Here is a 56,691-nt window from a genome sequence, read left to right as displayed (position 1 = left end):
TAAAAGCGCGATACGCGAGCAAGCCCCTATTTTTGAAGCGTATGAGCAGTTAACGGTGCGCTACAGACGCGCTATTCCGCAGTTGTTTGTGTTTAATACCTTGTGCGTTATAAGTGATGGCGTAAACAACAAAATGGGCAACTTATTTGCGCCGTATCAGTTTTTTTACTCGTGGGGCAAAGTAACGGGGCAAGAGCTAACCGCACAAGAGGGCATAAACTCATTACATACCTTATTGCAGGGCCTGTTTGATAAAGCGCGTTTGCGCGATGTAATGCGCAACTTTGTGTTTTTCCCTGATTCTGACAATAAAAGCGCGGGCAAAAAAGAGATAAAAATAGTGCCGCGTTACCCGCAATATTATGCGGCTAATAAGTTGTTCGAAAATATAAAACGGCATTTAAAGCCAATAGGCGATGGTAAAGGCGGTACGTACTTTGGTGCAACGGGTTGCGGTAAAAGTTACACCATGCAATTTTTAACGCGCTTGCTGATGAAAAGTGTTGAGCTTAAAAGCCCGACCATTATTTTAATTACCGACCGAACCGATTTAGACGATCAACTCTCGCAGCAATTTGGTAATGCTAAAACCTACATTGGTGATGACACGGTAAAAACAGTCACCAGCCGTACTCACTTACGTGATTTACTAGCTGGGCGGAACAGTGGTGGTGTATTTTTAACTACCATTCATAAGTTCACCGAAGACACTCAGCTCTTAACCGATCGCACTAATGTTATTTGTATTTCAGATGAGGCGCATCGTAGCCAAGTTAATCTCGATCAAAAAATTACTATTACCGACAAAGGCGTGAGAAAGACCTTTGGCTTTGCAAAATACCTGCATGACTCATTGCCAAACGCCACTTATGTTGGTTTTACTGGCACACCAGTAGACGCCACACTGGATGTGTTTGGTGAAGTAGTTGACTCGTACACTATGACTGAGTCAGTCAAAGATGAAATAACCGTACGCATTGTTTACGAAGGGCGCGCCGCCAAGGTGTGTTTAAACAACAGCAAGCTGGCAGAAATAGAGGCCTACTACAAAGAATGCGCCGATGCAGGCAGTAACGAGCTGCAAATAGAAGACAGTAAAAAAGCCACTGCGAACATGAATAGCATTTTAGGCGACCCAGACCGTATTAAAGTGTTAGCAAAAGATTTTGTGCAGCACTACGAAAAACGTGTTGAAGAATGCTCAACGGTTGCCGGCAAGGCAATGTTTGTGTGTAGCTCACGCGGTATTGCTTATCAGCTGTATCAAGAGTTAGAAGAATTACGCCCACATTGGTTTGATGTAGTTGACTCTTTAAACGAGAAGGACAACGCGCAAAACTTATCGGATACCGAGCGAAAGCGTGCTATTAGCGAAGGCCGTATTGCAGCCCCTTCTGAAAAAGTAAAAATGGTGATGACCCGTGGCAAAGACGACGTCGCACGCTTATATAATTTACTGGGCAGTAAAGACGAGCGTAAAGAGCTTGATAAGCAATTTAAAAACAAACATTCGAACTTCAAAATAGCCATAGTGGTCGATATGTGGCTAACCGGTTTTGACGTGCCATTTTTAGACACCATGTACATAGATAAACCACTGCAAAAGCACAGCTTAATACAAACTATTTCGCGGGTTAATCGCCAGTTTGAAGGTAAAAATAAAGGCTTGGTAGTCGATTACATTGGTATTAAATCTGAAATGAATAAAGCGTTAGCGCAGTATTCAAAAACAGACGAAACCAACTTTGAAGACATTACCGCGTCGGTTATAGAAGTAAAAAATCACTTAGCGCTACTTGCCCAGTTATTTCATAAATTTGACAGCAGCCCTTACTTTACCGGCGAAGCCGTTGCACAGTTAAATTGTTTAAACTACGCCGCCGAGTTTGCGCTTATTACCGAAAAGCGCCGAAAACGCTTTATGGATTTAGTTAAACGTTTAAAAGCCGCTTACGATATATGTTGTGGTAGTGAAAAAATTAACGAACATGAGCGTAACCATATTCACTTTTATCTCGCTATTCGCTCTATTATTTACAAGCTAACCAAAGGCGAAGCGCCCGACACCGCGCAAATGAACGCCAAAGTGCGCGAAATGATAGCCGAAGCCCTGCAAAGCGACGGCGTAGAAGAGGTATTTAAACTCGGTAATGAAGACTGTGGCGAAATCGACATTTTTAATGATGACTACATCGCTAAAATAGAAAAAATAAAACTTCCCAATACCAAAATAAAAATACTGCAACAAATGTTAGCTAAAGCCATAGGCGAGCTTGAAAAAGTAAACCAAACCCAAGGTATCGACTTTACTAAACGCTTTGAATCGCTGGTACAGCGCTATAACGAGCGAAAAGATGATGACATATTGGTAAGTAACGTACTTGATGAGTTTTCAGACACTATGGTTAATATGATTTACAGCGTACGCGACGAAATGAACGCCGGCGACGAGCTAGGTATTGATATTGAAGAAAAAGGCTTTTACGACGCATTAAAAATGCTCGCGGTTAAATACGACTTTGATTACCCCGAAGATAAGTTGATTGAGCTCGCCCAAGCGGTAAAAGTAATAGTGGACGACAAAGTTAAATTTGTTGATTGGAACCACCGCGAAGATATTAAATCATCACTAAGAGTAGAGCTTATTTTAATACTGGCTAAATTTAAGTATCCGCCAATTAGCCACGACGAAGTGTACAAAGAAATATTTGAACAAGCACAAAATGTAAAAGCGAATAAAGAGAAGTAAAACATAAAGCGGACGATGTTCAATAGCTAAGCGAATAATTGGTAGTGTTTAAAGTTGGTATCTGTTCAGTAAACTTGTGAAAAGAAAATTCAATTGAATTTCATAGATACAGTTTAAGCTACTTAATTAGCTTAAGCTCAATGATCAATACATTATAATGTCAGCTTTGTTATTGCGCTATTTTAGTGGCGCTATAGTAAAACACTTATTTAATGCAGTAGTGATAACCGCACAGTTAGCATAGCTCTGCAGTGTTATTTATAGAGGTGTTTTTAAGTCCCCCTGGGATTTGTGTACAAATTGGTTGTTTAATGGGCAAAAAAGGCGATGCAGCCCTTTATTTGTATAGCTTTCATACTAAATTCATTTAATTGTCAAAAAGCTGAAATAAAACATTGACCCCCGCTCGAATCTCCCTATAATGCGACCCCACTGAGACGGGAAAGGCCAACGCATAGCGAGGCACGAACTACTTAGAGAGTTAAATAAAACTTCGGTTTTAAATCTTCCAAAAGAAAGTTTAAAACAAAGTATTGACTCGAAAAATAAAGGGTGTATTATTCGCATCCCTTGAGGCGCTAAAGCGACTCAAAACGTTCTTTAACAATATAAAGCAATCATCTGTGTGGGCACTCGTACAGATTGAGTTCTAACAGCCAAACTACTTACTCTTTATGGGTAATTAGCGAGGCAAACAAATTAGAGTCTCAATTGAAAACTGAGTGACCAACAGAATAGTTATTTAGGTAATTATTCGGCACAGTCAATTCAATATCGAAAGATATTAAAAATTCAGAATTCATTGAGCTGTCGAAAGACATAAAACTTTTTAATTGAAGAGTTTGATCATGGCTCAGATTGAACGCTGGCGGCAGGCCTAACACATGCAAGTCGAGCGGTAACAGAAAGTAGCTTGCTACTTTGCTGACGAGCGGCGGACGGGTGAGTAATGCTTGGGAACATGCCTTGAGGTGGGGGACAACAGTTGGAAACGACTGCTAATACCGCATAATGTCTACGGACCAAAGGGGGCTTCGGCTCTCGCCTTTAGATTGGCCCAAGTGGGATTAGCTAGTTGGTGAGGTAATGGCTCACCAAGGCGACGATCCCTAGCTGGTTTGAGAGGATGATCAGCCACACTGGGACTGAGACACGGCCCAGACTCCTACGGGAGGCAGCAGTGGGGAATATTGCACAATGGGCGCAAGCCTGATGCAGCCATGCCGCGTGTGTGAAGAAGGCCTTCGGGTTGTAAAGCACTTTCAGTCAGGAGGAAAGGTTAACGGTTAATACCCGTTAGCTGTGACGTTACTGACAGAAGAAGCACCGGCTAACTCCGTGCCAGCAGCCGCGGTAATACGGAGGGTGCGAGCGTTAATCGGAATTACTGGGCGTAAAGCGTACGCAGGCGGTTTGTTAAGCGAGATGTGAAAGCCCCGGGCTCAACCTGGGAACTGCATTTCGAACTGGCAAACTAGAGTGTGATAGAGGGTGGTAGAATTTCAGGTGTAGCGGTGAAATGCGTAGAGATCTGAAGGAATACCGATGGCGAAGGCAGCCACCTGGGTCAACACTGACGCTCATGTACGAAAGCGTGGGGAGCAAACGGGATTAGATACCCCGGTAGTCCACGCCGTAAACGATGTCTACTAGAAGCTCGGAGCCTCGGTTCTGTTTTTCAAAGCTAACGCATTAAGTAGACCGCCTGGGGAGTACGGCCGCAAGGTTAAAACTCAAATGAATTGACGGGGGCCCGCACAAGCGGTGGAGCATGTGGTTTAATTCGATGCAACGCGAAGAACCTTACCTACACTTGACATACAGAGAACTTACCAGAGATGGTTTGGTGCCTTCGGGAACTCTGATACAGGTGCTGCATGGCTGTCGTCAGCTCGTGTTGTGAGATGTTGGGTTAAGTCCCGCAACGAGCGCAACCCCTATCCTTAGTTGCTAGCAGGTAATGCTGAGAACTCTAAGGAGACTGCCGGTGATAAACCGGAGGAAGGTGGGGACGACGTCAAGTCATCATGGCCCTTACGTGTAGGGCTACACACGTGCTACAATGGCGCATACAGAGTGCTGCGAACCTGCGAAGGTAAGCGAATCACTTAAAGTGCGTCGTAGTCCGGATTGGAGTCTGCAACTCGACTCCATGAAGTCGGAATCGCTAGTAATCGCGTATCAGAATGACGCGGTGAATACGTTCCCGGGCCTTGTACACACCGCCCGTCACACCATGGGAGTGGGTTGCTCCAGAAGTAGATAGTCTAACCCTCGGGAGGACGTTTACCACGGAGTGATTCATGACTGGGGTGAAGTCGTAACAAGGTAGCCCTAGGGGAACCTGGGGCTGGATCACCTCCTTATACGATTTAGAACTTATTTGTTCGTAGTGTCCACACAGATGATTGTTAATTAGTGCTTGTTCTTCGGAATAACTAATTAATATGCTCTTTAAAAATTTGGAAAAGCTGATAATAAAATTCTGATAGATACATTGTATTTATCAAGAGTTTTCAAAAGTAAAAAACAATGGTAGCAGTACCATTGAGTGCCATTTAGTTAACTCTTATGAGTTGATTGATTGGTATCTACTTTAGTATTCAATATTGACTTCTGGCGAAGTTAAACTGTCACGAAACAAAGACCCGTTTGGGTTGTATGGTTAAGTGACTAAGCGTACACGGTGGATGCCTTGGCAGTTGGAGGCGATGAAGGACGTATTAACTTGCGATAAGCCTAGTCAAGCTAGTAAAAAGCGCTTGAGACTAGGATTTCCGAATGGGGAAACCCACCTGCTTGCAGGTATCGTTAACTGAATACATAGGTTAACGAGGCGAACGCGGAGAACTGAAACATCTAAGTACCCGTAGGAAAAGAAATCAACCGAGATTCCGAAAGTAGCGGCGAGCGAAATCGGAACAGCCCTTAAGCTCATTATGTGTTAATGGAAGGCTGCTGGAAAGCGCCACGATACAGGGTGATAGTCCCGTACATGAAAAGACATTTTAAGTGAAATCGAGTAGGTCGGAGCACGTGAAACTTTGACTGAATATAGGTGGACCATCATCTAAGGCTAAATACTCCCAACTGACCGATAGTGAACCAGTACCGTGAGGGAAAGGCGAAAAGAACCCCTGTGAGGGGAGTGAAATAGAACCTGAAACCGTGTACGTACAAGCAGTAGGAGCCCACTTGTTGGGTGACTGCGTACCTTTTGTATAATGGGTCAGCGACTTATATTTTGTAGCGAGGTTAACCGAATAGGGTAGCCGTAGGGAAACCGAGTCTTAACTGGGCGACTAGTTGCAAGGTATAGACCCGAAACCCGGTGATCTAGCCATGGGCAGGTTGAAGGTTGAGTAACATCAACTGGAGGACCGAACCCACTAACGTTGAAAAGTTAGGGGATGACCTGTGGCTAGGAGTGAAAGGCTAATCAAACCGGGAGATAGCTGGTTCTCCCCGAAATCTATTTAGGTAGAGCCTCGGACGAATACTTACGGGGGTAGAGCACTGTTAAGGCTAGGGGGTCATCCCGACTTACCAACCCTTTGCAAACTCCGAATACCGTAAAGTAATATCCGGGAGACACACGGCGGGTGCTAACGTCCGTCGTGAAGAGGGAAACAACCCAGACCGCCAGCTAAGGTCCCAAAGTCATAGTTAAGTGGGAAACGATGTGGAAAGGCCCAGACAGCCAGGAGGTTGGCTTAGAAGCAGCCATCCTTTAAAGAAAGCGTAATAGCTCACTGGTCGAGTCGGTCTGCGCGGAAGATGTAACGGGGCTAAACTATGCACCGAAGCTGCGGATTCAGAATTTATTCTGAGTGGTAGGGGAGCGTTCTGTAAGCGGTTGAAGGTGTACCGGGAGGTATGCTGGACGTATCAGAAGTGCGAATGCTGACATGAGTAACGATAATGGGAGTGAAAAACTCCCACGCCGGAAGACCAAGGGTTCCTATCCCATGTTAATCAGGGTAGGGTAAGTTGACCCCTAAGGCGAGGCCGAAAGGCGTAGTCGATGGGAAACAGATTAATATTTCTGTACTCGATATAATTGCGATGGGGGGACGGAGCAGGCTAAGCAAGCATAGCGTTGGTAGTCTATGTGAAAGTGAGTAGGGCGTTTGTTTAGGTAAATCCGGACGAACACTAAACCTGAGACACGAGACGAGTCACTACGGTGATGAAGTTGCTGATGCCATACTTCCAGGAAAAGCCTCTAAGCTTCAGATTATATGGAATCGTACCCCAAACCGACACAGGTGGTCAGGTAGAGAATACTAAGGCGCTTGAGAGAACTCGGGTGAAGGAACTAGGCAAAATCGTACCGTAACTTCGGGAGAAGGTACGCTCCTATCTGTGATGAGACTTGCTCTCTAAGCGGACGGGAGCCGCAGTGACCAGGTGGCTGGGACTGTTTATTAAAAACACAGCACTGTGCAAAATCGCAAGATGACGTATACGGTGTGACACCTGCCCGGTGCCGGAAGGTTAATTGATGGGGTTATCCTTAGGGAGAAGCTCTTGATCGAAGCCCCGGTAAACGGCGGCCGTAACTATAACGGTCCTAAGGTAGCGAAATTCCTTGTCGGGTAAGTTCCGACCTGCACGAATGGTGTAACCATGGCCACGCTGTCTCCACCCGAGACTCAGTGAAATTGAAATCGCAGTGAAGATGCTGTGTACCCGCGGCTAGACGGAAAGACCCCGTGAACCTTTACTACAGCTTGGCACTGAACATTGAACCTACATGTGTAGGATAGGTGGGAGACTTTGAAGCAGCGACGCTAGTTGTTGTGGAGTCAACCTTGAAATACCACCCTTGTAGTTTTGATGTTCTAACGTTGGCCCCTGAATCGGGGTTACGGACAGTGCCTGGTGGGTAGTTTGACTGGGGCGGTCTCCTCCTAAAGAGTAACGGAGGAGCACGAAGGTTGGCTAAGTACGGTCGGACATCGTACGGTTAGTGTAATGGTAGAAGCCAGCTTAACTGCGAGACAGACACGTCGAGCAGGTACGAAAGTAGGTCATAGTGATCCGGTGGTTCTGAATGGAAGGGCCATCGCTCAACGGATAAAAGGTACTCCGGGGATAACAGGCTGATACCGCCCAAGAGTTCATATCGACGGCGGTGTTTGGCACCTCGATGTCGGCTCATCACATCCTGGGGCTGAAGTCGGTCCCAAGGGTATGGCTGTTCGCCATTTAAAGTGGTACGCGAGCTGGGTTTAGAACGTCGTGAGACAGTTCGGTCCCTATCTGCCGTGGGCGTTTGAGAATTGAGAGGGGTTGCTCCTAGTACGAGAGGACCGGAGTGAACGAACCGCTGGTGTTCGGGTTGTCATGCCAATGGCATTGCCCGGTAGCTACGTTCGGAACTGATAAGCGCTGAAAGCATCTAAGCGCGAAGCAGGCCTCGAGATGAGTTCTCACTAGACTTTTAAAGTCTCTGAAGGGCCGTTGAAGACTACAACGTTGATAGGCAAGATGTGGAAGTGGTGTGAGCCATTAAGCTAACTTGTACTAATTACCCGTGAGGCTTAACCATACAACGCCAAACGCGTTTTATGTGATAGTGAAGCAAGCGAAGAAGTTAATATGACTAAAGTAGATATTACTTAGAAAGACTTAAAAAATATTATCAGATATTTTCCAAATTCAGTTAGTGCGCAGAAATACGTATTAACGCCCAAATTTGCTTGGTGACAATAGCGTTTTGGACCCACCTGACTCCATGCCGAACTCAGTAGTGAAACGAAACAGCGCCGATGATAGTGTAGCATTTGCTATGTGAAAGTAGGACATTACCAGGCTTCAAATTAAAGAAACCCGTTACAGCAATGTGACGGGTTTTTTGCTGTTTGGGATTTAACAAATAGCCAAGAGCTCATGCCGAACTCAGTAGTGAAACCAAAGCTTCGACCGATAATAGTGTAGCATTTCACTGTGGCTCTCCACCGCTGTGGGCAGCACGACATTCTACTGCGTAGCGCACCGACTTAACATTGTAGAAAGCCCGAATTTAACGATTCGGGTTTTTTTACTTCTGCAGAAAAGTGGATGGATAATACATGGTATCATTGGTAAACTTATTTTAATCTTTTATGCCGATTTAGCTGACTTTGCTTGTTAATTAACAGTATGAACACTAAAATTAATTTATAGTATTAGCTAAAAAATAATGTGTGTGAGCTCCCTCAATGAACTATCAACCCTTTATAGATGACTCAGTATCCCTAATAGAGTTTACACGTATTTACCTCGCTATTTTCTATACATTTGTGGCGGGATTTTATACTTATAGAATTATTTATAAAAATCGAACCACACCCTCTGGCGTTATTTTTCCTGGTCAGCAGTATTGCTCTAGTTGGTGGAACCATATGGCGTTTAAATTTTTCAGGGCTGCTATTTGGTTTGTGTGTGTTGTGAGAGTTTTTATTCCTGAATTAGATAATTACTTAGTATTATTTGAACCTTTAAACGGTTGGCCTGGGGTCATGTTTGGCAATGTATTACTGAGTGCTGGGTTTATATTAAGTATGTTTGTACATTTTGATATGGCATCACTTTGGCGCTCAGGAATAGATCCTAATGGGCCAAAGGAGCTAAAAACAACTGGACTCTATGACTATTCTCGCAACCCTATGTATTTAGGTGTTGCAGTGGCTCAAATTGGTTTCTTTTTAGCATTGCCGTGTGTATTTAGTCTGATATGTTTGATTGTAGGGGTTACCGCTTTATATAGACAAACTTTAGTAGAAGAAGAGCATCTATCGCAATCTTTTTCAGAGCAGTATCAGTATTATAAACAACGCGTACCTCGCTGGTTGTAATAAAGATACTACCCACATACAAGCTGGTATTTAATTTTAAAGTAATACTTTAGACTTTACGTACTTTTCAATAAAGCTTTGTTTAGTGATTGGTTTTGAAAATACATAACCTTGAATATAATCACATGCTAACTGCTTTAATAGTAAGTATTGATACTGGGTTTCTACCCCTTCAGCGACAACCTTTACACCTAAATTATGTGCCATTGTTATTATTGCCTTTATAAGCGCTATGCTGTTTTCATTGGTTTCTATATCTCTAATAAAAGAGTGATCAATTTTTAGGATATCGATATCTAAGCGTTGAAGATAGGCAAGTGATGAATAACCGACACCAAAATCATCTATTGCTATATCAATATTTTTTGCGTTAAGCCGCTTTAATTGACTCTGTATTAAAGAATCAGGATCCATTAGCGTGTTCTCTGTAACTTCTATGAGAATAGTATGGGCGGGGAGTTTGTATTGCTCACTTGCTTCTAGCCATTCATTTACCCAATTACCAGCACGATCAATCTCAAGTGGTGACGTATTTACGCTAATTTGTATAGGTGTTTCGCAAAGTAGATTAAATTGAACAGTATCTTTAATTGCTTGTAGTTTTACCCACTGGCCAATATCGCTTATTAAGCCATTCTTTTCAGCGATTGGTATAAATTCATTTGGGCCAATTAGACCTCGCTCAGGGTGATTCCAGCGTATTAACGCTTCGGCTTTGGGTACTGATGTACCATTAATAGAAAAAATGGGTTGATAATAAAGCTCAAATTGACTTTTTTTAAGGGCAGTATGTATTTGTTCTATTAAACGGCGCTTTTCGATTGCTTGTTCTTCCATAGCATAAGTGAAAAATTCGTAGCGGTTTCTACCTTTATGTTTAGATAAATACATTGCTTGATCAGCTCGCTTTACTAAGTCTTCTACTGTTACCCCATCCGTTGGATAAAAAGTTAAACCTAAACTTGCAGTCACATACACCTTTTCTTTTTTTAGATGAATACACTGGATTAAGCTACTTTTTACTGCATTTGCAACCTTACTTGCGCTCGCTTGATTGTCTACTCCTTCTAGAATAAGAGTAAATTCATCACCGCCTAGTCTTGCTACAGTATCGTTAGCTGTTGTGCAGTTTTGTAATCTAACTGCGACTTGATGTAACAGTAAATCGCCATAGTCATGTCCGAGACTGTCGTTTATTTCTTTGAAGCCATCTAAATCAATAAAAATAAGGGCAAAAGTTATATTTTTTTTGCTAATTAAACTTTGTAGTTTTTCGTAAAAGTAACGTCTGTTAGGTAGGTCTGTTAGGCCATCTTCATATGCATATTGGTGTAATTGGAAATTTGCATTTTCAAGTTCTTTAGTACGAAGCCGAACTTGATTTTCAAGTGAACTTTCTCGCTGTTCAATCGTGTGTAACATATCGTTGAAACAGGAAGTAAGTTCGCCTACCTCATCTTGCGAGAGCTGTTTTGCACGTAAGCTATAGTCATTCGATTTTGTTATTTGGTTAGCTGTTTGTGCCAAATATAATATAGGGTTTAAAAACCGACGTCTGAGTAATAAGGATAATAGTAAGCTCACAATAAATGTAAATATCACCAAAATAATAAGAAACTTACTATAAAATGCCACTCTATCATTAATGTAGCTATCATTAGCCCTAATTTTGAGCTCACCATAGCAATGAGAATCTAGCTCTAAAACGGTACTTATTTCTATACTATGTTGTGCTGTTTTAGAAAGAGAATTGGCGATAGCAAGTGGTTTACCATCTGAATTACTCACAATCACAGATACTATATCTGAGCGAATAAGCAGTGGGTTAATAAGTTCTTGTATTGCTTCTGCATCGTCAAACATAAGCGCTGTCGTTATATTAGGGGACAACATTTTAGAAAGAGATACTAAACTTTTTACTTGCTCTTCTTTCGCGCTACTTATTTCATAGGCACTAAATACGATTGTGACTGTTGCGGTTGATACGAGGGCGACACACATTAAAATGACTAAAAGTTTTTTGCTCATTGTGTTTAATAAAAATAGTTTTTTCATTGCATTACCTATCAACAACGCGAGCAAGGCGTAATACTTTTGAACTCATTGTAATACCTACTTCTTTAAGCTTTTTAGGCGCTATTTCGAAACGAATTTTACCACTTGAAAGAAAAAACCTAATGTGTCCGCCATTTTTAATAAAACCTTCAGTTTCACCTATAACCATAATATTGTCATAAGGAAAAACCTTTAGGTTTTCCCAATTAGCGACTGTATTGACGGTTATAAAAAGCATATCACACGATACGTTTGATATATCGTTGAGAGCAATATGTTTATTTTTTAAAGGTAATCCTTTTACTATTCGTTCTTTTAAAACAATGTCTGCTAACTCAATAAAGTGTTTATCAGGGCTGCATAGAGTAAAAAAATTGTCTTTTTGAGGAAGCGAGTGCCATTGAGAAAATCTGGCAAAATTATATAAGAAGCCTGCTTTAAGCATGTATTCCTTTTCCATTGCATTACAATTCGCACTAAATAAAAATACAAATATAATTAAGGTACGATGGATTAAACTTTTTGACTTGAGCATGTTATAAACTTAAAACGTAGTCATAATTGTGAATGTAAAAGATTCATCAATATAATTGGGTATAGTATAGGTTTCGTTTGTATTACCATATTCGATGTGAGAACTTGCTAATAAATTTTTACCTGAAAGCGCAGTTGACCACTGTTGGTTTATCTGCCAATTCCAAGTCAAATCTAATGCTGCGTAGTTATCTGTGTTATACGCATTAGAATTTTCTACTCGTAATGTAGAAAATAGAGAATGGCCGTTAAATAGAGTGTAATTTGCTTTTGCAAATACCTGCCTATTTGTTGAATCAAACCCAACCACAGAGCTTGTGTCATAAGGTAAGCTATATTTAAAGTCTGTATAACTGTACCCAAGCTCTGTGCTGAGAGTATCCATAGGTTGCCAAGATAAAACGACATCAAAACCTTTTGTTGTTGTTTTTCCAACAGAGATTAAATCAAGGTTGATTTGAGTTGTTGTAAGCGCTTGAGCTGCTTGTGGGATCTCTCCCGATCGAAACAGAGCGAGAGCAGGCAAAAATTGTTCAAAATGGGTGTTTAAGTTAATAACTGCTACGTTTTTACCACGCGTGTTATAAGCGGAAAAGTCCATTGACCAATCGTTATCGGAAAATCGGTAACCTAGTTCGTGAGAGATATAATTCTCAGATTTCACTTTATCGTTACCATTTAAAAAAGTGGCGATTCGATATTCATCTATAGCTACCAGCCCTGTACTTGTGCCAAGTACATCAATAACTTTGGTTCCATTAAGTTTAAAGTTATCGTTAAACTCAATAAGCGTGGGGATTCGTACACTTCTGGATATAGCGCTCCAAACAAGATGATTCTCGATTGGTTTGTAAACTAACCTTGCTGAAGGTTGGTTTTCCCACCCTGTTAGATCATTATGATCTAATTTAGTGCCAATTATAAAATCGAGAGTATCAGGGGTAAAGTTATATTGAGCTTGAATAAGCCCACCATACTGCTGAAGGTTATCCAAATCTTTATCACTATCTAAAAAGACACTTTGTGCAAATGAAATAGTGTTATAGCGGTAGTTTAATCCCCAATCAAACTGTAGTGACTGGTAAATAAAATTCATTTGGTAGTCAATATCTATCGATTCGAAATGCTCTTTTATGTAGGCTTGAGATCCATTTTGTTTGAGCCATGATACCTGTAACATCTGATTGGCATTGCCTGATATTCTGTGTTCTAAACGGGCCATCATACGTGAGTCGATACGCTTTAAATCATCAGAAAATGCAATGTTTTCATTTGTAGCATCAACTACACCTCGGTAGTTTTGGCCTAATTTTGAATGCGTAACATCGCCTTGAAATAAACCCGACAATTCATCATTAGGTGTATAGTCAGCACGTATACCAAAAGAATATTGTTTCGTAATATCATTTGGTTTGAGTCTAGCTCCTTTTTTAGATGCATTTGCATGTTTTGCATGGCCATAAATTCGATAACTGCCTTTATTACCAATATCGTTTCCATAACGAAAATTTGTATCGACATTTATTTGATTGCCGGTGGTTGCTGTTGCTAATGTGTCACGAGTATCAATACTATTTTTAGTAATAATATTGATAACACCATTATTTGCGTTACTTCCCCATAAAAGCCCACCTTGCCCTCGAATGACTTCTATGCGTTCAATATCGTACAAAGGAACATTGAGTGTTTCCCAATAAACAGCTGCAAATTTTGGTGTATATAAACTTTGGCCATCGATCATGACTAATAACTTGCTAGAAAAGCGAGAAGCAACGCCTCTCGAAGAGATAGCCCACTGGTTATTATCGAGTTGTCTAACAATAAGCCCAGGAACCATTTTTAGTGCTTCAGGTACAGACATAGCACCAGAGTTAGTAATTTGCTCTTTACTTAAAACATAAATAGAGGAGGCTGTATCAAATGCTGATTGAGTTCTTTTCATTGCTGAAGTGACTTGAACATCCATTCCCATTAGGGCATCAAGGTCAAGGTTTTCGTAATCAAATTGCTCAGCCATTAGTAAGGGAGAAATAAAGGTTAATGGCCATAAAAAGCGTTGTGATATTTTCAATGAGGTGTCTCCTACACAATCCAAATTCAAAAACAATCGTTGTTTTTGTAAAGCATCTGTTATCACATGATATTAACATAAATTAATGATGTAAAAGCACTTTATATTATTAATAAAATTGATTTTGGAATTTTTTTAGTTCGCTCAAAATAATAAACGTCTTGGGCCAGTTGACCTTTCAGAATTAAAATTCATTCTATCTCGGGGCTATTTTATCCGGTTACTAAATTGGAAAAAGCAAAATACAGATCCTATATTTTAACTCTGTTTCATAGGTAATCATCAAGTATAAGTAGTTTTGAGCCGTCATGGTTTAGCAATGCGTTATAGGCTTAATTATTACTCGCTATTTATATAGATGGCGCATTATTAAAATGTGAGTGAATATATCGTTTCTTTAAAGCTATTTTTTGCTTTTGTTGTAGGGGTGTCGAATACTGGATTTAGCTTCATTAAACCTAGAGGCAAGCAGGTATGATAAAAAGTGGGTTAGTGGATTTACAAGAAGTACTTGATTTAATGCTTGATGCTGTTTGTGTTGTAGATAAGCAAGGTACATTTGTTTTTGTTAGCGCCGCGTTTGAGCGAATTTTTGGTTATTCAGCCAATGAAGTTGTTGGTAAAAAAATGATTAATTATGTCTATTCTGGAGATCATCAAAAAACGCACAATGCAATTGCTTCGCTTTTATCAGGAGAGTTAATAAACCCTCGTTTTGAAAATCGTTGGCTCAGAAAAGATGGACAATTAGTCCACATACTATGGTCTGTTCGCTGGTCTGAAGAACATCAAGTAAGAATTGCAGTGGCTCACGATATTACCGAGCGAAAAGAGATGGAAGAGCAGCTTTATTACATGGCAGGGCATGATGCATTAACGGGTTTACCAAACCGTTCGTTATTAATGGATCGATTGCAAAAAGTAATTGTAAAAGCTCACCGAGATAATCTATTTTTTTCACTACTGTTTATTGATATAAATGGCTTTAAAGCTGTAAATGATACTTATGGTCATAACGTTGGTGATAAGTTGTTGCATAGCATTGCACAGAGGCTGTCGAATGTAATGAGGGAATATGACACTGTAGGGCGTTTAGGTGGGGATGAGTTTTTAATTATTTTAGATAATTTAAAGTCACCAACCGAAAGTGTTGTTATTAGGCGTAAAATTTTAGCTCAATTTAAGGCTGAATTTCAATTGGATGAATTAAGTCTCAATATCTCTCCTAGTATTGGTATTGCCAATTACCCTAATGATGGACAAACTGATCATCAACTCATTAAGTATGCCGATCAAGCTATGTACAAAATTAAAGGCGAAAATGTTGCTAAAGTTATGTAGTCATTTTTATTAATTTAATGCCTATGCTGAACTACTTTTTTTAATATCTTGTTGCCAATTGAGTGCTAAAAAATCAATAAATGTACGTACTAACGTTTGCTGATAACTTCGTGATAGGTACACCGCCCATAGGCTATGGCCAGGTGAATAATAATGCGGCAAGACTTCTACTAGCTCGCCATTTTTTAAGTGTTTATTTGCTAAATCGCAAGGAATATTAGCAATTCCCATCCCCTTAATTGCCGCTTTAACTAAAATGCCCATTTCGTTTGATTGCAAATTCCCCTTAATTGCAACTTTTTGATCATTTGTTGCCGATATTATTCGCCATTTTGTCGCACTACTGTGCACTAGGCAATTATGATTTAGTAAGTCCTGAGGTTTAATTAAGGGGGGCGACTCAGCTAAGTAGTTTGCCGAGGCACATAACACACCATCAATATGCATTAGTTTACGGGCAATATGTTGATCATCAGGTTGTTCAATATAGCGCAGTGCCACATCAACACGTTCGTCTACCAACTGTGATAAGTTATCCGAAAGTACAAGCTGAACATTTGTTTTGGGGTGTAGTTGTAAAAATTGCTCCACTCTTTCAAATAATAAATTTTGACCCAGCCCAATAGGCGATGCAATTCTGATTGTACCAACTAGTTCATTATTATGGCTATGAGCACGACTTTTTAAATCAGAGACTGTACTGAGTATTTGTTGGCAGTAAATTAATGCTTCTTCACCTTGAATAGTTAAACTTACTTTACGTGTTGTGCGATGAAATAATCTCAACGATAACCACTGTTCTATTTCTTGTACGTGACGAGTAACTTGTAAGCGGCTTAGATTTAAGTGCTCAGCAGATTTAGTAAAGCTACCACAGCGGGCAACTTCTACAAAGCTTGTAATTGCAGTAATTTTATCCATTAGTAACTTATTATGAACTAATATATATCGTAACAGTGTGTTTATCACTTAAAAGTGTGCAAGTAAACTAACTTCATTAACTCAATAATAGGATACAGATAATGAAAGTAGCAGTTTTAGGCGCAACAGGCTGGATTGGCAGCACAATCGTACAACAAGCAACTAAGCGCGGTTTAGAAGTGGTCAGCATTGTACGTGACGCAGCGAAAATAACAGATGATACAACTGCCGTTCGCGTATTTGATTTACAAAGCCAAGATAATATTGCTTCAGTACTTAAAGGTATAGATGTACTTATTGCTTCAGTGGGCGGACGTGCAGTAGGTAATCATGAATTAGTTGCACAAACCGCAGAGCGTTTATTAACAGCATTAAATGGAACAAGCACGCGTTTGATTTGGGTAGGTGGTGCGGGTAGCTTAGAGGTTGCACCAGGGGTAACACTTGTATCAACACCTGAATTCCCTGCAGATTACAAAGATGAAGCACTCGCACAAGGTGAAGCATTAAATGTATTTAAAACGACCACTAGTTCTGCTTCGTGGACTTTTGTAAGCCCTGCTGCAGTAATTTATCCTGGTGAAAGTGAAGGTCCTTATCGTATTGGCGGAGATCAGTTTTTTACAAATGAAGCTGGTGAAAGCAAAGTATCAGTCACTGATTATGCAATAGCATTAGTTGACGAAGCACAAAAAGCTGCACACTTAAACCAACGTATCAGTGTTGCTTATTAACTTATATTAAGTTTAAAGCATTTGATTATTTAGATGCTAAGCGCTGGCTCCTAAGGGCAAAATAATTTAATCTGAGAGTATTAATCCCTATTAAATTATTTGTCTTATGAGCCTTCTTTTCTCGCTTGCGTTAGCAAGTCTTCCTGCTTTACCTGAGCCTGTTGCAAATAATGCTGTGGCTAAAGTTATTATTAAAAATCAGCCTTATTTTTTAAGTTTTATGGGATTAGGCCGCGATAAACAGTACTCGTCAGTGCATAACAAAGTGTGGGCGCTTAAAGTTGGCGATTCACAGTGGCAATCTAAAACTGGTGTGCCTTCAAGCTTGCCATTAAAAGGGCGCTTAGCAAGTACCGCAGTTGGTTTAGGTGAGTACGCCTATGTGTTTGGCGGCTATACAGTTGCAGAGGATCATACTGAAGTTTCAAGCCCCGACGTATATAGGTACGACGTAATAAAAGAGTAACTATTCACCATGGTAAATTATTTTCAAAGGATCTTTTTTAACTATTGACCGATCCCGCCAGTATGCCAAGCTAGGGCTATGACCTAATAGCCCTAGCTTCAATGAATTTAAACAGCATCAACATCGACGAAATCGTTGAGAAAACCAAAGCTCAATTACAAGAAGGTAAAACTCTCACGCCTGCGCTGAAGATGTCTATTGAACTCATTCTGGTTGTCGTTGTTATGTTAGCAAGTAAATTAGGACTTAACAGTAACAATAGCAGTATCCCGCCATCAAAAGACATCAACCGAAAAAAACAAAACAAAGAGAAATCAGCCAAGTCAGCGGGTGGTCAAAAAGGCCGTGCAGGTAAAACACTAACCCAAACACAGACGCCTGATGAGATCAAAATCATCCTAGTTGAACGTGATTTTTTACCGAAAGGTCACTACCGTGAAATTGGCTTTCAAAAACGACAGGTTGTCGATATAGATATCAGGAAAGTGGTCACTGAATACCAAGCACAAATTCTGGAAAATGAGCAAGGTAAGCGTTTTATTGGTGAATTTCCAGAAGACGTTAACAGTCCTATTCAATATGGGGTTGGTGTAAAAGCCCATGCAGTTTACCTATCCCAATATCAATTACTCCCTTACAACCGCATTGAAGAATATTTTTGTGATCAACTCGGTATTCCAATCAGTGCGGGTAGTTTATTTAACTTTAATGAACAAGCAGCGGCCTTGGTAAAGTCCTCCGGCGCAGAAGCCGCGCTCAAGAAAGCCCTGAAAACGACTTATCAAGCCTTACACGTTGATGAAACGGGGATTAATATAGGTGGTAAACGACGATGGCTTCATGGTGCATCAACGACGTGGTGGACGTATTTTTACCCGCATGAGAAAAGAGGGAAAATAGCGATGGATGACGCCGATATTTTACCTCACTTTACTGGGGTACTATGCCACGACCACTGGAAACCGTATTATCAATATACACAGTGCCAACATGCCTTGTGTAATGCACATCATATCCGAGAGTTAGAAAGGGCATGGGAGCAAGACGGTATGCAATGGGCAAAGGATTTGCAAACCCTACTGACTGAAATCAATAAACATCAAATAGATAACCCCGAGCTAGATGCAGACACAAAAGCTCACTATATAGAGAAATATCAACAAATATTGGCTCAAGGTGACATTAAATGCCCTCCACCGGATAGAAACAGCCGAGTAAAAGGCCAGCGAGGCAGATTGAAACGAACAAAGTCTAGAGCGTTGTTAGAGCGGTTAAGAGATTATCAAGATGATGTCTTACGGTTCATGACGGAAACAGCGGTGCCTTTTAGCAACAACCAGGGTGAGAATGATATTAGGATGACCAAGGTTCATCAAAAGATATCTGGGTGCTTCAGAAGCATGCAAGGTGCAGAGATGTTTTGTTTAATCAGAAGCTACCTCTCGACTTGCAGAAAACAGCATGTATCAGCAAGCCTAGCCCTTGAGTTACTCTTCAAAAATCAGTTACCTGATATATTTATTGAAAATGTGGCTGAATAGTTACATAAAAGATACCTACACTCATCTTGCAAGCATGCCAGTACCCGTAGACGATAGCGTAGCGCTGAGCTACAAAGCGCTTGGCATAACGACGGCAACGTAAATTTAGTACAAGTATACGACACGCAAAATAATACATGGGAGCAAGCCTCACCATTTTTAGGTGATCCCGTATTTGGTCAAGCTGCCGCTATTAGCGGCAATACAATTGTTGTGTGTGATGGCGTTAAAACACAAGCCAATCCTGATTCGCGTCGCTCGTTTGCAGGCGTAGCACAGTGCTTAAAAGGTACAATAGATTCAACTAATCCACAAAAAATAGATTGGCGCACATTGCCACATCCAACAGGTTCCGCCCACTATCGAATGGCAGCCACCAGCTATAATGGCAATATTTATATGTTGGCAGGTTCTAACAATCCATATAATTACAGCGCAATAGGCTACGACGGTAAACCTGCACCAGCAAGTGATCATGTTTGGCGCTTTAATATCGAAAAAAATGGATGGCAGGTTTTATCACCGGTTGAGGTAAAGAGTATGGATCACCGTGGTTTACTTGAACACAATGGGGTTTTATATCGAATTGGCGGTATTGACAATAAACAGCAAGTAAGTACTAACGTACTGGGTTACGAGGCTGAAAAGTGAACACTCTTTACATCACAGGAGCTGGAGTAAGCGCAGCCAGCGGTATTCCAACCTTTAGAGGGGAGGATGGTTACTGGACCATCGGCAGTAAAAATTATACACCTATGGAAATGGCAACGCGCGCAATGTATAAAAACGCACCGAAAGAGTTTTTAGCGTGGTATTACCATCGGTTTGCAACGTATCGCAACCATGGTCCAAACGACGTACACCATTGGCTGAGTGATAAAAACCTAATTACTCAAAATATAGATGGGCTTGATGGCAAAGCCGGTAATAAAAATTACATTGCTATTCATGGCAGGCTCGATCAAATGACGCTATTTCACCATCAAGGCGATGATGTAACCCCGTTTGCCGCTCCGTGGGAAAAGGTAGATGAAAGCTGCCTGCACGACTCCTTATTTGAAGTGTTTAATATTAAAAACCGATCACCTGAGCTTAATTATTCTTTTAAACCCTTTGTTTTATTGTTTGATGAGTACTACACCGAGCTTTATAGAATTAGCGAAGCGCAAAAACGCATGAGTAATGCCGATAAAATTGTATTTATGGGGACTTCGTTTAGCGTTAATATTACGCAAATGGCGATAGAAATAGCGCGTGATTACAACATTCCCATTGAAGTTGTAGACCCCGAACCGGCTCATATTTTACACCCCAATGTGAGTTATAAAAAAATGACTGCGCTTGAGTATATTCAAAATAACTAAATTAAGTTGGTGATTATGTGTGATAAATACGCTATTTATTTTACAATTTTATAAAGTATTTCTCCTTCGCTTGTACATTGTTGATCTATAATCTTAACTTATACATTAATCGTCATACTGTAAACATAACAACACTGAAGAGATGTAAATGAGTGATTTAACAGCAATAGCAAACTTATCAATATTATTAGTAGAGCCTTCAGATGTTCAACAAAAGCTTATTATAAAATCACTGACTCAGTGTGGTGTAAAGCAGGTTGAAAAAGCAACATCGCAAGAACAAGCACTAACAATGCTTAATAGTTACCAGCCTGATTTAGTTATTAGTAGTATGTACTTTTCAGACGGTACCGCTGATTCCTTACTACAAAAAATCAGATCAAATCCACTAACAGAAAACCAAGCATTTATGTTGGTGTCGAGTGAGCGTAATAAAAAGTACTTAGAGCAGTTAAGGCAGTCGGGTGTATTAGCTATTTTGCCTAAACCATTTAGTGCTGAAGCTATCACGCGCGCACTTAAAGCTACTTTAGATATTATTAGTGAAGAAGAAGTTGAGCTTGAACACTTTGATATTACTTTATTACGCGTACTTGTAGTTGATGACAGTCGCTTTGCACGTAAACACATTATTCGCGTACTTGCGGGGATGGGGATCCCAGCACCAGTAGAAGCTGAAGATGGCAAACAAGCCATCGAACAATTAAATACACAGTCATTCGATTTGATTGTTACTGATTATAATATGCCTGAAATGGATGGAAAAGAGCTAACCGAAACCGTCAGAGGGTCAAACACTTACTCACATATCCCTATTTTAATGGTGAGTTCAGAAGCAAACGACACTCACTTAGCCAATATTGCTCAAGCTGGCGTTGATGCCATTTGTGATAAACCATTTGAGCCTGCAACAGTTAGAGATTTATTGTTTAAAATAATGTCTTAACTTATAAACTTAAGGCTAGCAGTAAAAATGCATTAGCCTGAGCAGATAAAACTAAAGCAGCGCTTGTTAAAAGTCGCTGCTTTTTTATTATTGGCTAGGTACGTTATAAAGCCCAAACGCCACAAAACATAATATAACTGCAATTGTGGTATCAAATATTCGCCATCTTAATGATGAGCTTAATATGCTTTTAAGTTTAGGAGCAAAAAGCACTAAAGTGCTGAACCAAATTATTGACCCAACACAAGCGCCAAGTGCAAAATGCATTGGGTTTGGTTGTAAAGCGCCAATATTGCCAAGTAATAACACGGTATCTAAATACACATGTGGATTTAGCAAACTGATTGCAAAGGCCGAAAGGGCAGTACTCCACCAGCTTACTTTTTCTACTTGGCTTATTTTTAAACCCGAAGTCCCTTTAATCGCTCGCATTGCAGATCCATACGCTAAGTATAATAGTATCGCAATACCGGCCCATGTTAACCAAGGCAGTAATCCTGGTAATAACTGCTGTAATTCATTTGCTGCAAATACACCTATTAAAATAAGAGTCGCGTCGCAAATAATGCATACCGTGGCTAAAACAAACCGATTAGCGCCAGCCATGCATTGGCTTAAAATCCAAATATTTTGCGCGCCAATGGCAATAATTAAACTTAGCCCCAGCATCACACCCGATAAAAACGACATACTATAAATCTACTCAACTATTCAATGCCTTGCAGGGTATTGGTAATTCTGTTACAAATCCAATGAATATATTTAGGGTTATATGCGTAAAACTCATGATTGATTATCAACTACTCAATGCACTGTCGGCGGTTATTAGTGAAGGCGGGTTTGAAAAAGCCTCTAAAAAGCTATTTATTACGCAATCGGCAGTAAGTCGGCGTATTCATCAACTTGAAGCCAAACTTGGAGAGCCTGTAATAATTAGGACGCAGCCACCGCGCCCAACCGCTCTTGGCAAGCGTTTACTTAATCATTTACAACAAGTCCTGCAGTTAGAAGTTGCTTTAAACGTAGATGCACTTAACGAGCACTCCAGCTTAAACACACCTCTTAGTGTAAAGTTGGCTGCCAATGCTGATTCACTAGCCACATGGTTGCCAGAAGCGCTAGCCGTGCTAGATACAGAATCTGATTGTAAATTTAGATTTGAAGTGATCTCAGAGGATCAATCTATCGCCCATAAAAGAATGAAAGACGGCGAGGTAATGGTATGTATTAGCTCATCTTCTGAGCCTGTAAATGGCGGGTTAGCGAGCCCATTAGGCGCTATACGTTACAAGGCAATTGCGAGTCCTGACTTTATTAAACAGCATAACCTCACTTCGCTTACGCAATTGGCGCAGGTACCTTGTTTAGTTTTTAGTGAATATGACAAGCTACAGCACCAGTTTTTAGCCGATATTAACGGCTCAACGCCAGAGTATATACATATATATCCCTCATCAGAAGGATTTAAACAAGCCATGATAGCAGGCCTTGGGTATGGCTTATTACCGACTTTGCAGCTTGGTGATTCCCTGCAAAAAGGGGAGTTAGTTGACTTATTTCCAGAGTATTATATTGATACGCCCTTGTATTGGCATTATTGGCAAAGTGAAAGCCCGCAACTTAAAGCACTGCGTAAGTTTGCAATGCAAGTTGCGGCTAACCGATTAGAACCAATTTAAAGGTGTTTATAACTGCCCTAATCTATAAATGAGTAATGCCGTTTTTTTAATGTTTTTATCAAGGCTGGTTAAATCGGCTGTTTCGTTTTTAGTGTGCGCACCGCTGCCCATCAAGCCTAAACCATCAAGTGCCATATCAACATGGTTTGCCGCAAACGAAATATCAGCCGCACCTGCATTACGTGGATTGGCGGCTACTACTTTGTTGAAGCCTAAGTCGTGGCTTGCGTCGCTGTATAATTCTAATAGCTTTTTATTGCCATCAGTTAATGCCATTGGCGGGTAACCGTCTTCAAAAATAAGCTCTGCTTTACTGCCATCTAAGTTTTTAGCCACAATTTGTAGCATAACCCTTTTAGCGCTTTCTACCTGCTTTGGCGAAAGTGCGCGTAAATCACCTGCAACATGCACGGTTTGTGCTATTACATTACTTTTACCAAATGCCGTTGCTGACGAATTAGCACTGTCGTAGTCGGCATTTGTACCGCCCACAATAAGCCCCGGGTTAAACGTTAAATTAGGTTGCGTGGCAAGTTGCTCTCTAAAATCATTTAAAATGCGTGATGCTTCGTAAATAGCGCCATATCCAACGCTTTCGCTAAATATTTGTGACGAATGCGCTGCATTTGCCGTTACGTTTAGCGTCCAGCCGGTATAACCACGGCGCGCCGCCATAGCTGTTTTTATATTGTTATCGCCATTTTCATAGCCAAGCGCTACGTCAGCCCAAATTGCCGCATCAACAATAGCTTGTTTAGATATGCTAAGCGGGCGACCGCTGCTTTCTTCATCGCCAGTCAGCAACACTTTTATGCTTACATTTTCGAGTAAATTAAGGGCTTGTAAGCTTTTAAGTGCGGTAATTATTATCGTGTTACCGCCTTTCATATCGGCAACGCCTGGGCCACTGGCTGTATCGGTATCAAGCTGTTTGTAGGTAGTAAAGTTATCGTTTTTGGCAAATACCGTATCTAGATGGCCGATCATCAGTATTTTTATTGCATCGGGGTTTTTACTCTCAAAGGTAGCCAGTACATGCCCTGCGCGGTTAAACGCACTGCCATCCAGCCATTCTACTTTAAAACCAATGGCTTTGAGCTGCTCGCTTGTCAGCGCACCTACTTTTTTTACACCTTCAATATTAAGCGACCCGCTATTAATATTTACGGCTTGCTCTATTTCTTGCAGTGCGTGGGGAATGTTTTTATCGACCTGTTTTACTATTTCACGCTCGTTTTTATCAAGCGCCGCATGGCTTGTAAGCGGTAAGGTACTAGCAAGTGTGAGAATAAGTGCATGGCTAAATTTAAAAAATGACATAACAGCATAATAAGTGAGAAATAAGAATATTTAATATGAAGTAAAAATACAGAGGATTCAATAGGAGTAGGTTGTGATTTTTAACTAATTTTATAAGTAATAACGAGCTATAAGTTTAAGGGTGAACGCGTTATTAGTTTAAACACAGGTATTTAAAATATAATTTGTTAATTAATAATCAACGGGTATAACTAATCAGCTATACGTCTGATATTACTGACCTCCACCATTTTGGGGTTTTGCTGCATTTAGGAAAGGTAAGGCGAAGCTAACTAACTGTTTACAGTTGTTTATTTTATAGCTAGGATAAAATCATTGTAATATAAAGACATTTGTCGGTTTGTAAAACGACGAATGTCGTAGACTAAATTTTCAGCTTACTAAGGGAAATATGGAACATTTCGTAGAACTAGTTAAAGCATTAGCATGGCCTGTTGCAGTTATTTGGATTGCATACATATTTCGTGCTGAAGTACGCCAGTTATTGGGGCGGGTATCATCTTTTAAATATAAAGATGTTGAAGCAAGCTTTGAAAAGAGTCTAAGTAAAGCTGAGAATAGTGCTAAAAATATTGCCAAGCCTAAAGTAAATGAATCTGAAACTGACTTAAGTCAAAAAGAACAATTACTTCGTATTGCTGATGTTTCTCCAAGAGCAGCTGTCGTCGAAGCATGGACATTAATTGAAACGGCAGCAATGAAAAGCGGACTCTCGACTGGTACAGCAATTAAACGAACTAATCCTAAAATGATTTTGGATCACCTGTCAGCATCTGGTAAGTTTTCACCTGATAGTTTGGAATTAATTAATCAATTACGACAAATCAGAAACAAAGCAAGTCACTTACCTGATTTTGCCGTCAAACAATCAGAAGCAGAGCGTTATTTAGACTTGGCAGTTAAGAGTGCAGCTGTTATTGGTGCAACCGTAATTTAGCAACCATTAAAAAATTAAAGTGACTGTCCTGCTAAATCACTGCGGTGAATATAGGGATAAATAAATTGACCTTACGGGGTCAACGGAGGCAAGCGAAAGTGAACGCCCAATGGCAACTGTATTGCCTTGTTCATAATATAGAAAAGCTGCAAAACACGATGCATTAATGAGGGTAAGCCCTTTTAACCTAAAATAAAGCTACTCAACTACCCATAATCCCTTCCAAAATGCCAATTAAAACAATATCAAACACTTCTATATTCTGCGTAAAAATACAGTAATCAATTGAACCAAAATAGGAACTCAGCTATGGTTTGTTTATCAATAAAAATAAATAAAAAAACGAGTTAATCTACAGGCTCGTTAAGCGGTAAGTCGAACTCAGGAGTAGGATAATGGTGGGACGTTTCAATTTAGATGGATTTACAAACCCGTTACAACGAATGCAAATGCCGGAATACACTCCTCCAAGTATCCCAGTACCTGATAATCGCTCAAGAACTGAAAGAAGAGAGGATTTTGAAAAAGATCTATCTGCCTTAGATAAAAAGGCATTAATTGAGCTTAAAGAGCAAATCATCGACTTAAGTGAGCATGGCTCAGGTTCATCTGATTTATGGGCACATAAAGAAGACATTGAAAATTCACTCATTAAATTAATTCGATACATTGATAAATTTGAAGATTTAAACTCTGATGAATCTCGAAAGGTAGCTTTAAAAGAACAAGAATTAAAGTTAGAAGCTAAACATGATTGGGCAGAAAAGTTTAGGTTATTCTTTTTTCGGGTTTTAGCTACAGGCTTGTTTATCGCATCATTATTTATTATAGGTTATGTAGAACATAATTATGACTGGGCAAGACTTCCACTTAGTAAATATATAAAAACAGTACCAATAGAACCGGGGAAGTAATCGCTTAATCGGGTAGCCGGAGGTCTCTAACCTTCAGCCCCACACCACCCATCATGCGGGTCCGCAATGGGCGGTTCATCTCCCGTAATGAATACCGATCCAAATATCTCTCAATGACACTAAACCTTGTGACGCTAAATAGTCATTGCCTAGCGAGAAAGAAGCAAAGAAAGGACAAAAGAAGCAAACCCGAATTCATTTTGCAAGTGCACCACTGACCATAACCCACCAATAAATATGACATTCTGAAGTATTTGCTAATGTAGTAAGTGCGACCAAACTCATTATCGAGGGAATTCAGAATGTCTTATGAACATCTTAACAGTTTCGAACGAAAAGCTATCTACTATCGATTCAACAGTGGCGAAAGCTGCCGATCCATTGGTAAACTATTAAATCGACACCATACAACTATCATGCGTGAAGTTAAGCGAAATAAGCCACCCTACTATGATTATTTCGATGAGGCAGCGCACGAAAAAGCGATGGCAAGAAGGAAGGTCTCTAGGCATGCAAGAAAAAGAAACAATAAGGCACTGTACGAGCTTGTGCTGAGTAAGATAGCAATGGGATGGTCTCCAGATGCTATAGCAGGTCGGCTTAAGAAGGATAACCCGTCAGATGAATTAATGCATGTCAGTCATGAAACAATCTATCAATGGGTGATTAAGGATTTTAAAGCAGGTGGAGAGCTATACAAAGACTTAGCTAAGAGGCATAAAAAAAGACGTAAACAACGTAAATATGGCGATTTACGTGGGCAAATTAAGAATAGAGTAAGTATTAGCGAACGACCAAAAATAGTCGAAGACAGAAGCCGAATAGGTGACTGGGAAGGTGATTTAATAAGCAAAGAAAGGACAGGCACAAGTTTTTTTGCAAAAATCATAGTATCAACTACTGTTATTACATACAGTTCAACTAAGGTTGATATTTTATGACTCGCGCAAGAAAAAAGCTGATTGATTTAGCGTCCACATCTTATTATCACTTAATCTCACGATGCGTGAGACGCGCATTCTTGTGTGGTGATGATAAATACACAGGTAAAAACTTTGATCACCGTAGGGCGTGGTTAGTAGAGCGAATTAAGTTATTAAGTAGCGTGTTCGCCATAGAAATTGCTGCTTACGCGATAATGAGCAATCACTACCACCTTGTTGTGAACGTCAATAGACGTCAAGCACTAGATTGGTCTGAAGATGAAGTAATTGAACGCTGGTATCAACTTTATAACGGCCATGTTTTAGTCGACCGCCATTTAAATGGTGAGCAGTTAGATAAGCCGAGCTTGCTCTTTTTCAATGAGATCATCGCTAAATGGCGCGCAAGGCTTTATGACATCAGCTGGTATATGAAAAATCTTAATGAGTACATTGCCCGCGAGGCCAATAAGGAAGATAACTGCACGGGCAAGTACTGGGAAGGGCGCTATAAGTCACAGGCATTATTAGATCAAACAGCAGTACTCAGTTGCATGGCCTACGTTGATTTGAATCCTATCAGAGCAAATGTAGCCGATACGCTTGAAGACAGTGATTTTACCTCAATTCAAGAGCGTATAGCGCATTTCAAAGCCTTTACCACAGACACGGTCAAAGCAAATAAACCCCTCAAACAAAAAGATATTGTTCAACATGAAAGTCAACCAACACAGCTAAAGCTATTTGGTAGTAATCATATTAAAGGCACGATCCCCTTTGCCTTACTGGATTACATTGAATTAGTTGACTGGAGTGGCCGCCAGATAGATCCAAAGAAAAAAGGGCATATCAACAAAAGCATACCAAAAGTGCTCCTAACGTTGAATATAGAAGAAGCGCAATGGCTTGAATCAATTCAATGTTTCAGGCAGCAGTACTCAAATTTTGTAGGCAGCAAACAACGGTTAAAGCAGCAAGCTGCCAGCAACGATGTAAAATGGTACAAAGGCGCAGGTTGAACAGTTGTATCTTCATTGGTTTGTTTAAAAAACACGTTATTAAACAAAATGTCAACCTCGATTTGCCTTTTATACCTAATATTCCTGCCAAGCAACTGAATTCTAAGTGCTGTAACTAACACTAACAGTGCGCAAAAAAATAATGATACGGTTACCCACGATGGGAGAAGCGCAAAATTTTCTGACAAAAATATGTGTCTGTCCTTTTTTACCGATTCGTGAATTTGCGCATCTTTTTCAGCTAACTTTTCATCCATAAGCTGTTGCAACTCAAGCACCATGCGCTTGAGTTGTTCTGGGTCGTCAGGAAGTGAGTGTACATCAATTTTCATGTTCGCAATTTAACAGAATTTGACGCTGTTTTCTTGCTTGACGCAAAGATAAAACAGACTGTGTGGCAACGAGCATTTACTGTCAATATGATCGATTAGATCATCGATTGATACTGCAATTCTTCATGACCAAGCACATCATATCCCGACAACAACCAATCCAGTTGTTCAGGACTGAGTTCAAATTCCTGCACGCTGATTTTGTTTGGCCATTTAAACTTTTGTTTTTCTAAGCGCTTATACCATAAAGCAAACCCCGTTTTATCCCAGTAAACGAGCTTGAGTTTATCTTTCGCTTTATTGCAGAATAAGAATAATGCGCCAGTATAAGCATCACGCTCAAGTTCGCCTTCAACGATTGCGATTAGACCATCAATGGATTTTCGAAAATCCACGGCCTCGCGGTGTAAATAAATACTTTTTGGTTCGACAAACATTTTCATCAGGCAAGCTCGCGTAACAGTTGACTCAGATAAGAGGCTGGCATTGTGGGTGGCAAGCTGACGTTTACTTTGCCGATAGTGAGGGTGATTGACTGTTGCTGTTCGATAACGTCAACGTGTTTAGTCACTTTAGCGCGAACAAAGCTGCCTGATGAGGCATTAAGCTTACTTCGTGCGGCATAAAAAGTTGTTTTTGATAAAGCATTTTGCTGGCAATAGTCAGTGATAGTTAAATTACTGACTTGTTGTTCTTCGATAATACAGCGCCACTGTTCAAGGCTGCGTGTTTTTCTCATGACTATCTCCTCATTGAAATTCGGAAATAGCTTAATCATTTTGACGAGTTACTGGCAGGTGCACTTTGCTAGACGCTTACGTTTAAGTTGCGGAACGAGGCATTCAATAAGCAATAAATTTGGCGTGATCACCGCCATATCTTCGGTGAGTATTTCAACCAATTAAAATGACACCTATCCTAATTTTTGCACTTTTCGGACAAATTGAGATGACATATATGGACGCTCCCTTGAAGTCAAGACGAGCTAATGTATAAACATCAAAATTGATGCCTTTATTCTATTATCACGTATCTCATATCACAGTAATGATGCGTCACAAGCTTGCTGAAAAGCAAAGGTACTGACATATATTCGAGCTATGGTGTCATGGTTATCATGCGCCATGCTCCTAATGAGCTTCGTACCAAGGGACCTAAAAAATATTCACCCAAGCGAGATTAAATCTCGTGTCTTTATCTGGTTAACCTTGGTTAGCGTGCGCTTTTTATTTCATTATAAGTGAAGTACATACAGGATAAGTGTATGTTACGACTTAAGTGCCCAAACACCCACTCAGGTTTTAAAACCTATGTCATAACCAGGCTGTCTTAAGTCGTAAACTCGGGTGTGATTGGCGTGTAAAATACGCATAATTAAGCATCCTTCTGTGTATTTTGCACAAACTGAGGTGAGTAGAGAGTTTGCTTGGTCAGCAATATCCACATCAGTCGAGCCAATCTGTGTGCGGTGGCGACCACCACACAATTAAAGTGTTTTTTCTCGCGTAATTGATTTATCCACTGGCTTAGCGCATCTGTTTTATGGTGGCTTCTGGCGATAAGGGCGCGAGCACCGTGAATAAGTTGTTTTCGTAGGTAACTGTTGCCGCGCTTAGTAATACCAGACATTTTACTTTTATCGCCTGACGCATATTGTTTAGGTGTTAATCCTAGCCACACCCCGAGTTCTTTTGCGCTCTTAAATGCCTGACCGTTCCCGATTGATGCTGCATAAGCAGAGGCATTGAGTACACCCACGCCAGGAATGGAGTGAAGTATTTTAGCGTTTGTATCCCGTTCAACGTGTGCAGTAAGCATCGCTTCAATAGCTTTAATGCGTTTAACAAGGGTTTTGTACTCAGTGTAAATATCACTCACCATAATGCGCAGCTGAGGGCGAAGCTCAGAATCACTTTCTAACGCAATTATCCCTTGCTGAAACGCCTTAATACCGACAGGAAATACATACCCAAAATCGACCAATAAACCGCGTAATTGGTTGGTTGCAGCAATCCTGTTTTGCAGAAGTCGCTCACGTATCTTATGGATCATGAGTATTTCTTGCTGAGCTTCGGTTTTAATAGGAACGAATTTAATATTAGGGCGTAAGCTTGCTTCATAGATAGCAAGGGCATCGTTACTATCATTTTTATTGCCGCGAACAAAGGGGGTAACGTGTTGTGCAGGAATAAGGTCAACGGTATGACCGTAAGACGTAAATACTCTCCCCCAGTAGTGGGAAGAATAACAGGCTTCCATCACCACGCGACACGGTGGGGCATTTGCCATGAAGGCGTTGAGTTTAGGTCTGTTTAAGCGTTTATTGCATTCTCTTTTGTGATGATGATTAAAGCCAGCGACTTGGAATACATTTTTTGCCAAATCAATTGATAATGTGCTAATTTTCATGATGGACGTTCCCTTTAACTGAGTGTGAGTTAACCAGTTTGGCGCATTGACGCCGTTTAGGGGAGCGTCCATCTCATCATCCATCCTAAATTCTCTATCTTGAGCATCCTGATCAAAAAATATTAAACGATAGAGGATCATTGGGATCGTGGATGGCACGGACGGCTGCGAAAGTTAGTAGTGCTTAATTTCAATACTAATCCACTTTGCAAAACGTATTAAATTTTCGATTCACATGTTTAGTTAAAAGTTGTTTGTTTGCGGTCTGAATTGCAGACTCGAATATCAAGTTAGGGTAATATATTAGCTCGATTTATAAGTAGGTAGTGTTATGGATAAGCTTAAAAGCGTCAACTTGTTACTGGGCCAAGCTATCGAAACGGTAGTTGATACTTCAAAACTAATTGAAGATTCTAGTTCATTGGATACGCGGAAAAATATGGTTGATATTGGCACAGCAATTCACTCTTTGTGGGAAATAAGAACTCGTATCTATGAGATAGACCCTTCGTTAACTCCGGATGTAGTAAACGACTTCAAATCCAACGAATTAGACTTTAACCGACTGGATGAATTAGCTTCCAAAGCTGAGGGGTTTGAAGGGAATGGTGATTTGGATAGTGCTCGAAATTATTATATGAAATTACTAAAAGAATCATCGCTAAACCATTTCAGATTGTTAGCTGAAGCAGGTTTGTATAGGACCACTGCGACCAATAAATAGTGAAATTGTTTACATCGGTTAATCAGCCACTTAGAACTTTTCGTTACAACTGATTTGCTATAGATTCTATATGAATATTTTGGTCTGTGTACCGAATGATTGAAGCTACAAGTCGGTTATCAAAGTGGTGAGTATCGAAACCTCGACTGACAAACCATGAACGAAGCGCTTGTTTCCGAGACTAATACCTCATATGACGTTTACCTTGCGGGCCACCATACGGAGGATGATAGTTGTAAAAGACTCCTATTCAGTGGAATTGGCCTCTAAGCTGTATTAGTGTGATTACCAAGGGATTCTGTCGGTCTAATTACCGAGCGACTTTGCCGTAGTGACCTTAGCAAGTAATACCTATTTGGGCAATCTGATCGAAACAAAAAAAACGAAACACAGATCAATAATTGTCTTATTCGAAGGTATCTACCACTGCTAAAGCACTCGTTCGTATGATTTAGGAATTTGTATCAAGAGCGCAACAAGCGTCCGTGTCAGAATTCGGAGCTGCTAATTTTTTTCAACACCTTGATTGTTTCCATGTGACTAGACTCCATCTAAGCAATCCCTTATTCTTGAGTTTCTTTTACTAAACAAGCATTTAAATAAGGACATTGAATGACCAAGTATTTCTGCACGATTTTTTTTATTGTCACGGCTTCCTTTAGTGCGTATGCGGATTCATTTAAAGAAAATGCTGTTGAGCGGCATTTACCTTTTCAAAAAATACCAATTTCATCTTCTGTGTTAAATGAAACCGTTGATATCTATGTTCAATTGCCTTTCAAGTATGAAAGTGAATTCAATCAAAACTATCGTTATCCTGTTCTTTACACTTTAGATGCACCTGTAGGGTTGCCTCTTGTATCAGGCGTTCTTGCCCCGCTGAATGGCTACAATAGTGCCCCTCAAATGATCATCGTTGGGATCTCTACTTCCAACAGAGGCAGAGATTTTACACCAACATCCGATCCAAATTACGAAGAGCATAGCGGCGGGGCAGATAAGTATTTAACGTTTATTGAACAAGACGTTATCCCATACATCGAGAAACACTATCGGACAGAAAAATTTAGAATACTCTCTGGGCATTCATACGGCGGGCTGCTTGTGTCACATAGTTTTCATAAAAGGCCAAACTTGTTCCAAGCGCACTTTGCCAATAGTCCCTCTGTGTTCTGGGAGAGCGGAAAAATCGTTAGCGATCTCATTAAGTTCGTAAAAACGAATCCCATGCACAAAAATTTTCTATACATGAATATAGGGAATGAAGGTAACCCAGAATCAGATTCCCCAGAAGGTGTTCAGATGCTCTCAGGGATTCAAAAGATAGAGAGAGAACTTGCGAATTTAAATACACCGAACCTGCGTTACAAATTTGAATACTTTCGAGAAGAGCCTCATCAGAATACACCGATTTACGGGACAATTGGGGCACTCAGAGGTTTGTACCCTCAGTGGTCTATTCCATATGAAACATCAGTTGAAGGCTACGAAAGTGTCCTAGCGCACTTCAAAAAGCTATCAACCCTATATGGGTATCAAATTGAACCAAAATCCTGGCAAATGTATGATGAAGGCATAGGACAACTCACCTACTTAGAAAATCCTGCTGAAGCAATTAAGTATTTTAGCTACAACATCAGTCAGGAGCCATCTGCATATAGCTCTAGGCTTCATATCGTTGACGCCTTTGTAAAACTTGGTAAAAAACAAGAAGCGTTAAAACATTTAAACATTTTGTTGCGCAGAGATGATTTAAGTGATGAGGAACGTCAACAATTGACCGAGAAAAAGTCGAATGTAAATTTGATGTAAGTTTAACCAAAATAGCGTTGATAACCAAAATAGCGTTGACACCCATCCTAACTGTTACGGAAATTGTCAATTAGATCATGATGGCAAGTGGGTTTTATAAATAATGAATCACGTAAAAACTGAGCGACATTAGCAAGATGAAAGTAAAAAGAGAAAGTCAGTAGGTCGATGGCAATTGTACTGCTTTGTTTATTATATAGAAGGGCTGTGTACACGATGCATTGAGAAGGGAAAGCCCTTTTAACCTAAATAAAAGCCACTTAAACACCCGTAATCCCTTCTAAAATGCTAATTAAAACGATATCAAAAATTTCTTTATATGCTGCGTAAAAGTACAGTAATTGATTGAACCGAAATAGGAACTCAGCTATGGTTTGTTTATCAATAAAAACAAATAAAAAACGAGTTATTCTACAGTCTCGTTATGTTTACAATCGAGTAGAGTGTGTATGAATAAATTTTTTAGCTTAATTTTACTGTCTCTAGTTTTAACTGGCTGTGCTTCAACTAAGACGATTAAGAATGATTATGCGCTTAACCAAAAATCTGGTAATGGTGTATTAATTTCTTCGGTTAGTTATAAAGGAAGTTATTCTGGCTATTCTGTTTATTACCATGGAATTGACAATCAGATTCGCGGTGAAATTCAATTTGGTGAAGGAGTAGCTTTAATCCCAATACCTCCTAAGGGAGACTTCTCTCATTTAAACCGTAAAGGAGAGGTTTTTGCTATTGAATTACCTGAAGGTAATTATAAAGTATGGCGCTGGGGAGTTCACAGTGGTTATGCACATATAAATCCAGCCAGCCCTATCTCAATCGAGTTTAAAATAGAGTCAGGTAAAGCAACATATTTAGGTAACTTTGACTTCATTCAAACGGATAGTATGGGGCTCACGGTTACAGGGGTACAGGTCAACTACAGTGATCAGTCGCAAATAGACCTTGATATAGTTTCTAAAAAGCATCCAAATATTAAAGCTTCAAGCATAGTTAAAGGAGTTGAGGACAATGCAAAATATCAAGGAATTGGAGGTAGTGACCAAACTAACTGGGATATTCCAGTGGTGATCATGTAAATGGCAATTAGGATGACATATATGGACGCTCCCTTGAAGTCAAGACGAGTTGGTTTATAAACATCTAAGTTGGTGCTTTTATTCATTATCATGTATTCCATTTCGCAGTAATGATGCGTCACAAGCTTGCTAAAAAGCAAAGGTACTGACATATATTCGAGCTATGGCGTCATGGTTATCATGCGCCATGCTCCTAATGAGCTTCGTACCAAGGGACCTAAAAAATATTCACCCAAGCGAGATTAAATCTCGTGTCTTTATCTGGTTAACCTTGGTTAGCGTGCGCTTTTTGTTTCATTATAAGTGAAGTACATACAGGATAAGCGTATGTTACGACTTAAGTGCCCAAACACCCACTCAGGTTTTAAAACCTATGTCTTCGACGGGCTGTCTTAAGTCGTAAACTCGGGTGTGATTGACGTGTAAAATAGGCATAATTAAGCATCCTTGCGTGTATTTTGCACAGGCTGAGGAGAGTAGAGAGTTTGCTTGGTCAGCAATACCCACATCAGCCGCGCCAATCTGTGTGCGGTGGCGACCACGACACAATTAACATGTTTTTTCTCGCGTAATTGATGTATCCACTGGCTTAGCGCATCTGTTTTATGGTGGCTTCTGGCGATAATGGCGCGCGCACCGTGAATAAGTTGTTTTCGTAGGTAACTGTTACCGCGCTTAGTGATACCAGACATTTTACTTTTATCGCCTGACGCGTATTGTTTAGGTGTTAAGCCTAGCCACACCCCAGGGCGGGATCACACTTTGTAAATAAACAAATTTTATGATCTAATACCATAAATTTCATCACCTTAAACTTATTATGTCACTCTTCTCACATTTAGAACTCGTCAAAGATAATCGTTCACATATAAATCAGCACCATAACTTAGTTGATGTGCTTTTTCTAATTATTACTGCCGTTACATCAGGGTGTGAAAACTGGCAAGACATTGAAGTCTATGGCGAAAGTAAGCTTAATTGGTTAAGAGGATTTCGTTCTTTCAAAAATGGCATACCCACTCGACATAGTATTGCTCGGATTTTTAGAACCGTTGATACTGACTCATTACTACTCGCGATGTATAGCTGGGTCAATCAAAACCGCGTTAAGTCAGCGCATCCTGTCATTGCCTTCGATGGCAAAACTATTCGCGGAGCAAGTAAACACATTGCTGATAAATTACATCTCGTCTCAGCATTTGATTGTGAAGCAGGTCTCACATTATTCCACCAAACAGTTGGCAGTAAGACGAATGAAATACCGGCAGTTCGGGATTTATTGAAAATACTCGATATCAATAACACCGTCATTACACTTGATGCTTTGCACTGCCAAAAAGAAACGCTAAAACAGCTAATTAGCAGACATGCAGATTATCTAGTGCAAGCAAAGGGTAATCAAAAGAAACTTTATAGCGCGATTCAAGATGCATTTACACACCAGTATGAATCTGAAAACTCAGAGATATTTAGTCATGTAACACAAGATGAAGGGCATGGGCGAAAAGAAGTACGCACGATAGATTGTCTTGATGCGCGTTTATTACCGAGTGAAATTAAAGAGAGCTGGCCATCAGTTAGAACAATCGTTGCGGTGCAGCGAGAGCGAACGAAGGGTAATAGAACGAGTATTGACACACATTACTACCTAACATCGTTGACAGACAATATATTGATAAATAAAGCAATAAGACAACATTGGCTGATAGAAAATCAGCAACACTGGATACTGGATGTCGTATTTAAAGAAGATGCCTGTCAAATACATGAGCCATTAAGTGCGCAACATATGGCACTATTTAGACGCGTCGTTAGGAACATGATAAAGCAGCATACGAAAAGCAAGGGGTCAATAAGAAGTAAGTGTGTAAGAGCTTGTTATGATGATGCTTTTAGAGAAGAACTTCTTTTTGGTTAACATTTTTAACAAAATATGCTCGCGCCCTAAGCCACACCCCGAGTTCTTTTGCGTTCTTAAATGCCTGACCGTTCCCAATAGATGCCGCATAGGCTGAGGCATTGAGTACACCCACGCCAGGCATGGAGTGAAGTATTTTAGCGTTTGTATCCCGTTTAACGTGTGCAGCAAGCATCGCTTCAATGGCTTTAATGCGTTTAACAAGGGTTTTGTACTCAGTGTAAATATCACTCACCATTGTACGTAATAGTGGGCGAAGCTCAGAATCACTTTCTAACGCAATTATCCCTTGCTCAAACGCCTTAATACCGACAGGAAATACATACCCGAAATCGACCAATAAACCGCGTAATTGGTTGGTTGCAGCAATGCGATTTTGTAGCAATCGCTCGCGTATTTTATGAAGCGTGAGTATTTCTTGCTGGGCTTCGGTTTTTATGGGAACGAATTTAATATTAGGGCGTAAGCTGGCTTCATAGATAGCAAGGGCATCGTTACTGTCATTTTTATTACCGCGAACAAAGGGTGTAACGTGTTGTACAGGGATAAGGTCAACGGTATGACCGTAAGACGTAAATACTCTTCCCCAATAGTGAGAAGAATAACAGGCTTCCATCACGACGCGGCACGGTGGTGTATTTGCCATGAAGGCGTTGAGTTTAGGTCTGTTTAAGCGTTTATTGCACTCCCTTTTATGGTTAGAATTAAAGCCAGCGACTTGGAATACATTTTTTGCCAAATCAATTGATAATGTGCTAATTTTCATGGTGGAGGTTCCCTTTAACTGAGTGTGAGTTATAACCAGTTTGGCGCATTGACGCCGTTTTGGGGAGCGTCCATCTCATCATCCATGAATCGCAAATCTACGATTGGCGCAATAAGTTACAGCAAAATAAAAGCGCGAGCCAACGTGAGGCAGAGCTCGCCGCTGAAGTAGCCAAACTAAAACGTCAATTAGCTGAGCAATCGGAGGACTTAGCCATATTAAAAAAGGCGGCCACCTACTTCGCGAAGAATCAAAAATAAAGCGGTTCAAATTCATGCGAGCGCACCAAGCAGAATTTAAGGTGTCACGCATGGCTTTGGTGCTTAGAGTGTCGCGAAGTGGGTTTATCATTGGCTTAAATCCGGTGAGCAGGTGAGTCAACGAGCATTGCAACAACAGCTACGAGATGAGCAAATACAACAGATTTTTGTTGATTCAAAGCAGCGTTATGGTGCTACTCGCATCCAAGTTGAATTGGAAGATAGCCAGCAAACTGTATGTATCAAAACTATCAGCGATAGCATGAGACGCCAAGGCTTAGCGGCCAAAGCGACTCGTAAGTTGATCCAACCTACAATAACTAAACAGTGTTTGCGCGATAAGTGTGGGAATATTTGAAATTATACGGGAATAACCGAGACAGTATATTAAAAGGTGTTTCAAATAGTGAAAGTGATAAAAGCGGCCTAAAAATTTGCGCCGCTTTTTTGTTGAAGAAAATTAGGTTTCGTTTTGATCGTCAAACAAGTCGCCTTGAACTTCAGCGCGTTTGAGTTTTACCATTGTTCGCACAACTTCATATATCCATTGAATTGAGCAATCATACTTTTTAGATAACTCATGATGATTGTTACCTCTAAAGTCATTCCAAATTTGGTTGCTTAAAATAATAGAATCAAGCGTTCGGCCTTTACATACATATACCAGCTCACCACCAAAAGTGTGCCTAATATTATCCACCACATTAACAGCTAAATCAAAAGCCGCTTGCTCCCCAATTGAGGGTTTTGTGCCTTCAGATACTAACTCTAATATAGTTAAAAGCATGCCGTCTGCTCGTTGAGTTGCGCTGTTCTCAGCCATTAGCTAACTCCTTTTGTTTAACCAAGCGCTGATACCATTTTTTAAGCTGCTCTATTAATAGTATAAGCACACTATCATCAAGCCACTCTAAACGTTCAACAGCTACGCCACGGTTAAAGCGCTTAGCTTGGTTTTTGCTCCAGGTTAAAAGTGCCTGCTCTGAGCCATCACGTAAATAACCACCATGCGCCATTTCAATCCACGTCTGACGCAGTTTATCTAACGGTGTTTTTTCGCCTGGTGCTCTATCGCGCGAGATAGGGCTATTACGGCCCTTACCTCGCTTTTTAGATACAGGCTTAAAACCTTTAGATTTCATGTGTTCAAGTACGCGATCTAATTCTGGAACAGTCATTTCTTTACAGCTGCTTTTGCTCGTCAGCGTCATTAAGATTGAGCGGTATAACTCGTCATCCCAAGTCAGCTGAGTTTTAGCAATATGTATCAATTGAATGTAACGAGATTTAGATAATCGCATTGCGCCCCCTAAAGTGACTTACTAACTAAAGGAATTTGCACCCATGCGCCCAAATCATTGCGCTCATAAAAACGTACATAGGTTTTTGTTGAGCTAAAAATAATGGCATCATCCAATGCTTTCATTGCATCAGCCCATTCATCTGAATCATGGCTAAAACGGTGCTTACTGCGCAAGTTCATGATCTTAGCTTTGCTATATTTACCATCGCTATCAGTCGCAAAGGTATCTTGAACTATCGCCTTTAAAAGCTTTGCTTCATCGCCCAGCAAATCAAGCTGCTCATTCACCACACCATCAATCAACTCTTTAGCTACAATGATCTCAGGCCCAAAGCTCATATCATCAGCAACGCCAAGCTTTACACACTTACGATTATCATAAGACGATAAAGTCACGTTGCCTTTCTTACCGCCTATTTCAACGTTATAACTCTTAGCCATTTCGGCAACAAAGTCATTAACGCGTGTAAAACAACGGCGCTTAAAATCATCATGCGCCGCGCTTAACTGCTTAGCCTCCTGCAACAAATCACCCACAAGCGTATGCTGAGCTTTATCGTTATCTGAAACCTTATCCATTGGCACTTTAAAGCCACGCGCATTTACTAAAAATTCTTGTTCCATAATCAACCTCTACTTAAACGTTTTTGTTGTGATTGCCCGTTTACTGGGCGATGAATTGATTGGCTCGTACCGCGTGCATAACCCTCACTTTTAGCGTCTTTGGTATTTGCCTTTTTTCCGCGCGTCATTGGCTTAGTAATGGTTAAACTGGGGTAATGTTTCGCAATGTAGGCAGCAACAAATCCGTTTTGTTTTTCAGTCAAAGCAAATTCTTCAACAACGTGATAAACCCCGTTTACCCAGCCTTCTGCATATCTATCGCCTCGTGCCACTTTCGTTGCGCGTTTACATTGCTTTGGCTGCGATTTAACATAAGTACTTCTATCAAGCTTTAACTTTACCCAAAGCACCTCATAGCAATAGGCCGCTAGCTCAGGCTGTGGCGTTATTCCAATAAAGGTGGCACTAGTTGGCGTGAACAAACCACGCTTCATAACAGCCTTAACACCAAACGCATGTTCAATTAGCACAAGTAATAAAGCGTGATAACTAACAATGCGCGTTCCCTCTATTGGGTGATCATGCTCACTCACACAGCTCAACCCAATATCAGCATCAGTCACCTGATATTTACGCATTAACCCCTGAGCCGCCCGCATTGCTGCGGCCGCCTCATGTTCATTGGTTGCGCTTTTGGCCAAAGCTAAACACTGCTTAATTTTATTTAAAATGCGCTTATCCATGGCGTTCAACCACCGCTTGCACTTGATGAAAACTATTGCCCTTGCACTTAGGGCATAGCCTTTCACCAACCCCTAAAGCCATATTGAACGTTTCACCAACCCAGCCACAACCAACCGTTAAGCACTGCATACCGCCAGCTTGATTAATTGCCACCACTTCACGTTGACCAAATATGTGAACCCAGTTTTTAACTGGCGCATTTACTGCCTTAGCCAATAAGGTTTGCATAGCGCCATCGTCAGCTAAAATAACTTGGGCCTGTGCCTTAGAAACCGTTAAGGTCTTACTCACTTTTACCTGAGCCATGCCCGTTAATTGAATTTGTACTTGTTCCATGCTCACACATTATGAACCATTTTTTCTGTGATTTTCTGCTCACCAATATTGGCCGCCACATTCATAACTTTGTTAATCCATGTATTAATATGAAGCGGAAAAGACCGATCCATATCTTCATCATCAAACGCCATCCCGTGCTTAATTTTTCCGTAGCACTTACCGCGAATAGCGCCCATTGCATCCTCTGTAAAAATGTCATCCGCGTTCACACCAATACGTTTAAATTTATGGCGAATATAAGCCGGTACATGTAAACCAAGCGGCTGCATTTTTATTTGATTACAGCGCCAGGTAAACTCACGCACATTTTGCCCGCCTAACTTTTTGCTAAGCTCTGTTTGGCCAATTAATACAATCCCCATCACACGCCTAAAGCCATGGGTTAGCTCCCAAATACGCTTTAGTAGTTTGATCACATCAGCGCTTAAATCATGTGCTTCATCAATAATCATCAGGTGTAAATGGCCGTTATTAGCACTTTCAATGAGTGCCTCTTCAACCGCTGCATCACGTTCCTCAGCACTTGGGCGGTGTTTGATCTGCAATGCTCTACAAATTGCACTACTAATCGATTCCGCTGTAATTTTGCGACGATCTAAACGTGCAGGCTGTATTAAAATAACCTCGGGGTTTTCTTGTTGAACGCGATGCGTAAAAGCACGGCGAATAATAGTTTTACCACTGCCACATTCACCAATAAGCGCCGTCATACTTCCTGCACTCGCAGCACTTAGCATTTCTTCTAAAATCAAACGGTGGTTATCAACTAAAAACACATCGTCTTCACAGGTGATCTCATTTTCAAATGGGTCATGGCGTAATTTAAAAAAGCGTTTTGCATGCATACTTAACATTTCAGGCTCCGGGTCTTCATAGTCAGGTTTATCAATAATGGGCGCTTGCTGCTCACACCAACCCCACAACTTATTTAGCTGCTCTGAGCTTGCGCCCTGGTCGTGTAAATACGCCTCTATGTGTATTTGAATAGCCGCCTTATCACAGGTTTTAGGCCATTCGCCTTGCCGCTTAACACGGCTTAAACTTGCTGTACTAAAGGTTATGCCTTTATGTCTCAGCGCTTTTACTACTTGTGCTTGCTTAACTCCGAGCTGCTCAAACACCTGGCTAAGCTTTGTTATTTTCGCCACTTATTACCTCGCAATTTTTAGCACTGGCGCATGGGTTATACCCCGGTGCAGTTCCTCCACAATGTCATTCACTTGCGTGTCAACAACATCACCTAAACCCGCTATGTAATCTAACTCCATAGGGCGTAAGTTCCGGCCCAGGCGATTAGCTAGCAAAATACGTAAATCCAAACTTTCTAAAACATTCCCCTTACGTTTAGCGGCCTCAGTTACTTGCGCCGTGATCGCAGAATCAGGCGTGATCACTTCTCCTTGAGGTGCTAGGTGGGTTTCATGTTTAATATCTTTTAAATGACTGTGTGCGTTTAAAGCACCATTAAAAGGAGCTGCTTTAGTTTTCTTAGCCCGCTTGATCTCGTTCTGGGTGGCATCTTCACCAAACGCCAATTTGTCTGCGGCTTTGCCACTGGCTTGAGCTGCGGTATCACTATGGCGTGCTATCTTTTCGCCAATCACAGGGGCATCAAGCCTAAAGCCACTTTCATCAGTGATCACAGGTTCTACTTGATGATAAATAGCCTCGTTAAATTCATTACTCACGCCTACTAAAATGGCATGGCTATCATTCACAATCACAGGGCCAACCGTTACTTTCATACCGTTGCGAACATTGGCTAAATCACTTAAATCATATTCAATGCTTTTCTTCGCTACAGGGTGGCGATAACTAATCGTTAAATCTCCCGCAACCTTGCGGGTTTCATCTTGTTTAGTGAGTAATAAACGGCATATTTGTAAATCAGGTAACGCGCGTAAAAATTGGCGGTTCTCTGCTTTATAAATATGTTTCCATACATCAAGGCGTGGCTGTTTATGGCGGTGATGGCGGCAATTCATGCCAGGCACAACATTGGCGTTAAATGCCTCTTGCCATGCCCATGCAGCGGCATTTAACTCAGCCACACTATCGACAGGCTCAAACAAAATACGGCTTTCAAACTGGGTTTCTACAATGTCATTGGCTTTTTCAACAGCACCTTTTGCTCGCGGGTTGCCAGCTTCATGAGGGATATTTTCAACATTCAGCGCCTTTAAAACATTCTTAATTGCTTTGGCACCATTCGCGCTGCCTTTATCCCACATCAACACTTGTGGCACACCATGGATCGGGCTGCCGTCGTGCTGTTGCCAACACCACATTAAAAACTCAAACATATTCGCTTGGGTTTCGCCCGCCGCTTCAAAGTAAAATAAGCGTATAGCGCCGCTATAGTGATCAACCAACACATAACGCCATACCCTAAAGTTTTTAACCTTCTCAAGGTTGTCAGGTTTATTGGCGTAAAAGTCCGCATCATTCATAAAAGTTTGACGTTTACCAGGCTTACCCGGTGGGTAATACAGCAAGCAATAACTGGGGTCAGTTTGATGAACATGATTAGGGCCAAGGCTACGTAATTGCACATGCGGCGTAGCGCGGTCTAAGTCATTTACTGACGCATTACGCTGGGCAAGTACGCGGCATATCTGGCTGTGGCTTAAACATTCATAACCATTGGCAATTAGCATGCTACGTGCAGTGGTTACGTTCATAACGCGCTTACCATTTTCACGTACACCTTGGTTTAAAATAGCCACCAACATATTCACAGTGTCGTCTGTAAGTGCAGTTGTTCCTGCATCACTACGGCGTTGTTTACCTGAGCTAAACCCCGCTTTTTTAAGAGCGCGGTAAAACGCATCTTTACTTAAACCTAATGCATTACACGCTTGCTCACGTATTTGGCTTTTTTTACCGTGGCCTGCGCTTTGTAATTGCTCGCCCCAGTATTCAATGGTTAAGCTACTCATAGTTGCTGTGTTCATAGATCCCCCGCGTTATCAAAACCCAGTTCAGCTAAAAACTCGCCCGATGGTTTAGCACTCGCCTGAAAGTGCCCCCAATGGTTTTCTATGGTGTTCCAGCTCAAAGCCATCTGTTCAACAAGCAATTTGTTGTCAGCGTAAAACGCAGCAATGCACGCATCTTTTGCACGGTCATCCATATCAACAAATTGCAATTGCTCGTGCAGACTCATAACTTGATTTAACGATTCATGCATTTGGTTATGCACTTTGTGTAGGTTGGTAAAAAAGTCGCGAACATCGTTTTGCCATTTATTAGGGCTAAACTTTTTCTGGTGTAGCTGCTCTTTAATGTTTTGCATTTCTACCGCGTTTTTACTCGACAACTCGCGGTTTGCTCTTAGCATTGCATCGCTGGCGTGCAGCTCTTCTTTAAGTGTGGCAGTTTCTTTTTTATGCTTGGCTTTTAGCTCTTCAATTAAATCTTTAACCGCTTCTTTATCACCCACTTCAACCGCTTCAGACTCAATAACAAGCGCCTGTTCATCATTTGAAAGTTGGCGCAAAGCACGCAAGTCACGGTAGCCCAGCTTCATTTTTTGAGCTTGTTCAAAAAACTCTTCGCCAAAACGGTGAAGGCTATTTAATTTTTCATCCACATGCTGCCGACTACTACCTAAAATGTGTTTGCAACAATCATCCCATGTGCTGACCGTCAGCGTTTTTTCATCAGAGTCGATGTACGTTAAGCCCTTGTATGCTTTAGATTCCTTTATTTCATTAAGGATCTTTAATTCGCTGACCGTCAGCAGTTTTGCCGCAAAGTTAAATGCCTGTGCTTGGCCAAGCTTTAACAGCACATCTTGCTTAGATGCTAAAATGTCTTTGCCTTGCACAATCGCTTTTTCTTGTGCAGGGGTAATATCAACTAGTTCATTTTTTGCCATGGTGTTCTACCTCAACACGTTATAGTTATTGGCTTCGGTTTGCAGCTGACGCAGCGCCGTTCTAAAGTTGTTCTCAACGGTATTGCTTATCTGCACTAAGCTTTTATGTAAGCGCCAACGTTTAGCATTGCTGGGTAAGCGCTCAGCAAATCCGCCATGTTCTAAATTAGTTAGAATGCGGGTAATGTCTGCGCCGCTAGTATTTAATGCTTGGGCTAACTTGCCAGGCTCTACACCATCTATTTCATGGCCTGCCATCAGCTCAATTGTTTTTAAAACGCGCTGCACCTGAGCGCTTAAATACTTTTCGCTCATGCTGTTTGCGCCTCGGCAACAGCGTCCATTTCATCAACACAGTGCGGGCAAACTGGCGAGAGCGTTGTGCCACCAGTAATCACCTTGCGCCAGCCCACAAAATTAGCCGCATATAGCCACTCACTAGGGGCCATAGGTTTAGATGATTTCTCACTTTTACGGCAGCACGCACACGCGATTTTGGGTAACTTTTCATCGTTTTGTTGAAAATCAGAGTGATCTAGGTCTTTGAGTTGCATGGTTGTCATCCTTAATGTTGGCTTAGTTCGTCTTCGTCGTCGGGGGCTAAATCAAAGCTGGTTTGAGGTTCGTCGAGCTTTTCAACTTCTAACTTTTGGTAGGCTAAATCTTGCATCAGCAGCACGATTTGATCGGCCACATATTCGCAATTGCCATTACCTTCTTCTAACTGCATGATCAAACCAATAACTTGATTAGCAAATTGGTTAAGATGGGTAAGAGAAGCATGGCTTGGCTTTTTGCCTTTAGGCATATCAATAATTAACTTGTCTAGGCTATGGGCCATATACATCAAAGGATATACGCGGCCAGTGGCAGCCATAAATGGAATAAGTAAACTGGCTGGCATATCGCCGCTACCTAAACGCTTATAAAGCATATCGGTACTCATACCACAGCGATCAGCAATACGCGGCACTGACATTTGTTTAGCTTGTTGTGCATGCTCCTTACAAAGCTGTAAAGATTCATTCAAGCTGCGTGGCACTATCCGTGACCAAGCACGGCGACGTGGCTTAACCGCATTACGTTTATTCATAACGGCCCCCTAATGCAATTTGCGAATTCCAAAAATAAACACTTTTTGGAACTTCCAATACACAGGTTAGTTTCACTAAGCTCTTAGCAACCAAATCACTAAGGCTTAAATTATGAATACTCAAATAGCTTACTCGTTTAACCAACATCACTTTAACCAAAGCCAATTTAGCAACGTGCTTTGCTGGCTTGGTATTAACAGCTTGCCCATCGTTAAGCCCAGAGCGCGTGTAACCGCCTATCAATTGCGTAAGCTGCTGCTTAGCTTGTGTAATCAAACTCGCGCTAAGCGCATTATCACGGTGCAAACCTTGGCTGCCTGTAAGTGCCCAGTGCTGGCTTTGATTGTGTGGCGTTGTCATGAAAATAAACATCGTGTTCATTGTCATACTCCCGTTTTATCCGTTACTGAATTAGTTATGCGCTGGCTATTAAGCCCAGCAATAATTACCACTCAAGAGGCTAATAACTGTTTAAGCTCTTCAACGCCTTGCTGGCGCAGTGCCCCCTTTAAAAGCTTAGGGCGAGAGTACGATTCAACATCAGGGAAAATTTCTTTTACGGGCTTATCAATAAGTTTAGAAATGGCATCAGCAACGCGGCGAGATTGAGTATGGCCACAAACCACACCCGATACAGTGGCAAGATTTACGCCCAAAGCATCAGCAAGCATAGACAAGCTGTAACCTTTGAGCTTAATAGCTTGTTTTATTTCTTGTGCTTTCATAGTACATTACCTTTTTGTAATTAATCCTTTTATGTAGTTTTGGCGAACGGAGCATAAAAGGGTTTAGTTAAGATTCGAGTTAAGTATAGGGTTCATATTTGCACCCTGTCAATATAAAAAGATAAATATATGAAACCTTTTTTATTACAAGAAAGAGAAAGGCTTAACCTAAAACAAAAAGATGTCTTTGAGTCTGTAGGTGTGAGTAAGGTTACTTACTACCGCTGGGAGTCTGGTTCTCCAATCCCATCAGACAAATTAGCAGAGCTTGGAAAGATCGGATTTGATATACACTTTGTAGTAACAGGTGAATACTCAAAAGGTTTAAATAATGAAACCTTTGAATATCAAGTCTCAAAAAAGAAGCAACTAGTAAAGACGCCTAGCGCTGATTTCCTGCCTGCTAATCTATTTTATGTGCCGGTTGTTGATGTAGAAGCATCCGCTGGCCACGGCGCTATTGTTATTAGTGAAGAATATACTGATAAAAGCATGGTGTTTGATTGCCAATGGTTATCTAAACGCAACTTAAATAAGAGTAATTTGGTGGTTATAACAGCCAAAGGCGACAGCATGCACCCAACCATTATTAGCGGCGAGTCGCTAGTGGTTGATACATCACCGTTAGATAATTTTGTAGATGGCATTTATGTAATAGACTTAGACAGCCACCTACTCGTAAAGCGCCTACAGAGGCAATTTACAGGCGGTATTAAAATACTGTCAGACAACCCAGCCTACGAGGCCCAACTCGTACCACAAGAAAGCTTAGATCAACTACACATAGTTGGCCGAGTTGTATGGATGGGGAAAGATTTGTAATACTGCTTTATAAGTAACTATTTAAAAGGATTTTAAGTGAAACGGATTTTATTATTTGCACTAATAATGAGTGCCCAACTCAACGCAGCACAAGTATACAAATGCACTGTAAACGGTGTAATCACATTCAGTGATCAGCCTTGTAGTGCTGATGCTCAAATAGTCAAAGTACAATCGAGCAAAAGTAATGCGACTGCGAACCCCAGCCAACTAGTTAACCAATGTTTAAAGCAAGTAAAGCAAACTAGGTCATGGAAAGACCCTGAGTCCGTTAAGGTTGTTAGCCATTTCAAACGCTGGGAACAGGACGACAGCGGCGCTAGACAGCTTTTAGTTTTAGAAGTAAAAGCTAAAAATGGCTATGGTGCTTATGATGGCACAACCTTCTCTGAGTGCTTTTTAGATCATAACGGTACTGGGCTAAGTACTGTTCAACATTTCGTAAGAAAATAAAGCTGTGAATATCAATGACCGAACAAACAAAAACACTTAAAGAAAAGATAAGCGAAGATACTGCACTAGCAAGCTGTAAAAAAGTGTTAGTTATTATCGCTATGCTCTTACTAGCTCTCACTTTCTCAGGCGCTAAAATAACAGAAGCAAATACTTTTATTTTTAAATTAACGTTTGCTAAGCCTGATGGTCTTAGTGATTTACTTCTGTTATCTATGGGCTTTTTATTATTAAAATACTACTCACTAAGTAATGAGTACCTAAAGCTCTATCAAGAAAGCTGGGGGAAAAAGGCGCTAAAAGCTCCTTTTTTCTTGAACAAACACGATCCGAATAAATCAAGTGGCTTTCTAGTTGAAAGATTACTCCCATTTTATGATTTTAATCATGATACTGATAACCCTAATAGAGACGGAATTAAGTACGTCCTTATTCCAAATCTATTCTTAAATTCAAAATTAGATATTAAAGTTACCGATTACTATGACGATCAAGGGGATATAATTTTCTCTAAAATAATACCCTTGTGTGATCTTAAAAATATTAAAATGTACCCTAAAGCAGTATATAAAATATTTTACTTTTGGTTGCACAACCTCTTTAGAGAAAGGGAGTACCTAGAGTTATATAGCCCCATTTTGATAAGCTTCCTAGTCGCTGCGTTAACAGTACCAGCTAAACTAAACCTTTTTTAGCAGGCTCATAATGACAGATCAAAACTCAGACCTAAAAATGACATGGACGCATACATTCAAAGAAGCTATGTCAGACACTGTAAATGCTATAGCCGCTCTTATCATTTCTACTATAGCGGTAACATTGCAGCTTATAGGCTTAATCAATTTACCCACTTTAGTGATTAACTTTCTATACGCACTAATTTTTATATCTGCAATTCGGGTGCTTGGTCAGTTAATTAGAGATTGTGTAAAGAAACGTGCTGCCCGCAAAAAAAAAGAGAAAAAAATTGCGCAAGATATAAAAGTGTCAAATGAAATAAAATTAAAACGTGAATCAGCAATTCATAAATTAAATGTAGTACAGCTTTATTGGATACAGTCCCTCAGGTATACCACATATGTTAACTGTTCGACTAACTATGAAGATTTAACAGAGTTAGAGAATCTTGGATTTATAAAGCAGAGAGAAACATTTAAAAGTAGAGTGATTATAGAAGAACATACCAAGTTATTTTTAGACAACATTTGGAACCAATGGGCTGAGGGATCCCCACTTTATCCAGCGGCCTCTTTTTGATAATTAGAAATAAAGTTTTTTAAACTTTTTTCTATATAGCTTTGTGTAATACGTCTCTTACATAGCTTTATGACTTGCTTGGCTAAGGTTAAAAATGAAAGAACTCGGCGATTCTTAACACTATTTGCTTGAAATTTTATATGCCACTTTCTTTTTTCTGCTTCACACCCTATAAACCATAACGCAGTGCTCGCTATTGTGGCTATCAAGCATAATATTCCTATTCTATTTATGCCGGTGCTTTTACTAAAACGCCACGAAAAACCATATCTCAAACTTTTGTCATCGCGGAAATTTTGCTCTATTTGCATTCTTTTACTATATAAACCAACTACTCGCTTACTCGTCATTGTATTGTCTGATGTCGCGAGTAACCATGGCTCTTTCGCTAAGTTTTGATACATTTTTGTATCTTTCGTAAATCTGCTTTTTCCTTTTCTTCCTTTATTTTTTCCATGATATACGTGTAAAAATGCATCGCATGCTGTCGGGCTGGACTGAGTTAGTCTTGCTTGACCTAACGCCTTTGGTATATCGCTGGCACCAGCCCTAAGTTGTTTTAATGTATGCCATTGTGATTGCATGGCTAGTTTACACTTCATTGAGCCTCTTAATCGACCTATCATATGCCAACCAAGTTCGCGTACTTTACTATACCAAGGCGTAAGAAAGCCGCCGTCTGTTACAATATAGACACTAGGATGTCGTCCAAGCACTTCATAAAGTTCATCTAAAAACAGGCTGTTGGTTGCTGGGCTATCAAAATTCTTCTGCTCAACAATCATGTTATAAATCACGATAGAGCGCCCATCCACAAGTAAGCTTGCTCGCAGTAAGTGATAGTCGTGACCACAGGCACCGCTCCAGTCAACGGCAATTGCAAGCATTGGTAAAGAGTCGATAATAGGATGAGCTAATGCTTTATAGATAGCGACCCTTTCATTGTAGAGGTGAGTATTTTTTAAGAAGCGATCAACGCGTTTTATTTTATGTTTTACATCCACAGCGCCAGACAAATTTCTGCCGATTTCAGTTAAGGTAAGTTTATTGCCCGAAATTAATGCATTACTGCAGCTTAGTAATGTTTTTACTCTGGCATTATTGAATGGCGCTAATGCATGTTTAAAGTACTTATGGCAAACTGATGTGTCAGGCATAGCAGTTGTGACTTATGTGGGTTGTGGTGATTTACATAAGATCATAAATTGCTGTGCCTGTCACGTTTTGGGGATTCGTCAGACCAATGGGATGATATTTGCCTGAAAGCAATCAATCTATTTTATAAAAATATGAGTCATAAGGGGATGCATAACTATATTTCAAAGTTTTCAGATCCTAAGATAACTTACATCGACATTAGTGATTATGCTCGGTGCCCGGACGCTAATTTTCTCTACTCCAATAGACATTCAATATTATTTGATGTCTCAAAAAACACATATCATAATGAGTTGAAGGTGAGCGAGCTTGCTAGAAAAGCTGCAATAGATTATTTGAAAGAATAATTTTTAATCCAGTTTAAAATTCACTCCCCCTAAAACTTGGCACTCTGACGCAAACCTTAACGGGATTGCAGGAGTACCAAGTGCGTTTAACCCTAACCCCATTACCCCATTTAAGCTGTTTTAATCAGCGCCCGGAAGTACAAGCCGCACTTGCGCCGTACTCGCTCAAGTTTGCACATTGCATATTGCCCATTCTTTATTTAGAAGGTGGCCTGCGTGCTGATGGCGGCTTAAATGACGTAGCAAGTGATCGTGGTGGCTTAACCAAATACGGTATTAGCCAGCGCGCATACCCCACTGTAGATATAAAAAACCTCACTATTGCCCACGCTATACGGCTTTACCACCGCGATTATTGGCGTGCTATGTACTGCGAGCAACTTGATGATGGCGTTGATTTACTCACCTTAGACGGCGCTATTAACCATGGCAGCTTTGCCATGAGCCAAGTATTGCAACGTGCCAGCGGTGCAAAAGCTGATGGCCGTATTGGCCCTAACACCTTAAAAGCAGTAAGCAGCTGCGCCCCACAAAGTTTAGTTGCCCGCCTTAGCGTAAACCGTGGCCGTAAGTACGCCCGTATTTGTACCAATGATGCCAGCCAAAAGCCCAACCTTGAAGGCTGGTTTAACCGCCTAGCCCATATAAGCGAATACGCCTTTGCTGAGCTTTGGGGGCAACATGGGTAAAAACTGGGATTGGTCATTAAAAAAAGGCAAAGAGCAGCGCATAAAATTGGAGGTTGATGCACGGATGCACGGCCTGCCTTTTAACCCTAACAACATCCCCTTGCATAGTCATTGCGGCACCATGCAAAGCCACTTTAACAAAGGCTGGCACTCTGTCAGCGCGATAGACATTGAACTTAGAGTCAATGGCAACCGCGATTACCAACATGCCCGCCAACAGCTGCATAAACGCTTTGGAGGCCAGCATGGCTAATTGGTTTAACTTAGTCGCCCCAGTTACCAAACTGGTTGATGACCTATTCACGAACGACGAAGAGCGCCAAATTGTTACCAACGAACTCAAACGCATTGAGAACACCGCACAAAGTAAGGTGCTTGAACTTGAGGGCAAAGTCGTTGAGCTACAAGGCCAAGTGCTCGCCGCCCAATCACAAATAATTACTGCTGAGGCCAAAGGCGAAAGCTGGCTACAGCGTAATTGGCGGCCTATTACCATGCTGACTTTTTTGATTTTGATCTGCCTTGATTCCTTTGGCGTGCTAGCGTTTCGCTTATCTGAGCAAGCATGGGATTTACTACAGCTTGGTATTGGCGGTTATGTGATTGGCCGCACCGTTGAGAAAGCCGCACCAGGCGTTAAGCACGCTTTAAATAACGTTATCGAAAAAGTAAGGAAACCACGTTGAGTAAATTAGACGATGCGCAAAAAATTGAGCAGCACCTGTTAGAAGCCGCGCTATCACTGCACCACGAAAAAGCAAACAAACCAGGGGCAGCATTTGAGCACTGCCAAGAGTGCGGTATTGAAATACCCGCAGCACGGCGTAAAACGGTTAAAAACTGTAGTACCTGTGTGGAGTGCCAATCTCTCATTGAAATACAACAACAGCATTACAGGGCTTAGCATGGACTTTATCTTAGAGTGGTACAAAGCCTTTTTAACCGTAGGTGTTGCCATAGTTGGGGCCGCTGCATTGGCTTGGCTGCGTAGTACCTTTGTCACTAAAACAACCCACGAAAAGTTAGAGCAACGTTTATCTGTTGTTGAAAGCACGATAGAAGAAATGCCCAGCTCTAAAGATATTCACGATCTTGATAAACGCTTAATTGAAGTGAGCACAAAAATAGATGGGCTAAACCCACAACTTACCGACATTAAACGCCTAACCGATCTACTAATGGAAAACGAACTAAGAGGAACCCGCAATGGCGATTAACCAAATTATTGCTGAACATTCGCGCCTGTGCATTTTGCGGGCGTTGAACGAGCAACCTGGCTACGATTTAAACGACAGTATTATTTGCGATATTTTAAAATCGTACTCGCTCAAATGTGGCCGCGATGAACTGCACACTCACCTAAGCTGGCTTGAACGTAACGGCTACGTGACGATTGAAAAAATAGGTCAAAGCTCCACATGGGTTAGCACCATTACGCCCAGTGGCATTGATGTGGCTGAAGGCACAATTGTTGTTCCAGGCATTAAACGCCCAAGCCCTCGGGGGTAATATGACTGAACAAGCACGTAGGACCAAACCCAGCAAGGTTGATTTACTCCCTGAGAGTATTAAAAAGCACTTAGACGAAATGCTCCGCGATAAGCGTTTTAGCCAAGGGCAAATACTCGACGAAATAAACACCTTAATACTCAATGCGGGCTTAGATGAAGAAGCCACAATAAGCCGCAGCGGCCTAAGCCGCCATGCACAAAAAACGGAGGCTATTGGCCAGCGCCTAAGAGACTTACGCGAATCAACCAAAGCACTCACTACGCAACTGGGCGATAAGCCCACAGGCGACACCACCAAGTTAATACTTGAGATGGCCCGTTCTTTATTATTTAAAGCCACGATGCAGCAAATGACCAACCCTGATGACGATGCTGCCGTTGATGTAGGCTTACTTAAAGAAGTCATGCTTGCCTGTCAGCGCTTAGAATCGACCGCTATGAAAGCCCACCAGCGCGAAAAAGATATTCGTAAAGCCTTTGCTGAAGAAGCCGCCACCACCGCTGAGCACGTTGCAACGCAAGCAGGCATGACAGCCGACACTGTTGCACAAATCAAAAAGTCTATATTAGGGATTGTTTAACATGAAAGCCGCTAATACAGCTGAGCAAATGAATGCTGAAATAAGCCAGTTTAACGCTGACGAAGTATTACTCGGGTATCAAAAACGCTGGATTGCTGACGACTCCGTTTTAAAAATTGCCGAGAAAAGCCGCCGTACTGGTTTAACCTGGGCTGAGGCTGCCGATGCTGTGTTATGCGCCGCAGCTGCACGCAGTGCCAATGGCTGCAATCATTTTTATGTTGGCTCAAATAAAGAAATGGCCCGCGAGTTTATTGATGCCGCCGCCATGTGGGCAAAAGCATTTAATAAAGCCGCCTCACAAGTGTGTGAAGAAGTCATAAAAAATGAAGATAAAGAGATTCTAACCTTTGTTATTTACTTTAGTTCAGGCTTTAAAATTCAGGCGCTCAGCTCTAACCCGTCTAACTTACGGGGTATGCAGGGCAACGTAACCATAGATGAAGCGGCCTTTCATGATCGCTTAGCCGAAGTACTTAAAGCCGCACTTGCACTAACTATGTGGGGCTCAAAGGTACGTTTAATTTCAACCCATAACGGGGTAGATAATTTATTTAACGAACTGATAAAAGACAGCCGCGCAGGTAAAAAACGCTACTCAGTTCACACCATCACCATTGAAGATGCCTGTCGTGAAGGCTTGTATCAACGTATTTGCCAAATCAAAAAGAAACCCTGGTCACAACAATTACAGCAACAATGGATTGCTGATTTACTTAAAGATACTGCCAGCGAAGACGATGCCCGGGAAGAGTATTTTTGTGAGCCTAAAAAAGGCGGTGGCAACTACATACCCCGCGCATTAATTGAAATGGCAATGGTTAAGGGCATTCCCATTGTGACCTATGAAGCGCCTGCTGATTTTATGTCATGGACCGAAGATGCCCAAAAAGCTGAAATTGAGGCATTTTGTACAGAGCAATTGGATCTGTTTTTAACCACGTTAAATCCTGATCTGAACCATAGCTTTGGGGAAGACTTTGCCCGTCGTGGCGATTTAACCGTATTTGTGCCCCTTGAAATAGCCCGAGATTTATCCAAGCGCGTGCCGTTTTTAATCGAGCTTACCAACCTTACTTACGATATGCAGCGTTATGTGATGCTGTACGTAACTAAACAATTACCCCGTTTGCAAGGGCTGGCGTTTGATGCAACAGGTAACGGTGGCTATCTAGCCGAAGCCGCCGCATTACATTTTGGTACTGACATGGTTGAGCAAGTCATGCTTAACGACCCATGGTACAGGGAGTGGATGCCCAAGCTGAAAGCCGAGTTTGAAGATAGAAACATTGCCATACCAAAACACCAAGACATTCTTGATGACTTACAAATGATCACCGTGCGTAACGGCACCCCAAAAATAGATAAGGGCAGCAGCAAAGGCACTGATGGCCGCCAGCGTCATGGCGATTTTGCTGTTGGGCTTGCAATGGCTGTGCGTGCTGCTTGGATGCAAGGCAGTGCAATTGAGTTTACCCAACTGCCAGATAAACATGCTGAAGGCGACTTTGACTATGACGAACTGGCCGACTACCAAGGCGCGGGGTGTTGGTAATGCGCTGGCGCATACTTTGCCAAGAGCTATTTGCAGCCCAAGAAATAACGCTTGATTTTAGCGCCCTAAATAAAACCGCAGCCATCGACTATGCACTAAAGCTCGATGTGTATGTGATCACCCTAAAACAACTTATACGAGTTAAACCATGCTAGTAGATATTAACGGCGACCCGCTCACACTCGAGACCCTAGACGAAAAGCAAACCGACAATAACAGCCGCGTTGCTTCGCTAATGAAAGAGTATGCAGATCATCCAACCCAAGGGCTTACCCCTGCAAAGCTGGCAAACTTACTGCGCGAGGCAGAGCAAGGCAACCTAGCGGCCATGGCAGACTTAGCCAAAGATATGGAAGATAAAGACGGCCATATAAGCTGCGACTTAGGCAAACGCCGCCGCGCCATTGTTGGGCTAGATTGGAATATTAAAGCGCCACGTAATGCCAGCCCATTAGAGCAACGTGATGCCGATATGCTGGGCGAGATCATTGATGATGCAACATGGTTTTATGATCTACTCTTTGATTTTAGTGACGCTATTTTAAAAGGCTTTTCACCCAATGAGCTGCAATGGGATTACGTAGAAAAACAGCAAATCATTACTGGCTATGAGTTTCGTGATCAAAACATCTTTAAAACGCACCCAGACAACCGCAATCAATTAATGCTCAATGATGGCAGCGCCAATGGCGAACAGCCCAACCAATTCGCCTGGGCTATGCATATTCATAAATCAAAGTCGGGTTATGTTCACCGTGCGGGGTTGGTGTCGGTATTAAGCTGGCCGTTCTTATTTAAAAATTATTCGGTACGTGACTTAGCCGAATTTTTAGAGATTTACGGTTTACCTGTGCGTGTGGGTAAATATCCTAGTGGTGCTAATCCAAAAGAAAAAGCCACACTGTTACGCGCGGTAATGAGCATTGGCCATAACGCAGGCGGTATAATCCCCAAAGGCATGGAGATTGATTTTCAAAGCGCTGCGAATGGCCAAGCCGATCCGTTTGAATCAATGATCCGTTGGTGTGAACTCACCCAATCTAAAGCGATTTTAGGTGGCACCTTAACCAGCCAAGCCGATGGCAAAACCAGCACCAATGCACTGGGTAATGTACATGCAGAGGCGCTAAGCTCTATCACCCAAAGCGACTTACATCAAATAGAGCAAACTATTAACCGCGATATTTTATACCCGCTGTATGCGCTTAATGGTAAAAGCTACGCGGGCAACCGCCGCCTGCCACGTTTTGAGTTTGACAACTCCACCAGCGATGAAATGCGCGATTTAGCTTACCCGCTGCGCTCATTGGTTTCGCTTGGTATGAAAGTCCCTAAGTCATGGGTGCATGAGCGTTTAAACATTCCTATAGCCAAAGACGGTGATGACGTACTTGAAGCACCCACAGAGCCAATGAGTAACAATACAGCCGCATTAAAAGCCAGCTCGCTGGCAGTGCTTAAAAGTGAAGGCATGAGTAACCAAGGCCAAGCACAGCTCGACACGGCACTTGATGCCATTACCAGCGGCGATATGCGCGAAGAATATAAAACCCTATTGCAGCCACTGCTTGATAAGCTAAACCAAAGTGAAGAACTGGCCGCCATTGAATTGGCAGAGCTTTACCCAATGCTAGATCAAGATGGCTTAACTGACTTACTCACGCGGTTGTTTTTTGTAAGTGAGCTGTGGGGTTCGCTCAATGCCTAGCGTTAATTTGACCAGCGCTTTTGATAAGCCACCCGCAGACGCGGTGGCTTACTTTAAATCTAAAGGTTACGCTGTAAGCGACGAGTGGCACGATATGTTGACCAGCGCCCACAGCAAAGCGTTCACCGTTGCGCGCGCACAAAATATGGACGTGCTCAGTGCTATTCGTAGCGAGTTAGATGCCGCATTAACACAGGGGTTAACAGCCAAACAATTTAATGAGCGCTTAACCCCTCAGCTGCAACAGCTCGGTTGGTGGGGCAAAGCTAAAAATGCCATGGGCGATGACATACAACTAGGTAGCC

Annotated in this window: 55 protein-coding genes, 3 rRNA genes and 5 pseudogenes (2 of these 63 cut by a window edge); 38 read left to right on the top strand and 25 right to left on the bottom strand. The window is 41.3% G+C overall.

The annotated features are described in order from the left end of the window. The 5 genes from AC0VZ4_RS23985 to AC0VZ4_RS23965 form a co-directional block, all read left to right on the top strand. Positions 1 to 2,749: the 3' portion of a type I restriction endonuclease subunit R gene (locus tag AC0VZ4_RS23985; RefSeq protein WP_475441841.1), read on the top strand. It extends 590 nt beyond the left edge of the window; the window shows 2,749 of its 3,339 coding nt (coding positions 591-3,339); the start codon falls outside the window, past its left edge; it ends in the stop codon at positions 2,747 to 2,749. A gap of 830 nt (positions 2,750 to 3,579) precedes the next feature. Beyond that, positions 3,580 to 5,115, top strand: a 16S ribosomal RNA gene (locus tag AC0VZ4_RS23980). 297 nt (positions 5,116 to 5,412) lie between these two features. Continuing rightward, positions 5,413 to 8,303: ribosomal RNA gene (locus tag AC0VZ4_RS23975) — 23S ribosomal RNA — on the top strand. A gap of 150 nt (positions 8,304 to 8,453) precedes the next feature. After that, positions 8,454 to 8,568 (top strand): 5S ribosomal RNA (gene rrf / locus AC0VZ4_RS23970). Together the 16S, 23S and 5S rRNA genes form the textbook arrangement of a ribosomal RNA operon. 387 nt (positions 8,569 to 8,955) lie before the next feature. Continuing rightward, positions 8,956 to 9,591, top strand: coding sequence for a methyltransferase family protein (locus tag AC0VZ4_RS23965; RefSeq protein ID WP_475441840.1), 636 nt, complete (start codon positions 8,956 to 8,958; stop codon positions 9,589 to 9,591). 36 nt (positions 9,592 to 9,627) lie between these two features. On the opposite strand, the gene AC0VZ4_RS23960 is transcribed toward AC0VZ4_RS23965, so the two are convergent. The 3 genes from AC0VZ4_RS23960 to AC0VZ4_RS23950 form a co-directional block, all read right to left on the bottom strand. Beyond that, complete coding sequence (locus AC0VZ4_RS23960) at positions 9,628 to 11,646, bottom strand: EAL domain-containing protein (protein ID WP_475441839.1); 2,019 nt, start codon at positions 11,644 to 11,646, stop codon at positions 9,628 to 9,630. A 4-nt stretch (positions 11,647 to 11,650) separates the two neighbouring features. Further along, a complete protein-coding gene (locus AC0VZ4_RS23955) occupies positions 11,651 to 12,091 on the bottom strand; it encodes a YfiR family protein (protein ID WP_149604881.1) in 441 nt (146 codons plus the stop codon). 99 nt (positions 12,092 to 12,190) lie between these two features. Then, complete coding sequence (locus AC0VZ4_RS23950; protein WP_475441838.1) at positions 12,191 to 14,251, bottom strand: TonB-dependent receptor plug domain-containing protein; 2,061 nt, start codon at positions 14,249 to 14,251, stop codon at positions 12,191 to 12,193. Positions 14,252 to 14,725: 474 nt separating this feature from the next. Between AC0VZ4_RS23950 and AC0VZ4_RS23945 the strand changes: the two genes are divergently transcribed. Further along, the gene (locus tag AC0VZ4_RS23945) at positions 14,726 to 15,592 is read left to right on the top strand and encodes a diguanylate cyclase domain-containing protein (protein WP_008138150.1); all 867 of its coding nucleotides are present in this window, start codon (positions 14,726 to 14,728) and stop codon (positions 15,590 to 15,592) included. A gap of 21 nt (positions 15,593 to 15,613) precedes the next feature. On the opposite strand, the gene AC0VZ4_RS23940 is transcribed toward AC0VZ4_RS23945, so the two are convergent. Further along, positions 15,614 to 16,513, bottom strand: coding sequence for a LysR family transcriptional regulator (locus tag AC0VZ4_RS23940; protein ID WP_306725459.1), 900 nt, complete (start codon positions 16,511 to 16,513; stop codon positions 15,614 to 15,616). A gap of 101 nt (positions 16,514 to 16,614) precedes the next feature. On the opposite strand from AC0VZ4_RS23940, the gene AC0VZ4_RS23935 reads away from it, so the two are divergent. The 6 genes and pseudogenes from AC0VZ4_RS23935 (at position 16,615) to AC0VZ4_RS23910 (ending at position 21,564) form a co-directional block, all read left to right on the top strand. Next, positions 16,615 to 17,247 carry an NAD(P)-dependent oxidoreductase gene (locus AC0VZ4_RS23935; protein WP_306725458.1) on the top strand — a complete coding sequence of 211 codons (633 nt, stop codon included), beginning with the start codon at positions 16,615 to 16,617 and terminating at the stop codon, positions 17,245 to 17,247. Between the two features lie 106 nt (positions 17,248 to 17,353). Then, positions 17,354 to 17,710, top strand: a pseudogene (locus tag AC0VZ4_RS23930) (galactose oxidase); the annotation flags it as partial. Positions 17,711 to 17,814: 104 nt separating this feature from the next. Beyond that, on the top strand, positions 17,815 to 19,254 hold the full coding sequence (tnpC, locus tag AC0VZ4_RS23925) for an IS66 family transposase (protein WP_475439674.1): 1,440 nt from the start codon (positions 17,815 to 17,817) through the stop codon (positions 19,252 to 19,254). A 4-nt stretch (positions 19,255 to 19,258) separates the two neighbouring features. Beyond that, positions 19,259 to 19,905, top strand: a pseudogene (locus tag AC0VZ4_RS23920) (Kelch repeat-containing protein); the annotation flags it as partial. Beyond that, entirely contained in the window at positions 19,902 to 20,618 is a 717-nt protein-coding gene (locus tag AC0VZ4_RS23915) for an SIR2 family NAD-dependent protein deacylase (RefSeq protein WP_008138141.1), read from the top strand. The pseudogene AC0VZ4_RS23920 and the gene AC0VZ4_RS23915, both read left to right, overlap by 4 nt. Positions 20,619 to 20,766: 148 nt before the next feature. Further along, entirely contained in the window at positions 20,767 to 21,564 is a 798-nt protein-coding gene (locus AC0VZ4_RS23910; RefSeq protein WP_007379040.1) for a response regulator transcription factor, read from the top strand. Between the two features lie 87 nt (positions 21,565 to 21,651). On the opposite strand, the gene AC0VZ4_RS23905 is transcribed toward AC0VZ4_RS23910, so the two are convergent. Beyond that, the gene (locus tag AC0VZ4_RS23905) at positions 21,652 to 22,254 is read right to left on the bottom strand and encodes a LysE/ArgO family amino acid transporter (RefSeq protein WP_475441837.1); all 603 of its coding nucleotides are present in this window, start codon (positions 22,252 to 22,254) and stop codon (positions 21,652 to 21,654) included. Between the two features lie 95 nt (positions 22,255 to 22,349). Between AC0VZ4_RS23905 and AC0VZ4_RS23900 the strand changes: the two genes are divergently transcribed. Continuing rightward, entirely contained in the window at positions 22,350 to 23,243 is an 894-nt protein-coding gene (locus AC0VZ4_RS23900) for a LysR family transcriptional regulator ArgP (RefSeq protein WP_007379089.1), read from the top strand. Between the two features lie 6 nt (positions 23,244 to 23,249). Here AC0VZ4_RS23900 and AC0VZ4_RS23895 read toward each other — a convergent pair whose 3' ends face one another. After that, complete coding sequence (locus AC0VZ4_RS23895; RefSeq protein WP_475441836.1) at positions 23,250 to 24,563, bottom strand: M20/M25/M40 family metallo-hydrolase; 1,314 nt, start codon at positions 24,561 to 24,563, stop codon at positions 23,250 to 23,252. A 391-nt stretch (positions 24,564 to 24,954) separates the two neighbouring features. On the opposite strand from AC0VZ4_RS23895, the gene AC0VZ4_RS23890 reads away from it, so the two are divergent. From AC0VZ4_RS23890 to AC0VZ4_RS23870, 5 genes and pseudogenes are all read left to right on the top strand, one after another. After that, the gene (locus AC0VZ4_RS23890) at positions 24,955 to 25,500 is read left to right on the top strand and encodes a hypothetical protein (protein WP_033028433.1); all 546 of its coding nucleotides are present in this window, start codon (positions 24,955 to 24,957) and stop codon (positions 25,498 to 25,500) included. 47 nt (positions 25,501 to 25,547) lie between these two features. Further along, positions 25,548 to 25,667 (top strand): annotated as a pseudogene (locus tag AC0VZ4_RS23885) (transposase); the annotation flags it as partial. A gap of 228 nt (positions 25,668 to 25,895) precedes the next feature. Next, positions 25,896 to 26,414 carry a hypothetical protein gene (locus tag AC0VZ4_RS23880; RefSeq protein WP_475441835.1) on the top strand — a complete coding sequence of 173 codons (519 nt, stop codon included), beginning with the start codon at positions 25,896 to 25,898 and terminating at the stop codon, positions 26,412 to 26,414. 302 nt (positions 26,415 to 26,716) lie between these two features. Then, positions 26,717 to 27,292, top strand: a pseudogene (locus AC0VZ4_RS23875) (IS30 family transposase); the annotation flags it as partial. Positions 27,293 to 27,351: 59 nt separating this feature from the next. Further along, positions 27,352 to 28,356 (top strand): transposase, encoded by a 1,005-nt coding sequence (locus AC0VZ4_RS23870; RefSeq protein WP_239462886.1) that lies wholly within the window; start codon positions 27,352 to 27,354, stop codon positions 28,354 to 28,356. Between the two features lie 427 nt (positions 28,357 to 28,783). On the opposite strand, the gene tnpB is transcribed toward AC0VZ4_RS23870, so the two are convergent. The 3 genes from tnpB to AC0VZ4_RS23855 all read right to left on the bottom strand — a co-directional run bounded on the left by tnpB (position 28,784) and on the right by AC0VZ4_RS23855 (position 31,097). After that, positions 28,784 to 29,131 carry an IS66 family insertion sequence element accessory protein TnpB gene (gene tnpB / locus AC0VZ4_RS23865; protein ID WP_475441834.1) on the bottom strand — a complete coding sequence of 116 codons (348 nt, stop codon included), beginning with the start codon at positions 29,129 to 29,131 and terminating at the stop codon, positions 28,784 to 28,786. Then, positions 29,131 to 29,427, bottom strand: coding sequence for an IS66 family insertion sequence element accessory protein TnpA (tnpA, locus tag AC0VZ4_RS23860; protein WP_475441833.1), 297 nt, complete (start codon positions 29,425 to 29,427; stop codon positions 29,131 to 29,133). Before tnpA ends, tnpB begins: the two co-directional genes overlap by 1 nt. Positions 29,428 to 30,062: 635 nt before the next feature. After that, positions 30,063 to 31,097 carry an IS110 family RNA-guided transposase gene (locus AC0VZ4_RS23855; RefSeq protein ID WP_475441774.1) on the bottom strand — a complete coding sequence of 345 codons (1,035 nt, stop codon included), beginning with the start codon at positions 31,095 to 31,097 and terminating at the stop codon, positions 30,063 to 30,065. A gap of 331 nt (positions 31,098 to 31,428) precedes the next feature. Between AC0VZ4_RS23855 and AC0VZ4_RS23850 the strand changes: the two genes are divergently transcribed. The 3 genes from AC0VZ4_RS23850 to AC0VZ4_RS23840 all read left to right on the top strand — a co-directional run bounded on the left by AC0VZ4_RS23850 (position 31,429) and on the right by AC0VZ4_RS23840 (position 34,712). Further along, on the top strand, positions 31,429 to 31,821 hold the full coding sequence (locus tag AC0VZ4_RS23850) for a hypothetical protein (protein ID WP_475441832.1): 393 nt from the start codon (positions 31,429 to 31,431) through the stop codon (positions 31,819 to 31,821). Positions 31,822 to 32,433: 612 nt separating this feature from the next. Then, complete coding sequence (locus AC0VZ4_RS23845) at positions 32,434 to 33,633, top strand: alpha/beta hydrolase-fold protein (RefSeq protein ID WP_475441831.1); 1,200 nt, start codon at positions 32,434 to 32,436, stop codon at positions 33,631 to 33,633. Between the two features lie 449 nt (positions 33,634 to 34,082). Further along, on the top strand, positions 34,083 to 34,712 hold the full coding sequence (locus AC0VZ4_RS23840; RefSeq protein ID WP_475441830.1) for a hypothetical protein: 630 nt from the start codon (positions 34,083 to 34,085) through the stop codon (positions 34,710 to 34,712). A 437-nt stretch (positions 34,713 to 35,149) separates the two neighbouring features. Here AC0VZ4_RS23840 and AC0VZ4_RS23835 read toward each other — a convergent pair. Further along, a pseudogene (locus AC0VZ4_RS23835) lies at positions 35,150 to 35,455 on the bottom strand (transposase); the annotation flags it as partial. Between the two features lie 77 nt (positions 35,456 to 35,532). Between AC0VZ4_RS23835 and AC0VZ4_RS23830 the strand changes: the two are divergent. After that, complete coding sequence (locus AC0VZ4_RS23830; protein WP_475441829.1) at positions 35,533 to 36,630, top strand: ISAs1-like element ISPsesp1 family transposase; 1,098 nt, start codon at positions 35,533 to 35,535, stop codon at positions 36,628 to 36,630. Here AC0VZ4_RS23830 and AC0VZ4_RS23825 read toward each other — a convergent pair. Continuing rightward, positions 36,605 to 37,396 (bottom strand): IS110 family RNA-guided transposase, encoded by a 792-nt coding sequence (locus AC0VZ4_RS23825; protein ID WP_475441828.1) that lies wholly within the window; start codon positions 37,394 to 37,396, stop codon positions 36,605 to 36,607. The two genes, AC0VZ4_RS23830 and AC0VZ4_RS23825, sit on opposite strands and share 26 nt — an antisense overlap. A 387-nt stretch (positions 37,397 to 37,783) precedes the next feature. On the opposite strand from AC0VZ4_RS23825, the gene AC0VZ4_RS23820 reads away from it, so the two are divergent. After that, positions 37,784 to 38,014 (top strand): IS3 family transposase, encoded by a 231-nt coding sequence (locus tag AC0VZ4_RS23820; RefSeq protein WP_475441827.1) that lies wholly within the window; start codon positions 37,784 to 37,786, stop codon positions 38,012 to 38,014. 102 nt (positions 38,015 to 38,116) lie between these two features. On the opposite strand, the gene AC0VZ4_RS23815 is transcribed toward AC0VZ4_RS23820, so the two are convergent. The 13 genes from AC0VZ4_RS23815 to AC0VZ4_RS23755 form a co-directional block, all read right to left on the bottom strand. After that, the gene (locus tag AC0VZ4_RS23815) at positions 38,117 to 38,479 is read right to left on the bottom strand and encodes a Mor transcription activator family protein (RefSeq protein ID WP_475441826.1); all 363 of its coding nucleotides are present in this window, start codon (positions 38,477 to 38,479) and stop codon (positions 38,117 to 38,119) included. Beyond that, positions 38,472 to 38,957: a gp16 family protein gene (locus tag AC0VZ4_RS23810; RefSeq protein ID WP_475441825.1), complete on the bottom strand. Its 486-nt coding sequence runs from the start codon at positions 38,955 to 38,957 to the stop codon at positions 38,472 to 38,474. The genes AC0VZ4_RS23815 and AC0VZ4_RS23810 overlap by 8 nt, the downstream gene beginning before the upstream one ends. An 8-nt stretch (positions 38,958 to 38,965) precedes the next feature. Further along, on the bottom strand, positions 38,966 to 39,583 hold the full coding sequence (locus AC0VZ4_RS23805; RefSeq protein ID WP_138555779.1) for a DUF3164 family protein: 618 nt from the start codon (positions 39,581 to 39,583) through the stop codon (positions 38,966 to 38,968). 2 nt (positions 39,584 to 39,585) lie between these two features. Beyond that, positions 39,586 to 40,266, bottom strand: a complete 681-nt coding sequence (locus tag AC0VZ4_RS23800) for a DUF2786 domain-containing protein (RefSeq protein WP_182702657.1) — start codon at positions 40,264 to 40,266, stop codon at positions 39,586 to 39,588. After that, entirely contained in the window at positions 40,259 to 40,603 is a 345-nt protein-coding gene (locus AC0VZ4_RS23795) for a hypothetical protein (RefSeq protein WP_475441824.1), read from the bottom strand. The genes AC0VZ4_RS23800 and AC0VZ4_RS23795 overlap by 8 nt, the downstream gene beginning before the upstream one ends. Before the next feature lie 2 nt (positions 40,604 to 40,605). Beyond that, a complete protein-coding gene (locus AC0VZ4_RS23790) occupies positions 40,606 to 41,754 on the bottom strand; it encodes an ExeA family protein (RefSeq protein ID WP_475441823.1) in 1,149 nt (382 codons plus the stop codon). A gap of 3 nt (positions 41,755 to 41,757) precedes the next feature. Beyond that, positions 41,758 to 43,545 (bottom strand): hypothetical protein, encoded by a 1,788-nt coding sequence (locus AC0VZ4_RS23785; protein WP_475441822.1) that lies wholly within the window; start codon positions 43,543 to 43,545, stop codon positions 41,758 to 41,760. Positions 43,546 to 43,556: 11 nt separating this feature from the next. Beyond that, complete coding sequence (locus AC0VZ4_RS23780) at positions 43,557 to 44,486, bottom strand: hypothetical protein (RefSeq protein WP_475441821.1); 930 nt, start codon at positions 44,484 to 44,486, stop codon at positions 43,557 to 43,559. Positions 44,487 to 44,492: 6 nt separating this feature from the next. Further along, positions 44,493 to 44,801: a helix-turn-helix domain-containing protein gene (locus tag AC0VZ4_RS23775; RefSeq protein ID WP_138555785.1), complete on the bottom strand. Its 309-nt coding sequence runs from the start codon at positions 44,799 to 44,801 to the stop codon at positions 44,493 to 44,495. Beyond that, positions 44,798 to 45,040, bottom strand: coding sequence for a hypothetical protein (locus AC0VZ4_RS23770; RefSeq protein ID WP_475441820.1), 243 nt, complete (start codon positions 45,038 to 45,040; stop codon positions 44,798 to 44,800). The genes AC0VZ4_RS23775 and AC0VZ4_RS23770 overlap by 4 nt, the downstream gene beginning before the upstream one ends. An 11-nt stretch (positions 45,041 to 45,051) precedes the next feature. After that, positions 45,052 to 45,579: a hypothetical protein gene (locus AC0VZ4_RS23765; RefSeq protein ID WP_475441819.1), complete on the bottom strand. Its 528-nt coding sequence runs from the start codon at positions 45,577 to 45,579 to the stop codon at positions 45,052 to 45,054. After that, positions 45,572 to 45,961, bottom strand: a complete 390-nt coding sequence (locus AC0VZ4_RS23760; RefSeq protein ID WP_475441818.1) for a hypothetical protein — start codon at positions 45,959 to 45,961, stop codon at positions 45,572 to 45,574. The genes AC0VZ4_RS23765 and AC0VZ4_RS23760 overlap by 8 nt, the downstream gene beginning before the upstream one ends. A 71-nt stretch (positions 45,962 to 46,032) precedes the next feature. Next, positions 46,033 to 46,305 carry a helix-turn-helix domain-containing protein gene (locus tag AC0VZ4_RS23755; protein ID WP_135476753.1) on the bottom strand — a complete coding sequence of 91 codons (273 nt, stop codon included), beginning with the start codon at positions 46,303 to 46,305 and terminating at the stop codon, positions 46,033 to 46,035. A gap of 129 nt (positions 46,306 to 46,434) precedes the next feature. Between AC0VZ4_RS23755 and AC0VZ4_RS23750 the strand changes: the two genes are divergently transcribed. Genes AC0VZ4_RS23750 through AC0VZ4_RS23735 form a run of 4 tightly spaced genes read left to right on the top strand, consistent with a single transcriptional unit; the run spans position 46,435 to position 48,837 of the window. Beyond that, positions 46,435 to 47,127 carry a S24 family peptidase gene (locus AC0VZ4_RS23750; protein WP_475441817.1) on the top strand — a complete coding sequence of 231 codons (693 nt, stop codon included), beginning with the start codon at positions 46,435 to 46,437 and terminating at the stop codon, positions 47,125 to 47,127. Between the two features lie 36 nt (positions 47,128 to 47,163). Further along, positions 47,164 to 47,580 (top strand): DUF4124 domain-containing protein, encoded by a 417-nt coding sequence (locus AC0VZ4_RS23745; RefSeq protein WP_475441816.1) that lies wholly within the window; start codon positions 47,164 to 47,166, stop codon positions 47,578 to 47,580. A 14-nt stretch (positions 47,581 to 47,594) separates the two neighbouring features. Then, positions 47,595 to 48,275, top strand: coding sequence for a hypothetical protein (locus tag AC0VZ4_RS23740; protein ID WP_475441815.1), 681 nt, complete (start codon positions 47,595 to 47,597; stop codon positions 48,273 to 48,275). 10 nt (positions 48,276 to 48,285) lie between these two features. Continuing rightward, a complete protein-coding gene (locus AC0VZ4_RS23735) occupies positions 48,286 to 48,837 on the top strand; it encodes a hypothetical protein (protein WP_475441814.1) in 552 nt (183 codons plus the stop codon). On the opposite strand, the gene AC0VZ4_RS23730 is transcribed toward AC0VZ4_RS23735, so the two are convergent. After that, positions 48,816 to 49,994 carry an IS4 family transposase gene (locus AC0VZ4_RS23730; RefSeq protein WP_050484169.1) on the bottom strand — a complete coding sequence of 393 codons (1,179 nt, stop codon included), beginning with the start codon at positions 49,992 to 49,994 and terminating at the stop codon, positions 48,816 to 48,818. The two genes, AC0VZ4_RS23735 and AC0VZ4_RS23730, sit on opposite strands and share 22 nt — an antisense overlap. A gap of 428 nt (positions 49,995 to 50,422) precedes the next feature. Here AC0VZ4_RS23730 and AC0VZ4_RS23725 point away from each other — a divergent pair, with 428 nt between their 5' ends. The 11 genes in view from AC0VZ4_RS23725 to AC0VZ4_RS23675 are tightly spaced (at most 1 nt apart) and all read left to right on the top strand, a layout consistent with a single transcriptional unit that may run on beyond the window. Beyond that, complete coding sequence (locus AC0VZ4_RS23725) at positions 50,423 to 51,031, top strand: glycoside hydrolase family 108 protein (protein WP_475441813.1); 609 nt, start codon at positions 50,423 to 50,425, stop codon at positions 51,029 to 51,031. Beyond that, positions 51,024 to 51,284, top strand: coding sequence for a hypothetical protein (locus AC0VZ4_RS23720; protein WP_475441811.1), 261 nt, complete (start codon positions 51,024 to 51,026; stop codon positions 51,282 to 51,284). The genes AC0VZ4_RS23725 and AC0VZ4_RS23720 overlap by 8 nt, the downstream gene beginning before the upstream one ends. Next, positions 51,277 to 51,717 carry a 3TM-type holin gene (locus AC0VZ4_RS23715; RefSeq protein WP_475441810.1) on the top strand — a complete coding sequence of 147 codons (441 nt, stop codon included), beginning with the start codon at positions 51,277 to 51,279 and terminating at the stop codon, positions 51,715 to 51,717. Before AC0VZ4_RS23720 ends, AC0VZ4_RS23715 begins: the two co-directional genes overlap by 8 nt. Further along, the gene (locus tag AC0VZ4_RS23710) at positions 51,714 to 51,935 is read left to right on the top strand and encodes a TraR/DksA family transcriptional regulator (RefSeq protein WP_475441809.1); all 222 of its coding nucleotides are present in this window, start codon (positions 51,714 to 51,716) and stop codon (positions 51,933 to 51,935) included. The genes AC0VZ4_RS23715 and AC0VZ4_RS23710 overlap by 4 nt, the downstream gene beginning before the upstream one ends. A 1-nt stretch (position 51,936) precedes the next feature. Beyond that, positions 51,937 to 52,248, top strand: a complete 312-nt coding sequence (locus AC0VZ4_RS23705; RefSeq protein ID WP_301562091.1) for a DUF2730 family protein — start codon at positions 51,937 to 51,939, stop codon at positions 52,246 to 52,248. Beyond that, positions 52,238 to 52,540, top strand: a complete 303-nt coding sequence (locus AC0VZ4_RS23700) for a VpaChn25_0724 family phage protein (RefSeq protein ID WP_135476735.1) — start codon at positions 52,238 to 52,240, stop codon at positions 52,538 to 52,540. The genes AC0VZ4_RS23705 and AC0VZ4_RS23700 overlap by 11 nt, the downstream gene beginning before the upstream one ends. Position 52,541: 1 nt before the next feature. Next, positions 52,542 to 53,123 carry a DUF3486 family protein gene (locus AC0VZ4_RS23695; protein ID WP_475441808.1) on the top strand — a complete coding sequence of 194 codons (582 nt, stop codon included), beginning with the start codon at positions 52,542 to 52,544 and terminating at the stop codon, positions 53,121 to 53,123. 1 nt (position 53,124) lies between these two features. Beyond that, complete coding sequence (locus AC0VZ4_RS23690; protein ID WP_475441807.1) at positions 53,125 to 54,678, top strand: terminase large subunit domain-containing protein; 1,554 nt, start codon at positions 53,125 to 53,127, stop codon at positions 54,676 to 54,678. Further along, a complete protein-coding gene (locus AC0VZ4_RS23685) occupies positions 54,678 to 54,833 on the top strand; it encodes a hypothetical protein (protein ID WP_475441805.1) in 156 nt (51 codons plus the stop codon). Before AC0VZ4_RS23690 ends, AC0VZ4_RS23685 begins: the two co-directional genes overlap by 1 nt. Beyond that, positions 54,827 to 56,386, top strand: a complete 1,560-nt coding sequence (locus tag AC0VZ4_RS23680) for a DUF935 domain-containing protein (protein ID WP_475441804.1) — start codon at positions 54,827 to 54,829, stop codon at positions 56,384 to 56,386. Before AC0VZ4_RS23685 ends, AC0VZ4_RS23680 begins: the two co-directional genes overlap by 7 nt. Next, positions 56,379 to 56,691: the 5' portion of a phage head morphogenesis protein gene (locus AC0VZ4_RS23675; protein WP_475441803.1), read on the top strand. 1,034 nt of this gene lie beyond the right edge of the window; only the first 313 of its 1,347 coding nucleotides appear in the window; its start codon is at positions 56,379 to 56,381; its stop codon lies beyond the right edge, outside the window. Before AC0VZ4_RS23680 ends, AC0VZ4_RS23675 begins: the two co-directional genes overlap by 8 nt.

Source organism: Pseudoalteromonas sp. QJM3NY_22, from assembly GCF_056173065.1.
Note: the sequence above shows the minus strand (reverse complement) of the source record. Positions and strands in the feature narration are given on the sequence as shown.

What these genes read in the sequence shown, in the direction of transcription:
- AC0VZ4_RS23770 (WP_475441820.1), bottom strand. Translation starts at nt 45,040, where the DNA reads ATGCAACTCAAAGACCTAGATCACTCTGATTTTCAACAAAACGATGAA.
- AC0VZ4_RS23795 (WP_475441824.1), bottom strand. Translation starts at nt 40,603, where the DNA reads ATGGAACAAGTACAAATTCAATTAACGGGCATGGCTCAGGTAAAAGTG.
- AC0VZ4_RS23845 (WP_475441831.1), top strand. Translation starts at nt 32,434, where the DNA reads ATGACCAAGTATTTCTGCACGATTTTTTTTATTGTCACGGCTTCCTTT.
- AC0VZ4_RS23805 (WP_138555779.1), bottom strand. Translation starts at nt 39,583, where the DNA reads ATGGAACAAGAATTTTTAGTAAATGCGCGTGGCTTTAAAGTGCCAATG.
- tnpA (WP_475441833.1), bottom strand. Translation starts at nt 29,427, where the DNA reads ATGAGAAAAACACGCAGCCTTGAACAGTGGCGCTGTATTATCGAAGAA.
- AC0VZ4_RS23825 (WP_475441828.1), bottom strand. Translation starts at nt 37,396, where the DNA reads ATGAAAATTAGCACATTATCAATTGATTTGGCAAAAAATGTATTCCAA.
- AC0VZ4_RS23740 (WP_475441815.1), top strand. Translation starts at nt 47,595, where the DNA reads ATGACCGAACAAACAAAAACACTTAAAGAAAAGATAAGCGAAGATACT.
- AC0VZ4_RS23955 (WP_149604881.1), bottom strand. Translation starts at nt 12,091, where the DNA reads ATGCTTAAAGCAGGCTTCTTATATAATTTTGCCAGATTTTCTCAATGG.
- AC0VZ4_RS23730 (WP_050484169.1), bottom strand. Translation starts at nt 49,994, where the DNA reads ATGCCTGACACATCAGTTTGCCATAAGTACTTTAAACATGCATTAGCG.
- AC0VZ4_RS23785 (WP_475441822.1), bottom strand. Translation starts at nt 43,545, where the DNA reads ATGAGTAGCTTAACCATTGAATACTGGGGCGAGCAATTACAAAGCGCA.
- tnpC (WP_475439674.1), top strand. Translation starts at nt 17,815, where the DNA reads ATGAATTTAAACAGCATCAACATCGACGAAATCGTTGAGAAAACCAAA.
- AC0VZ4_RS23775 (WP_138555785.1), bottom strand. Translation starts at nt 44,801, where the DNA reads ATGAGCGAAAAGTATTTAAGCGCTCAGGTGCAGCGCGTTTTAAAAACA.
- AC0VZ4_RS23765 (WP_475441819.1), bottom strand. Translation starts at nt 45,579, where the DNA reads ATGAATAAACGTAATGCGGTTAAGCCACGTCGCCGTGCTTGGTCACGG.
- AC0VZ4_RS23940 (WP_306725459.1), bottom strand. Translation starts at nt 16,513, where the DNA reads ATGGATAAAATTACTGCAATTACAAGCTTTGTAGAAGTTGCCCGCTGT.
- AC0VZ4_RS23690 (WP_475441807.1), top strand. Translation starts at nt 53,125, where the DNA reads ATGAAAGCCGCTAATACAGCTGAGCAAATGAATGCTGAAATAAGCCAG.
- AC0VZ4_RS23715 (WP_475441810.1), top strand. Translation starts at nt 51,277, where the DNA reads ATGGCTAATTGGTTTAACTTAGTCGCCCCAGTTACCAAACTGGTTGAT.
- AC0VZ4_RS23895 (WP_475441836.1), bottom strand. Translation starts at nt 24,563, where the DNA reads ATGTCATTTTTTAAATTTAGCCATGCACTTATTCTCACACTTGCTAGT.
- tnpB (WP_475441834.1), bottom strand. Translation starts at nt 29,131, where the DNA reads ATGAAAATGTTTGTCGAACCAAAAAGTATTTATTTACACCGCGAGGCC.
- AC0VZ4_RS23830 (WP_475441829.1), top strand. Translation starts at nt 35,533, where the DNA reads ATGTCACTCTTCTCACATTTAGAACTCGTCAAAGATAATCGTTCACAT.
- AC0VZ4_RS23905 (WP_475441837.1), bottom strand. Translation starts at nt 22,254, where the DNA reads ATGTCGTTTTTATCGGGTGTGATGCTGGGGCTAAGTTTAATTATTGCC.
- AC0VZ4_RS23760 (WP_475441818.1), bottom strand. Translation starts at nt 45,961, where the DNA reads ATGAACACGATGTTTATTTTCATGACAACGCCACACAATCAAAGCCAG.
- AC0VZ4_RS23855 (WP_475441774.1), bottom strand. Translation starts at nt 31,097, where the DNA reads ATGAAAATTAGCACATTATCAATTGATTTGGCAAAAAATGTATTCCAA.
- AC0VZ4_RS23750 (WP_475441817.1), top strand. Translation starts at nt 46,435, where the DNA reads ATGAAACCTTTTTTATTACAAGAAAGAGAAAGGCTTAACCTAAAACAA.
- AC0VZ4_RS23850 (WP_475441832.1), top strand. Translation starts at nt 31,429, where the DNA reads ATGGATAAGCTTAAAAGCGTCAACTTGTTACTGGGCCAAGCTATCGAA.
- AC0VZ4_RS23685 (WP_475441805.1), top strand. Translation starts at nt 54,678, where the DNA reads ATGCGCTGGCGCATACTTTGCCAAGAGCTATTTGCAGCCCAAGAAATA.
- AC0VZ4_RS23755 (WP_135476753.1), bottom strand. Translation starts at nt 46,305, where the DNA reads ATGAAAGCACAAGAAATAAAACAAGCTATTAAGCTCAAAGGTTACAGC.
- AC0VZ4_RS23910 (WP_007379040.1), top strand. Translation starts at nt 20,767, where the DNA reads ATGAGTGATTTAACAGCAATAGCAAACTTATCAATATTATTAGTAGAG.
- AC0VZ4_RS23965 (WP_475441840.1), top strand. Translation starts at nt 8,956, where the DNA reads ATGAACTATCAACCCTTTATAGATGACTCAGTATCCCTAATAGAGTTT.
- AC0VZ4_RS23705 (WP_301562091.1), top strand. Translation starts at nt 51,937, where the DNA reads ATGGACTTTATCTTAGAGTGGTACAAAGCCTTTTTAACCGTAGGTGTT.
- AC0VZ4_RS23780 (WP_475441821.1), bottom strand. Translation starts at nt 44,486, where the DNA reads ATGGCAAAAAATGAACTAGTTGATATTACCCCTGCACAAGAAAAAGCG.
- AC0VZ4_RS23735 (WP_475441814.1), top strand. Translation starts at nt 48,286, where the DNA reads ATGACAGATCAAAACTCAGACCTAAAAATGACATGGACGCATACATTC.
- AC0VZ4_RS23935 (WP_306725458.1), top strand. Translation starts at nt 16,615, where the DNA reads ATGAAAGTAGCAGTTTTAGGCGCAACAGGCTGGATTGGCAGCACAATC.
- AC0VZ4_RS23815 (WP_475441826.1), bottom strand. Translation starts at nt 38,479, where the DNA reads ATGGCTGAGAACAGCGCAACTCAACGAGCAGACGGCATGCTTTTAACT.
- AC0VZ4_RS23890 (WP_033028433.1), top strand. Translation starts at nt 24,955, where the DNA reads ATGGAACATTTCGTAGAACTAGTTAAAGCATTAGCATGGCCTGTTGCA.
- AC0VZ4_RS23840 (WP_475441830.1), top strand. Translation starts at nt 34,083, where the DNA reads ATGAATAAATTTTTTAGCTTAATTTTACTGTCTCTAGTTTTAACTGGC.
- AC0VZ4_RS23695 (WP_475441808.1), top strand. Translation starts at nt 52,542, where the DNA reads ATGACTGAACAAGCACGTAGGACCAAACCCAGCAAGGTTGATTTACTC.
- AC0VZ4_RS23870 (WP_239462886.1), top strand. Translation starts at nt 27,352, where the DNA reads ATGACTCGCGCAAGAAAAAAGCTGATTGATTTAGCGTCCACATCTTAT.
- AC0VZ4_RS23900 (WP_007379089.1), top strand. Translation starts at nt 22,350, where the DNA reads ATGATTGATTATCAACTACTCAATGCACTGTCGGCGGTTATTAGTGAA.
- AC0VZ4_RS23800 (WP_182702657.1), bottom strand. Translation starts at nt 40,266, where the DNA reads ATGGATAAGCGCATTTTAAATAAAATTAAGCAGTGTTTAGCTTTGGCC.
- AC0VZ4_RS23810 (WP_475441825.1), bottom strand. Translation starts at nt 38,957, where the DNA reads ATGCGATTATCTAAATCTCGTTACATTCAATTGATACATATTGCTAAA.
- AC0VZ4_RS23945 (WP_008138150.1), top strand. Translation starts at nt 14,726, where the DNA reads ATGATAAAAAGTGGGTTAGTGGATTTACAAGAAGTACTTGATTTAATG.
- AC0VZ4_RS23680 (WP_475441804.1), top strand. Translation starts at nt 54,827, where the DNA reads ATGCTAGTAGATATTAACGGCGACCCGCTCACACTCGAGACCCTAGAC.
- AC0VZ4_RS23960 (WP_475441839.1), bottom strand. Translation starts at nt 11,646, where the DNA reads ATGAAAAAACTATTTTTATTAAACACAATGAGCAAAAAACTTTTAGTC.
- AC0VZ4_RS23880 (WP_475441835.1), top strand. Translation starts at nt 25,896, where the DNA reads ATGGTGGGACGTTTCAATTTAGATGGATTTACAAACCCGTTACAACGA.
- AC0VZ4_RS23720 (WP_475441811.1), top strand. Translation starts at nt 51,024, where the DNA reads ATGGGTAAAAACTGGGATTGGTCATTAAAAAAAGGCAAAGAGCAGCGC.
- AC0VZ4_RS23700 (WP_135476735.1), top strand. Translation starts at nt 52,238, where the DNA reads ATGGCGATTAACCAAATTATTGCTGAACATTCGCGCCTGTGCATTTTG.